Consider the following 57,480-nt stretch of genomic DNA (forward strand, 5'->3'; position numbering starts at 1 on the left):
GGTCAGCGCGACCGCCGCTTCGCCGCTCGCACCCGCCAGCGCCGCGGCAAAGGCGCGCGCCGCCCGGTCGCCGAGCGGGCCTAGCGGGGTGCCGTCCAGCGCCGCGGCGCTGTCCGCGACCGACCGGCGCAGACGCGCGCTCGCGCTTGCATCGGCGAAGCGCAGCCGGCCTTCGAAATTGGGCGTGACGCTGCCGACCGCGCCCTTGCCTTCGAGATGGACGCCGCTCGCTGCGAAGTCGCGCCCGGCCAGCTTGGCAACATCCGCTGCCAGCGTCAGCGCGGTGCGATCGGCCGTGCCGGTGAAGCGGCCCTTCACGCCGACCCGCTCGGCGGCGAGCGCGGGCATCGTCAGGCGCTGGACCAGTGCGTCGGCGGTGCCGTCCCATTGCTGCAGATTTTCGGCAAGCGAGACGTCCAGCGCGATCTGCGGCGCGGCGACCGCGACCGGCTGCGCGCCGCCGCAAGTCACGGCCGCGCCGCGCAACGGCCCCGTCAGCCGCGGGCGCACATCGCGCACCGCGAGTTTGCCGTAGAAAGTGATTCCCGTGCCGCGGCAATCGCCAGCGGCGATATGCGGGGCCACGAGCGCGAGGGTTCCCGCAAAATCGCGGCGCAAATTGCCGCCGCCGTTCAGCGCCGCGCCGACATTGCCCCACGGCGTTTCGATGCGCGCCCGCGCATCGCTTAGTCTGACCGCCATATCGGGCAAGGCGAACGGACTCTTGTCGGTCGGGTCACGAAATTTGTCGAGCGCGCCGAGCGACAATTGTCCATCGACGAAGCGGCCGTAGAGCCGCAGGCCGTCGGCGCGCACCGATGCGACGTAGGGACCGGACAAGCCGAGCCCGACCGACACCTCAAGCACCCGCGCGGTCAGGTCGGGATGCGCCGGATTACCGATAACGACGTTGCTGAGCCGCTGGGTCGACAGGCCGATGCGTTCGATCGCGTAGTGTGCCGGCACGCCCTTTTTCGCAAGCTGGTCCTGAATGAAACGGTCGGCGATCGGGGCGCGGACAACCCAAAGCCCGAGCGCCAGCGCACCGAGCGCGCCGCCGACGATCCACGGCGCCTTGCGCCGCCGCCGCACGCGGGCTGCCTCCGCCTCGCTCACCCGCGACCGAACCCGTCGGCCGCCTGTGACGTCACGCCGTCATCATAGGTCCGGCCAAAGCTCACTGCGCATACCATTGCTGTTCGATGCCCATCGGCAACGCAGGGCAAGACCATTCGATGCAGGAAAAAGCGCCGCGACATAGGCGCTTGTGTCTATGAGCGTTGAGTGGTGCCCACAAGGCGGTTATTGCCTTGACGATGGCCGACGCGCCCGCCCCCCTTCCCGATCATGCGGGCCACCGGTCGCGGCTTCGCGCGCGCCTGCTCGGCGGCGATGCCGACGGTATGGCCGATTACGAACTGGTCGAATATCTCCTCGCGCTTGCGATCCCGCGGCGCGATACCAAGCCGCTCGCCAAGACATTGCTGCGCGAATTCGGTTCGTTCCCACAGCTCGTCAGCGCCGATCCCGAATCGCTGCGCCGGGTCGACGGCATGGGCGACGGCGCGATCGCCGCGCTCAAGATCGTCCAGCAGGCCAGCCTCCGGATGCTGAAAGGGGAATTCCGCGAAAAGCCCCTATTGTCGAGTTGGGATGCGCTGCTCGACTGGCTGCGCGCCGACATGGGACCGATCGAGGTCGAGCGGGTGCGGGTGCTGTACCTCAACTCGCGCAACATGCTGATCCGCGACGAGGTCGCGAGCGAGGGGTCGATCGACCAATCGGCGATCTATGTGCGCGAAGTCGTGAAGCGCGCACTCGAACTCGGCGCCGCGGCGATCATCATCGTCCACAATCACCCCAGCGGAAACCCCGAACCGAGCCGCCAGGATATCGCGATAACGCGCGACCTCGCCGATGCCGCAGGGCGGCTGGGCATCGCGCTGCACGATCATATCATCATCGGCGGCAGCGGCCACCGCAGCCTCCGCGCGCTCGGGCTGCTCTGAATCAGGAGGCCCAAAAGGCCGGGCTTTACTTGCCCGGCCTCAGGCGACATCATCGCGTCATGCAGATTCGGCAGCGCCATCTTCGCTTCCGCCTTCACGCGGGTCAGCTTCTCGCGGGCTTCTAGCCCCGGGCTGTGGCGTGCCATGCCCCGGACCGGGGCTAGATTTCCGAACCATCCCGACAGGAGCGCGGCCGCGCCCTGCCCTTTCCATGCGGAAAGCAAAAAGAATGACAGTAGCCAAGACCACCTCGACCAAGGCAAGCAAACGCCCGCCCATTCACATGATCGACTCGGAGGCCGATGCGCTGACCGATCTCGCCCTCGGCATCGAAAAACGCATGCCGCAGGTCAGCGAACTGCTGATGCGCGAGATCGGCCGTGCGACCGTCCACAAGGAGCGCCACGTCCCGCGCGACGTCGTGACGATGAACAGCGAGGTCGATTTCGTCGACGAAGCGAGCGGCGCGGTGCGCAGCGTCCGGCTGGTCTATCCGTCGGATGCCGACATCGCGTCGGGGCGGATTTCGATCCTGACGCCCATTGGTGCCGGGTTGATAGGGATGCGCGCCGGCAGCGCGATCCTGTGGCCCGATCGCGACGGCCACGAACGGGCGTTGACGATCCGGGCAGTCATGCAGCCGCCGCGCGCGGCATGACGGTCATGGCAATGCAGCCGCCGGATCGCTCCGACGGCTGCATCGCCCCAAGCGGGGAGGACTGCGAAATCAGGCGCCGCGCGAAAGGAACGCGACCAGTTCTTCCTTGGTAACGCTGCCCGACTTGTCGGCGTCGGCCGTGCCATAAGCCTGATCGATCCAGCTCTTCACATCGGCCGATTCGGGATCGACGGCGGGATCCTGCGCGGTGCGCAGCTTCTTCATCCATGCGCCGAATTCAGCGGAGCTAAGGTCGCCCGACTTGTCGCCGTCATAGGTCGGAAATTCGGTTTCGACGATCTGGGCGATTTGCGCGGGGGTCGCGGCTGCGCTGCTCGACGGGGCGGGCGCGGTCTGCGCAGGCGCCTCGCTGGCCGGCGCCATCGTATCGGTGGCCGGCTCGGTGGGGGCCGGCGGAGCCGTCGTGTCGGTCGGTGCCGGCGCGCTATCGGGCATCGGCGCAGCCTCGGGCTGCTCGGTCGGCGGCGTGGTGCCCGGCGACGGCGGTGCTTCCTGGGCCAGCGCGGGGAAACTGATCGCGGCGGCGCCGATCAAAAGAACTTGCTTCAACATTATCTATCTCCTGTACCGGCGGCGGACCTGCATCTGTTTGCGATCCGCCGCCTTTTCTGAAGGGGCATGGGGGCAACCGTCCGCGTTCGCTGGAAGTTGCGGAGCGCGGGTGATTGGCGAAGCGGTCGACCCCTGCTAGGGGGCGCCCCATCGTGATTCCGTCGCGGTTTTGCGACAAGGCGCCGAACAGCGGCGCACAAAAGGAAGGTACATCAATGGTTCCGCGCTACGCCCGCCCGGACATGACCGCCATCTGGTCGCCCGAGAATCGCTTTCGCATCTGGTTCGAGATCGAGGCGCATGCGACCGAGGCGCTCGCGGAACTGGGCACGGTTCCCCAGTCCGCCGCGAAGGCGCTGTGGGACTGGTGGGCGACGAAACCCGTCATCGACGTCGACGCGATCGACGCCATCGAGGCGGTCACCAAGCATGACGTCATCGCCTTCCTGACCTGGGTCGCCGAAAATGTCGGCGAAGAAGCGCGCTTCATGCATCAGGGCATGACGTCGAGCGACGTGCTCGACACCTGCCTCGCGGTGCAACTCGCGCAGGCTGCCGACATCCTGCTCGCAGACCTCGACGCGCTGCTCGAGGCGATCAAACGCCGCGCATACGAACATAAGCTGACCCCGACGATCGGGCGCAGCCACGGCATCCATGCCGAGCCCGTCACCTTCGGACTCAAAATGGCCGAAGCCTATGCCGAGTTCGCCCGCTGCAAGGCGCGGCTGGTCGCAGCGCGCGCGGAAATTGCGACCTGCGCGATTTCGGGCGCGGTTGGCACCTTTGCCAATATCGACCCGCGCATCGAAGCGCATGTCGCGGCGAAGCTGGGCCTCGCGATCGAACCCGTGTCGACGCAGGTCATTCCGCGCGACCGCCATGCCATGTTCTTCGCAACGCTCGGCGTGATCGCCTCGTCGATCGAACGCCTGTCGGTCGAGGTCCGCCACCTTCAGCGCACCGAAGTGCTCGAAGCGGAGGAATATTTTTCGCCGGGGCAGAAGGGCTCGTCGGCCATGCCGCACAAGCGCAACCCGGTGCTCACCGAAAATCTGACCGGGCTTGCGCGCATGGTGCGCAGCGCCGCCATCCCTGCGATGGAGAATGTCGCGCTGTGGCACGAGCGCGATATCAGCCATTCGTCGGTCGAACGCTTCATCGGTCCCGACGCGACGATCACGCTCGACTTCGCGCTCGCGCGACTGACCGGCGTGGTCGACAAGCTGCTCGTTTACCCCGAGCGTATGCAGAAAAATCTCGATCGCATGGGCGGCCTCGTCCATTCGCAGCGCGTCCTGCTCGCGCTGACCCAGGCAGGGGCGAGCCGCGAGGACAGCTATGCGCTCGTCCAGCGCAATGCGATGAAGGTTTGGGAAAGCGACGGCGAGCTTTCGTTGCTCGAACTGCTGAAGGGCGATACCGACGTGACCGCGCGACTGTCGGCGGAGCAACTGACCGCGCTGTTCGACCTCGACTATCATATGAAGCATGTCGACACGATCTTTGCGCGGGTGTTCGGCGGCTGAACGCGCCGGGCCTCGCCCAGAGACTCGCATCGTGCGCCAAAGTCGCTTAGGGTTCGATGCAGAGGCCGGTAAAGGAGCGCAATAACGTGGGAATCGTGCGAACCGTCATCTGGGTGTTGCTGACCATCATTCTCGTCGTCTTTTCGATGGCCAACTGGAATCCGGTCACCGTGACCATATGGCCGGGACAGGTGCTCGACACCAAATTGCCGGTGCTGATCTTTGCCGCCTTTCTGATCGGCAGCCTGCCGCTGTGGATCGCGCTGCGTACCTCGCGCTGGTCACTGAAGCGCCGTATCGAAACGAGCGAACGGCAACTTGCCGACTTGCGCGCCATGGCCAACCGCCCCGCCGAGACGCCGCTCACGCCCGAACCGGCGCCGCAGTCGAAGCCCGTCAACGACATCCCACCCTCGCCGCTGGATCCGCAATGAGCTCGCCTGTCTATCTTGCCATCGACACCCCCCACCTCGATGCCGCGCTGACGCTGGCGCAGCGGGTGCGCCACCATGTCGGCGGGCTGAAGCTCGGCCTCGAATTCTTCTGCGCCAACGGTCATCACGGGGTGCACGAAATGGCGAAGCTCGGCCTGCCGATCTTCCTCGACCTCAAGCTGCACGACATCCCGAACACCGTTGCCAAGGCGATCCAGGCGCTGCGTCCGCTCGAACCCGCGATCCTGACCGTCCACGCCGCGGGCGGCCGCGCGATGATGGAAGAGGCCAAGGCAGTCGCGGGAAGCGCGACCAAGGTGGTCGGCGTTACCGTGCTCACCAGCCTCGACGCGCCCGATCTCGATGATATCGGCGTCGGCGGCACCCCGCACGACCAGGTCGTCCGCCTCGCCGCGCTGGCCCGCGAATCGGGTCTCGACGGCATCGTCTGCTCGGGCCAGGAAGTGAAGGCCGCGCGCAAGGCATGGCCCGGCGGCTTCTTCGTCGTACCGGGGGTGCGCCCTGCTGACGGCCGTGCCGGCGATCAGAAGCGTATCGTTACCCCGGCGCAGGCGATGGCTGACGGCGCCTCGATCCTCGTCGTCGGCCGACCGATCAGCCAGTCGCAGGACCCCGACCTCGCGGCGCGCGCGATCGAAGCGACGCTGTAAACACACTTTCATTCAACCATCGTAATTGCGAGGAGCCGAAGGCGACGAAGCAATCTCCAGCTATCGGGATTGTGTTACGCCGATGGCTGGAGATTGCTTCACTTCGCTCGCAATGACCTAAATGATCGAACCCTGATATATGCCCCCACTTGTCAAAATCTGCGGCCTCTCTACGCCCGAAACGGTTGACGCCGCTATCCGGCTCGGCGCGACGCACATCGGCCTCGTTCACTATGAACCGAGTCCGCGCCACGTCGATCTGAAGACCGCTGCCGCGCTTCGCCAGCGCGCCGGGGGGAAAGTGAAGGTTGCGCTCCTTCTCGTGAATGCCTCGCGACAGGTGACCGGCGAGGCGCTCAGCGCGGTGCGCCCCGACATCGTCCAGTTTCATGGCAATGAAACACCCCAATGGCTCGCCGCGGTCAAACGGCTCGTTCCCGCCGAAGTCTGGAAGGCGGTCGGCCTGAAGGATGCCGGAACGCTGGAACGCGTCCGGCAGTTTGAAGGTGCGGCCGACCGCATCTTGTTCGATGCGCCGGCAGCGGCGTTGCCCGGCGGCACCGGCGCCCGCTTCGACTGGTCGCTGCTCAAGGGCCATCGCCACTCGATCGATTGGGGCGTCGCAGGCGGACTGACCCCGGCCAATGTCGCACAGGCGATCGCCGAAACCGGCGCGCCGCTCGTCGATGTGTCGTCGGGGGTCGAAAGCGCACCGGGCGCCAAGGATATGGACAAGATCGCCGCTTTCCTTAAAGCGGTCGGCAGATGCTGACACCGCAGTTCCTCATGATGCGCATCGGAAAACGATGGCGCTGACCGCTTGAGACCCGATCTTCAAGTGCGCGCCCACCCGTAACCGATGGAAATGACCATGACCGAAGCACCGACCCTGCCCAACAGCCTCCGCACCCAGCCCGACGCGCGCGGCCATTTCGGCGCCTTCGGCGGCCGCTATGTCGCCGAAACGCTGATGCCGCTCATCCTCGACCTCGAACGCCATTATCGCGCTGCGCAGGCCGACCCTGCCTTCAAGGCCGAGTTCGACTATCTGCTCAAAAATTATGTCGGCCGCCCGAGCCCGCTGTGGTTTGCCGAGCGGCTGACGAACGATCTGGGTGGCGCGAAGATCTATTTGAAGCGCGAGGATCTGAACCACACCGGCGCGCACAAGATCAACAATTGCATCGGTCAGATCCTGCTCGCCAAGCAGATGGGCAAGACCAAGATCATCGCCGAAACCGGCGCCGGCCAGCACGGCGTCGCGACCGCGACCGTGGCAGCGCTCTTTGGCCTGCCCTGCACCATTTTCATGGGCGCGGTCGACGTCGCGCGGCAGCAGCCGAACGTCTTCCGCATGAAGCTGCTCGGCGCCGAAGTCGTCGCGGTCGAAAGCGGCGCGAAGACGCTGAAAGATGCGATGAACGAGGCGCTCCGCCACTGGGTCGCGAACGTCGAGGACACCTTCTACATCATCGGCACCGTCGCGGGGCCGCATCCCTATCCCGAACTGGTGCGTGATTTCCAGTCGGTGATCGGCGAGGAAGCGAAGGCGCAAATTCTCGAAGCCGAAGGGCGCCTGCCCGACATGCTGATCGCCCCCGTCGGCGGCGGGTCGAACGCCATCGGGCTGTTCCATCCCTTCCTCGATGACACAGACGTCGAGATCGTCGGCGTCGAAGCCGCGGGCGAAGGATTGGGCGGCAAGCACGCCGCCAGCCTCGCCGGCGGCAAACCCGGCATCCTCCACGGCAACAAGACCTATCTGCTGCAGGATGAGGACGGCCAGATCACCGAGGCGCACAGCATCTCGGCGGGGCTCGACTATCCGGGCATCGGCCCCGAGCATAGTTGGCTGCATGACATCGGCCGCGCGCGTTACGAACCGGTCACCGACGAAGAGGCGCTCGCAAGTTTCCAGAAACTGACCAAGCTCGAAGGCATCATCCCCGCGCTCGAAAGCGCGCACGCGATCGCCGCTGCCGAACGCATCGCGCCGACGCTGGGCAAGGACAAGATCATCATCGTCAATTGCTCGGGTCGCGGCGACAAGGACATCTTCACCGTGGCGGAAGCATTGGGGGTAAAGCTGTGACCCGCTTCGCCGCCGCCTTCGCCAAGCCGCGCCCTGCGCTCGTCGCCTTCATCACCGGCGGCGATGGCGACACCGCCGCGAACCTTGACGCGCTCGTCGCGGGGGGTGCCGATGTGATCGAACTGGGCATGCCCTTCACCGATCCGATGGCCGACGGCCCCGCGATCCAGGCCGCAAACCTGCGAAGCCTCGCCAAGGGGACGACCACCGCCGACCTGTTCGGTATCGCCGCCGCCTTCCGCCAGCGCCATCCCGACACGCCGCTCGTGCTGATGGGCTATGCCAATCCGATGACGATCCGTGGCGCCGACTGGTTCGCCGCAGAGTGCGCGAAAGCAGGGGTCGACGGCGTCATCTGCGTCGATATTCCCTCGGAGGAAGATCCCGAACTCGGCCCCGCGCTCCGCGCTGCCGGGGTCGACCTGATCCGCCTCGCAACGCCGACGACCGACGCGGCGCGCCTGCCAGACGTGCTGAACGGCGCGGGCGGCTTTCTCTATTATGTTTCGGTTGCCGGGATCACCGGGATGCAGCAGGCCGCTCAGGCGAGCATCGAGGATGCGGTTGCGCGCCTGAAAGCCGCGACCGACCTGCCGGTCGCGGTCGGATTCGGCGTTCGCACCCCCGCGCAGGCGGCCGACATCGCCAAGGTTGCCGACGGCGTCGTCGTCGGATCGGCCTTCATCGACATCATTGCCGAGCATGGCGACGCCGCGGCGGCGCATGTCGAGGCCTTCACCCGTTCGCTCGCCGATGCTATCCACAGCGCAAAGGAGATCGCCGCATGAGCTGGCTCGACCGCGTTCGCAACGCCCTGCCCTTCACCGCCAAGCGCGACACCGCCGACAACCTCTGGCACAAATGCCGCCAGTGTCAGCAGATGGTGTTCGTCAAGGAGTGGGAAGACAATCTGAACGTCTGCCCGCGCTGCGACCATCACGACCGCATCGGCGCCAAAGAGCGCTTCGCGCAGCTTTTCGACGGCGGCCTGCACGAGTTGATCGCCGCCCCCGCGGCACCCGAAGATCCGCTGAAGTTCCGCGACACCAAGAAATATGTCGACCGCATCAAGGCCGCACGCGCGCAGACCGGCGACCGCGACGCTTACCAGAACGCCTTCGGCCGCATTTCGGGCCAGGGCGCCGTGATCGGGGTGCAGGATTTCGCCTTCATGGGCGGATCGATGGGCGTCGCGGTCGGCGAAGCCTTCGTCGCCGGGGTCGAGGCCGCGATCAAGCGCGGCGTCCCCTACATCGCGATCACCGCCGCGGGCGGCGCGCGGATGCAGGAAGGCACGCTGTCGCTGATGCAGATGCCGCGCGCTACGGTTGCGCTCCAGCGGCTGCGCCGCGCGGGCCTGCCTTATGTGGTGCTGCTCACCGACCCGACGACGGGCGGCGTGACCGCGAGCTATGCGATGCTGGGCGATGTGCAGATCAGCGAGCCCAATGCGCTGATCGGCTTTGCGGGCCAGCGCGTGATCGAAAATACGATCCGCGAAAAGCTGCCCGAAGGATTCCAGCGCGCCGAATATCTGCTCGATCACGGGATGATCGACATGGTGGTGCATCGCAAGGAGCTGCCCGCGACGCTCGGCCGCCTGATCGGCTATCTCGCGCCCGAAAAGGCGGCTTGATCCCTCCTCCTGACGGACGGAGGGAGAATCCATGCCCGACCACGCGCACAGTTCCGATCCCGCCGTTCAGGCGCAGCTCGACCGCCTCGCGGCGCTGTCGCCGGGTCGCGACATATTGGGGCTGGAACGCATCGGCGAACTGTGCGCGCGCCTCGGCGATCCCCAAGACCGGCTGCCGCGGACCTTCCATGTCGCAGGGACCAACGGCAAGGGATCGACCTGCGCCTATCTGCGCGCAATACTGGAGGCGCAGGGGCGCAGGGTCCACGCTTATACCAGCCCGCACCTCGTCCGGTTTAACGAGCGCATCCGACTGGCGGGCACCCTGATCGATGATGCGGCGCTCGCGGCCTTGCTTGGCGAAGCCCTCGACGTCGCGGAAGGGCTGCACGCAAGCTTTTTCGAGGTGACGACTGCGGCGGCTTTCCTTGCCTTTTCGCGCATCCCCGCCGACGATTGCATCATCGAGGTCGGGCTGGGCGGACGACTCGATGCGACCAATATCATCCCGGCGCCGGCGGTGTGCGGCATCGCCTCGCTCGGCATCGACCATGAGGCCTTTCTGCTCGCGCCCGAAGACGGCACCCCGACGCGCCCTGCCGAACGGATCGCGTGGGAAAAGGCCGGCATAATCAAGCGCGGCGCCGCGCTGGCGACGCTCGCCTATCCGCCGCCGCTGGCGCGGGTAATCGCGGACCGGGCCGAGGCGGCGGGCGTGGTCCCGTTCGTCGAGGGCGAAACCTGGTCGGTCGAAGCCGTCGGCGACGCCTTTCGCTGGCGGTCGATGGACGGGGAACTCCCCGCCTTGCTGCGCCCGCGCATGGCGGGCGGGCATCAGATGCGCAACGCGGGCCTTGCGATTGCGATGCTCCATCTCGCGCCGGGACCGAAACCCGATGCGGGCGCGATCGAGCGCGGCATCGCCGCGGCTTACTGGCCGGCGCGGTTGCAACGACTGGAGAGCGGACCGCTCGCAAAGCTGCTCCCGCCCGCCACGACGGTGTGGCTCGACGGCGCCCACAATGCCGATGCAGGGCATCAACTCGCGCAGCATTTTGCGGGCGATGCGCGCCGCATCCATCTGGTCACCGGGATGCTCGCCAACAAGCATCCCTCGGCGTTGATCGATCCCCTCGCCGGCAAGCTCGCCTCGATCACCGTCGTGCCGGTGCCCGGGCACGAGCATCATGGCGCCTCAGCCTTCGGGCCGGAAGCGCTCGCGGCCGATACCGTCGAGGCTGCGCTGGCCGGATTGGCCGTAGACCCTGTGACCGAGATCGTCCTGATCGCCGGCTCGCTTTACCTTGCGGGCGAGGTGCTGCGCGCGAACGGCGAATTGCCCGATTAGGCCGACGCCTCGCGCGCATGCCGGGTACCCGCCGTGCCGACCGATTGGTCAACGAGCCCGCTGCGCATCATCAGCCAGAATAGGACAATACCCGGCAGGGCTGCGGCGACGGTGAACAGATAGAAGTTCACATTGCCCATATTGTCCATCATCGCGCCCGCCGTGGTGCCGGTCAGGAAACGACCGACAATGCTCGCTGCGGAGGAGATCAGCGCATAATGCGCCGCAGTGAAGCGCAAGTCGCAGAGTGCCGAGAAATAGGCGACGACAACGACGCCGCCGATGCCGCTCGCAATATTTTCGAACCCGATCGCGCCGGCGAGGCCCCAATTGCTGTGGCCCGCCGCCGCGAGCAGCGCGAAGCTGAAATTGCTCACCGCCATCAGGATCAGGCTGAGCAGTACCGACTTTTTCATGCCCATCCGCGCGTAGAGAATCCCGCCGATGAAAATGCCGATCAGATAGGCCCAGAAGCCGATACCGACGTCGTAGATCGCAATCTCGTCATTGCTGAAGCCAAGATCGTTGAGCAGCAGGCGCAGCGTCAGATTCGCGAGCGTATCGCCGATCTTGTGGAGCAGGATGAACAGCAGCACCAGCCAGGCGCCATGGCGACTGAAAAACTCGCGGAAGGGACCGATGATACCCGCGACAAGTCCTGGTTTGCCTTCGCGCGAGAGTGCCGCGCGGTGCCGCTCGGGCTCGCCGACCCAAAAGCCCGCAATGACCGCCGGCAATGCAAAAAGCGCACATGCCAGATAGGCCGCCTCCCATCCTTGCCGCGCGGCAAGATAGAGCGCGAGCGCACCGGCGCCCGCCGATCCGATCCGCCAGCCATATTGCGACATGCCCGATCCGACACCGAGTTGTTCGGGCTTCAATATCTCGATCCGGTAGGCGTCGATCACAATGTCGAACGTCGCGCCCGCTGCACCCACGAGAACCGCACCGACCGCCATTTCGAACAGCGCGGCGAATTCGCCTTCATGGCCAAGCCCGAACCGCTGCATGAGGTGCCCCACGGGGGACTGGCCGACCTGCTGCGGATCGACCAGCGCGAGATTGCCGACCGCCAGCATGACGAGCATGGCCGTCAGGATCAGCCAACTGATCCGTTGGCCGACCACCCCGGCCCCCGGAAGGCGGATCGTATCGACGATCCAGGCCCACAGCGGTTTGAAATTATAGACGAGAAAGGCGAGCGAAAAGGCGGTGATCGATGATTTTTCGAAACCGTCCTGCGACAGTCGCGTCGTCAAGGTGGCACCGATCATCGCATAGGGAAATCCCGACGAAATGCCGAGCAGCAGCGCCGCCAGCGGCGCGCGTTCCAGATAGGGCCGGATGCTGTCCCACCAGCTTTGCGGTGGCGGCGGCGCCATATCTGCCTGCATAGATCCTCCCTGTCGCGCTCGGCTGACCGGCGACGCATCGAACCGTTCGGCCTAAAGCAACAGGACCAAATTGGAAGCATCTATTTGGCGGGGCGCCCGATCCAGCGGACGGCGTGCACGCGCCCGCCGGCGCGGTCCTGCAACAGCACCGCCCAGCGGTCGGCGCCGCGCTGGCCCGCGATCGCTGCGGGTATTGCAGCCGCGCAGGCGCCGCTTGCGGGGCAAGGAACCGCCGCCTCGGCCAGCACCACATTGGTATAGCCCAGCGTCCGGTTGCCATTCTCGCCGCGGGCGACGTCGACCGAGGCGCGGTGCGCGATCGCCACGAAGCGCAATTCGGCACCCGCTGCGGACCGCGAAGCGACCACACGGCCGCCGTCGAGGCGAAGCGCCGCGTCGCTTGGCGCGGCGCCGAGCATCCGGCGCAGCGCCCGCTCGTCCGATCCGACGGCGGCCGCGCTCCCCTGCACGACGGTTTCGGGGGTATAAACGCCCGCCCCCGGCAGCCCGCGCCGCGCATAGCGGTCCTGAAGCGCATCGTTCGCGGCGCGCGCGAGCGTATCCTTCCATCCCAGCCGGTCCCAATAGGTAACGGGGCGGCTGACCGCGACCACGGAGCCTTCGGCATCCAGTCTTTCGAGCAACCGGTCGGCGGGCGGACAGGAGGAACAACCCTGGCTGGTGAACAACTCGACCAGCACGGGCGCCGCGGGCGGCGTCGAAGCCGCGATGGCGGCGGACGGTCGATCGGATGGCCCGAACAGGAGCGCGGCGGCCGCCCCCAAAGCCAAGCTGAACAGCGGAAGCAATATCTTCAACGGGATCCTCCTCGCGCATCGGCACTCAACCGCCGGTTCGGTGGAGGCAGCGGGCCGGTTACGCGGCCTCGGGACGCCAATAGGTTTGCATCCCGCTCACCTTGCGCGGCATCTTGTGCTTGCACACCATCGTCTCGACGGCGCGAACCGCGTGGAGAAGCGCCGCCGCCCCGTGCGGCTTGGTCAGGCAGGCGAGCGCGATGTCGCCCGCATCTTCGGGACATTGCCCCGTTACCAGCAGTACGGCAACGCCGCGGTCGCGCGCGAGCCGCGCAACCTCGCGTCCCGTCATGTGCCCCGCGAGCTTGAGGTCGAGGATCAGCGCATCGATCGTCTTGTCTGCCAGCATCGCGACAGCCGCTTCGCCCGAATCGACCGTCGCAACGACGTCATAGCCACCATGCTTCAGGGTCCGCTCATTGTCGAAAGCGACCAGCGGATCATCCTCGACGATCAGCAGCCGTTTGAAGCAGGACGGGCGGGACGCGAAGAGCATTTTACCTACCTTCCGTCCGCCGCATGACTCTGCGTGCGCGTCCTCGCAAGATTGCTTTTGCTTGCCATCGACGAAGCGACACTTTTCCGGCTATGAGCGTGGCCATATTACAACATCCCTTTTCCCGAATAACGATATGAAAGCCGCATCCGTTCCGATGACGACACGCCGCCCACCCCGTTCGCCGTCCCGCCCGCCCGCTTCCCCGCAGGGCGACGCTCCGCGTGGCCGCCGCAGCGCGCGCGCTGCACAACCGCCGCGTAAGGCTCCGCCGAAGGAAGAGGAGCGCGAGGACGGGCCGCAGCGCATCACCAAGCTCCTGGCGCGCGCTGGCGTCGGGTCACGGCGCGATGTCGAACGAATGATCGAGGAAGGCCGCATTGCACTGAACGGCGCGGTGATCGTGCAACCGGCGCCGCTGCTCTCATCGCTCGAGGGCTTGACCGTCGACGGCAATCCGGTCGCAAAGCCCGTATCGACGCGCCTCTATCGCTTCTACAAGCCGGTCGGCTGCCTGACCGCGGCGCGCGACCCCAAGGGACGCAAGACGATTTATGACGTGCTGCCCAAGGGGCTGCCGCGGCTGATGCCCGTCGGGCGGCTCGACTATAATACCGAGGGCTTGCTGTTGCTGACCAATGACGGCGAATTCAAGCGCCAGCTCGAACTGCCCGCCAGCGGGGTCGAGCGCACCTATCGCGCCCGCGCGTTTGGCGACATCAGCCAAGCGCAGCTCGAGGAACTGGTCGAGGGGGTCGAGATCGACGGGGTCCGCTATGGCAAGATCGACGCCAATCTCGAACGGCGGACGGGGCGCAACCAGTGGATCGAGCTGACGCTGACCGAGGGCAAGAATCGCGAGGTTCGCCGCGTGCTCGAACATCTGGGGCTGCAGGTGAGCCGCCTGATCCGGACGCGATATGGCGCTTTCGAGCTCGACGGCCTCGATGTCGGCGCGGTCGAGGTCGTACCACGCGATGCCTTGTTCCAGTTCCGGCGGCGGATGAGCTGATGCGCGTCATTTCCGGCAAATGGCGCGGTCGCAAGTTGATCGCGCCCAAGAATGATGCCACTCGCCCGACCGCCGACCGCACGCGCGAGACACTCTTCTCCATGCTTGCAAGCCGGCTCGGTAGTTTCGAGGGCTTGTATGTCGCCGACCTGTTCGCGGGGTCGGGCGCGCTGGGGATCGAGGCCTTGTCGCGCGGCGCCGTGCAGTGCCTGTTCGGTGAGCAGGATCGCGAGGCGATCGACGCCCTGCGCAAGAATCTGGCGGCGCTCGGTGCGGCCGGACGCGCCGAGGTGCGGGCCGGTTCGGTCCTCGCACTTGGGCCAGCGCCACGCAGTTTCGATCTGCTGCTGCTCGATGCGCCCTATGCAACCGGCGCGGGCAGTGTCGCACTCGACAAGCTGGCGCGGCTCGGCTGGGTCGATACCGATAGCTGGATCTCGATCGAAACAGGCGAGAAAGAAAGCGTCGACGTCGCGGGCTTCGCGATCGAAGCGGAGCGAAAGGTCGGAAAAGCTAAGCTGACGCTGCTCCGTGCCGACTAAAGATAGGGCTTCAGATTGAACTGCGCGTGACCGCGCTTCCCGTCGCGTTCATAATCGAACGCGACTTGATCCCCGGGCTTGCCGCCCAGCCGGCGCAACATCGCGTTCCATTCGACCCCCACAAGCGTATCGCCCGGTTGCAGCCCGGCGTCCTTGGCCGGGCTGCCGTTGCCAACATCCTCGATCACGATACGCGTACCTTTGCGGTCAAGCCACAGCCCCGACATCGGATAGCGCTCGGTTCCTGCAAAATCGAGTCCGTTGGGCGCCATCCATAGCTGTTTGCGCTTGGGATCCGTCGACAGGTGGAAATGGCGGATCATGTCCAACCCGACCAACCCCTCGACATTATCGAAATTGCCGTTCCGCGGGCCGGGCTCAGCAAGTGTGACCAGCGCGCGCGGAAAGGCGAATTTGTGAAGAAGGACCTTGTCCGCCCGGAACATACGGGTCCGCAGACTTCCTTTGCCGAAGCCGCTTGCACGCACGGGAACATAGGGTCGTTCGCTATCCCACCAACCGATGTCGCGCGCCGCCTTGCCATCGAGCAGGATGTTGCGGGGTGCGCCTGTGTCGATCAGGAAGCGCCCGGAAAAATCGCCGATCTGCACGGGCGTGGTCAAACCGTAGCTCGCCCGGCGGGGCATATAGCTTTCGGGTATCAGATACATGCCAGGCCGCTCGCTACGGCCATCGGGATAGATGCGCCACTGGTTCGCCACGAAATCAAGATCGCTGTCCATATCGGTAAACAGCGGCGCGCCGATCAATCCCCGGGTGCTCGAGTCGACGACTGACTTGGTGCCGTGAAATTCCATATAGGGGATGCGAAAGGTGCCGCCGATCACCACATCCTCGACGCGCAGGACCGACGTCCGCTCTACCCCGCCCAGGCCGCCGATAATGCTCGCGCCGCGTTCGCGCAGCTTGACGGAGTTCGCCCAGCTATCCGAAATCAGGCTTTCGGTGGTACCGGTGTCGAGAATGAACGGTTCGGGAGGCAAGCCTTCCACCGACACATCAAGCCAGACGCGATTGCCCTGCAGCCTGATCGGTGCGGCGAAGACCATTGGCGCCAAAGCGGCCGCGGAACCCGGCAGCATGAGGCTGGCGATGACCGGCCATGAGGCGATGAAAGAACGGCGTGCGATCAAGGACATGGGCAGATCTCGCGGTGGTGGGAGACTATCCGTTTGTTAGAGATTCAATGATGACGCCGCAATGACATTGCGCCTCACGCGTCACCGCGTTCAATTTTTGTCACCAAGGCCAGGCCGCAAAAGCTGACCAGTCCGGCGAGCGCCAGATAGAGGCCGACGACCTCGGTTCCGCGCCAGTCACCGAGCGCCTGCGCCGCGATCGGCGCGGCTGCGCCGCCTAATATGCCGCCGACATTGAAGGCGACCGACGCGCCGGTGTAGCGGACGCGCACGGGGAACAGGCCGGTCAGCCAGCTCCCGAGCGGGCCGTAGACGAGGCCCATGACGAACAGCGATGTGGCGAGACCTGCGAAGATCGTCAGCCAGCTCCCCGAGGCCAGCGCCGGACCGAACAGCAAGCCGACGAGCATCGTCGCGCCGCAGCCCCAGCGCAGCACGCGCTGCGCACTCGACGCATCGCTGGCATAGCCCGCAAAGATAATGCCGCCCGCCATGAACAATATCGCACCGAGCTGGATGAGCAGAAACTCCTCCTTCGGATAGCCGAGCGTGGTGGTGCCGTGCGCAAGGGCGAAGCTGGTCGCGAGATAGAAGATCGCGAAACAGGCGACGACCGCGAAGGTGCCGGCAAGCGTCGCGACGAAGTGGCCGCGCAGCAACTCGCCGATCGGCACGCCGACAGGCGCGTCGCGCTCCAACGCCTCCGAAAAGGCCGGCGTCTCACCGATCTTGAGCCGCACCCACAGGCCAAGGCCGACGAGCACGGCGGAAACAAGAAAGGGGATACGCCAGCCCCACGCCGCAAAATCGGCATCGCTCAGCCAAAGGCCGAGGAGCAGGAACAGTCCGTTGGCGGCGATGAACCCGACCGGCGCGCCAAGCTGCGGGAACATGCCGAAGCGCGACTGCCATCCCGGCGGCGCATTTTCGACCGCGAGCAGCGCCGCACCGCCCCATTCCCCGCCCAGCCCGAAGCCCTGCCCGAACCGCAAGATGCACAGCAGCAACGGTGCGACCCAGCCGACCATCGCATAGGTCGGCAGAAAGGCGATAAGCAGCGTCGAGGCCCCCATCAGCATCAGCGAGGCAACGAGCGTCGACTTCCGCCCGATCCGGTCGCCGAAATGGCCGAACACGACGGCGCCGACCGGCCGCGCGAAAAAAGCGAGCCCGAAGCTCATGAAGCTGAGCATCAGCTGCGCCGACGGCGATTCCGAAGGAAAGAAAAGCGGCCCGAAGACCAGCGCAGCCGCGGTGCCGTAGATATAAAAATCATAAAATTCGACTGCGGTGCCGACCAGACTTGCGGTCAAAATTCGGCGATGTCTGCGATATGGCTCCAGATTCACAGTCGCCCTCCCCCCCGGTCAAATCACCCCAGTTATCATCTGTTCCGGTGTGCGATTGCCGACGCGATGTCAAACCGGCGCGGGGCATCGGGGCCCGAGCGCACTGTCGCTACCGTGCAACGCCCCTTGCACTCATCCTCCGAATCGGTCACACCTTTACGTGAACGTAAAGGTAAAGACCGCGAGAGGATTCTTCCCCATGACCGACATACCGACCTTCGACACGATCAAGCTCGCGTGCAGCGACAATGTCGCGAAGATCACGCTCAACCGTCCCGAACGGCTCAATTCGATGCCGCCCGCGATGGCCGACGATATCCGCGCCGCGCTCGACTGGATGGGCGTCCTTGGCGCGCGTGCGCTGCTGATTACCGGTGAGGGTCGCGGTTTCTGTTCGGGCGCGGATCTGGCGGGCGATCGCAGCGCAACCGCTGTCGGCGGCGGCGCGAACAGTCGCAAGGCGCTGCGCAACCATTATAACCCGATGCTGCTCGCGCTCGCCAATCTCGACATTCCGGTCGTGACCGCGGTCAACGGCCCCGCCGCAGGGGTCGGATGCAGCTTTGCGCTGTCGGGCGATTTCGCGATTGCTGGCAAAAGCGCCTATTTCCTCCAGGCTTTCGTCAATATCGGCCTCGTCCCCGACGGGGGATCGTCGTGGCTGCTGCCACGGCTCGTCGGCCTGCCGCGCGCGACGCAGATGATGATGCTCGGCGAGAAAATCTCGGCCGAACAGGCCGCCGATTGGGGACTGATTTACAAGGCGGTCGAGGATGACGCGCTGATGGCTGAAGCCGAAGCGCTCGCAAAGCGGCTGGCCAGCGGACCGACGGTTGCGCTCGGCACGATGCGCAAGGTGCTGCGCGGCGGGTTGACGCAAAGCTATGCCGACACGCTCGACGCCGAGGCGATGGGCCAGTATCTGGCCGGCAACAGCGCCGATGCCGCCGAGGGCATCGCGGCCTTCCTTCAGAAGCGCAAGACCGAGTTCAAGGGCAAGTGAACTACTAGTGCTCCCCGGCGAAAGCCGGGGTCCTTTTGCGCGCCTTCTGACCCCGGCTTTCGCCGGGTATTACCCATGAACGCTGGGGCTTACTCCGCCGCTTCTTCGACCATAATCTTCTTGTAGATGCTCGTGCGCGGATAGGAGCAGAGACGCATCACCATCGGCTCGAAGAATTCCAGCGGCTCGCTTTCATAGTCGGGGTCGAACGCTGGCGCGTCATATTTTTCGCAGAATTCGGCGCACGCCGCGTAATAGGGATGGTCCTTGAACTGGTCGCGCATGTCGCGGTCGAGCCCGAGATAGTGGAAGAAATAATGGCCCTGGAAGATGCCGTGGTGCTGGACGATCCAAAGATTTTCTTCCGACAGGAAGGGCTTGAGGATCGCCGCCGCGACATCGGGATGGTTGAATGCGCCCAGCGTGTCGCCGATGTCGTGGAGCAGCGCCATCACCACATATTCCTCGTCGCGCCCATCGCGATGCGCGCGCGTCGCGGTCTGCAAGCAATGCTCGAGCCGATCAACGGGAAAGCCGCCATAATCGCCGCCAAGCAGTTTCAGATGATCGAGGATGCGCTTGCCGTTCTGCGGCGCGAATTCCTTCTGCTCGCGCGCGATGATATCCCAATCTTCCTGTGTGCCGTCGATCATCGAACGGAAGGACGCGTGATCGTGCGTCATGTCGGTCATGGCTGGCTCTCCCATATATCGGCGGCCAGTCTATGCGTTTCGTTGCGATATGCAACGCTGTTCAGCCGTCGCTATTCTACCGCGTAGGTCACGCCATATTTCAGCGCTTCGTCGAGCGTCAGGCAGCGGCGCGTCGATTTGTCCGGGCCGCTGCCCTTCACCGCCTTCTGCCGATACATGATGTCGGTCAGCAATTTGCGCGACACGCCCATCTTGATCAGGAAATCATTGTCCTCGCTCGCCAGCAGCGCGCTGTCCTGTTCGACGTCGCCGATCAGCTCGGTCGTCGCATCGGTGCCCATCGCCACGCTTTCGTCGATCAGCGAGCGGTCGCCGGTGCTGGTGAACATATGGACGATGAACTCGCCGCCCGGCTCGATCAGCCGCGGCGCGCCGCCCATGAAGACGAAATTGCAGGCGCTGAAACAGGCCCAGCCGCTCGGTATGCGCGTCGCAAGGCCGGGGTTCGACCGGATGATGCGCCCCGCGGCGTTGCCGGCGCGCGCATCGCCGCCGGGCGAACGCAGCCATATCTCGGATACGTCCGGATTGGCCTTCAGCGCGGCGCTCAGCCGGTCGGGCAGTCCCGAATCAACGCGGCCTTCGGCGAGCATCACCTTCATCGCGCCGCGCTTTTCGACCGTCAGCTTCATCGTCGGATTGGCCGACCAATTGGGGTTGAGCGGACAGGTCGGATTGATCGGGTCCATCTCGGTCGCCGCGGTCAGGCTGACGACCGCAAGCGCCGTGAGGGCGAGCTTCGGCAATTCAGGCCGCAAGAACATAGCGCGTATCACCCGGCCCCTTGCACATGCGTTTCGACACACGGGTTTCCGCGCCATCGACGATCACGAAGTCGTTGACGGTCATGCACTTCCTGCCGCCGTCCTCTGTGTTGATCGAAGCCACGGTCGACGACCCGCTGACATTGTCGCGCGTTTCGCTGGTCCAGTTCGACGTCGTGCCGACCGCTTCGCCGCGTGTCACCTCTTCGGTGGCCTTGGCGGCCTGCACCTGTTCGGCGGGGTCGAGGCGGCAAGCGATGGCGTCGGTCAGCGTTCCGCTGACCTCGGCGATCGGGACATAGGAATAGACGCCCGCCTTGCTGGCCGCGTCGCCCACCGCATCGCGGATCACACCGCCCAATATGCCGCGGCCGACGCTGCTGCCCTTCTTGCCCTTGGGACAACCGCCGTTGTCGCTTTCGCTCGACGTCGGGGCGGGGGTCGGCGTCGTGACCTTGCGCAGCAGCCCGCCGAACTGTGCCTGCGCGGGCGCCACCGCCAGCAGGGTGACGGCGGCCCAGGCGGGGACCAACATGATTCGCTTCATATGCGGCTCCAAAAAACCCGTGCCAAAACCTGTGATCGCGACCCCGCTTATCGCCGCGAAACTACGCCGCGCTGTGATTTCAATCAATGGGGCTGGCGCTGAGGCGATAATTGTCATGTCGGGAGGTTGAAATTATCGGCAAAGTGGATCAGACAGCGCGCCATGCTCTCGCAGAAGACCCGCTACACGATACGTGCCTTTCAGCATCTTGCCGATCATTGGGGCAAGGGTCAGGTCCAACTCGCGGACATTGCCGAGGCGCAGAATATCCCGCCCAAATTCCTGACCGTCATCCTGTCGGAAATGGCGCGCGAAGGGTTGCTCATCTCGCAGCGCGGACGCGATGGCGGCTATCAGCTTGCGCTGCCGCCGGTCGACATCAGCTATGGCGATCTTGTCCGGCTGACGCGCGGGTCGCTCGCGCTGGTCCCGTGTGCCAGCCGCAATGCCCACGAAACCTGCAAGAATTGCCTGCCCGAAGCCGAATGCCGGATGCGCACGCTGATGCTGAAGGTGCGCGACGATACCGCCGCGATCCTCGACCGGATCAGCCTGGCCGACCCGATCGGCTTCGAACCCTTGTTCGAAAAGGAAGAAATGGCGCTCTGACGCGCCACGCCAACCGGCACGGCAAAGAAAAAGGCCCGAACGCCGGTGCGTCGGACCTCTTGTTTTCGAGGAAATGGTGGAGCCTAGCGGGATCGAACCGCTGACCTCTACAATGCCATTGTAGCGCTCTCCCAGCTGAGCTAAGGCCCCGTGCCATTTCGTCTGGCCGCCCTGGGTGGTGCGACCGGGACGCCGCCTTTAGCAGCGCCTGCGTTCGATGCAAGGGGCCAAATGCATCTCCGCGATGCTTTTTTGGCCCCTCGCCGAAAAATCAGCTTTCGTCGTCTTCGTCGTCGCCGGTGGCGACGCCCAGATCGTCATCGCCGCCCAGATCGACATCGTTATCCGGCGAATCGCTGTCTTCATCGACATCGACGTCCAGATCCAGATCCTCGTCGATGGCCTCTTCCTTGACCTTGGTCGGCTTCTCGACTTCCTCGAAGGGCATCGGCTGCTTCGATTTCAGCACCGATTCCGGAATCCAGGAATAGCCGCAATTGATGCAGCTGACCGGATCATCCTTGGTCAAATCGTAGAATCGGGTGGCACATTTCGGGCAGCTACGCTTCGTGCCCCATTCAGCCTTTACCATATAAGCCTCGTAACCTTTTGGAAATCGGTTGATATTTCGGAAAAAGATGGGCGCCGGGCCGGCGATCCGTCAAATCGGCGTGCGCCTTGCCAGATTGTCGGGCCGCTGTCAAAAGCCGCACGCCATGACTGACCAGAATGCCCGCCCCCGCAGCTTCGCCGCGTCCGCTCCGCTTAAAGGTAGGATCGCGATTCCCGGCGACAAGAGCATTTCGCATCGCGCCCTGATGTTGTCGGCGCTCGCGGTCGGCACCAGCCACGTGAGCGGGCTGCTTGAGGGGCATGATGTCCTCGCCACCGCCGCGGCCATGCGCGCGATGGGCGCGAATATCGACCGCACCGGCGACGGCGAATGGGTCATTGAAGGCGTCGGTGTCGGTGGCCTGCTCCAGCCGCGCGAAGCGCTCGACATGGGCAACAGCGGCACCTCGACGCGCCTGCTGATGGGCCTTGTTTCCAGCCATCCGATCACGACCACTTTCGTCGGCGATGCCAGCCTGTCGGGACGCCCGATGGGGCGCGTCATCGATCCGTTGTCGCAGATGGGCGCTGACATCTCGGCCTCGCCGGGGGGCCGCCTTCCCTTGATGGTGCGCGGCCTCGCGCCCGCGGTGCCGATCGAATATCGGCTTCCGGTCGCCTCGGCGCAGGTCAAGTCGGCGATCCTGCTCGCCGGCCTCAATACGCCGGGAATCACCACCGTGATCGAACCCGTGCCGACGCGCGACCATAGCGAACGGATGCTCAAGGGCTTCGGCGCCACGCTGGACGTCGAAGTAGAATCCGACGGCACCCGCTGGATTTCGGTGATGGGCGAAGCCGAATTGCGGCCGCAAACGATCGTCGTTCCGGGCGACCCCTCGTCGGCCGCTTTCTTCATCGTTGCGGCGCTGCTCGTCCCCGGATCGGACGTCACTATTGCCAATGTCGGCCTCAACCCGACCCGCGCCGGCCTGGTCGAGGTATTGAAGGCGATGGGCGGGGATATCGAACTGCTCGATGCGCGCGAAGTCGGCGGCGAGCCCGTCGCCGACCTGCGCGTCCGCCACAGCCTGCTCCGCGGCATCGCGGTCGATCCGGCAGTCGCGCCGAGCATGATCGACGAATATCCGATTCTCTTCGTCGCCGCCGCGCTTGCCGAGGGGACGACCGTGACGACCGGCCTCGACGAGCTGCGCGTCAAGGAAAGCGACCGGCTGTCGGTCATGGCCGCGGGCCTCGCGGCGATCGGCGTGCGGGTCGAGGAGAGCGAGGACGGCCTCGTCATCCACGGCACCGGCGGCGACCCGCTGCCCGGCGGCGCGACCATCGCCGGCCACCTCGACCACCGCATCTGCATGAGCTTCGCCATCGCGGGCCTCGTCAGCAAGGCCCCCGTGACGATCGACGATATGGCACCGGTCGCAACGAGCTTTCCCAATTTCGAGGCGTTGCTGGAGGGCCTGCAGCGATGAACCGTCGTCCCATCCTGTCCATCGCGGCCCCGATCGCGCTCCTCGGCCTAAGTGCCGGCGCGGCCGGCGCGCAACAGGGCGCCACCCTTCCGACAACCGCCGACACGGCGGGCGCCTTTGCCGATACAGCGCGCGCGCCGGACCCGACGGCATCGGTCACCAGCGCGACGTGCGACGGCGACGTCGAATATTGTCCGAGCGGTGCGCAGCTTCGGGTCGACCGGAGCTTTTCCGATTATCCGATCGATAGCCGTGCGGCAGACGCCGGCAGCGGACTTCGGCCGATCGACGACGAGCCCTGCATCCCCGACGAGGGCTGCGAACGGCGCGACGCCGCCGGTGTGCGTCATTTTCTGTACGGAGACGGCGCCGACGACCTCCGTGTCATGATCAAGACGGTGGAGGCAAGCGAGTTCGAAGGGCGACCGATCGGCGCGCTCGATATCGGGGCGGCGCGCGACCAGTCCGAGGTGAGGGCCCGGGTTCGCCGCTTTCTGCCCGATGTGGCGTTCGACTGCGACCCGTCGCTCGTGTCGGGAAACGTCGGCCCCGTCGAATGCGGCGCGACGCTCAACCCCGGCTGGGTCGAAATCGGCTTCGACCACGATGGCCGGCTGCTCCGCGTGCGATTTGACGGCTATCAATTCGTATGAGCGCCTATATCTCCTCCTTTGCCGCGAACGCGATCGGCATCATCGGCAGCATCCTGTTCATCGCTGCGTTCGCCTATGCAAACATGGCCAAGACGCTGGATCAGTTGCTGTTCAATGCGGTGAACCTTGTCGGCGCGATTTTGCTGCTGATCTCGCTGTCGGTTCATTTCAACTTGGCGGCGTTTCTGCTCGAAGCGGCTTGGGCGCTGATCGCTTCCTGGGGCTTGCTGCGCGCCCTTCGCGCGCGCCGTACCCGCGGTGATTCGGCATGATTATCGCGGTCGACGGCCCTACTGCGTCGGGCAAGGGCACTATCGCCAAGGCGCTTGCCGAGCATTTCGGCCTCCCCGTGCTCGATACCGGGCTGCTCTATCGCGCTGTGGGCTATCAGACGCAGCTCAATCATGGCGATCCGGACAAGGCGGCCGACGCCCTCGTCGCCTGCGATTTTCCGGACGCCTTGCTCGACGATCCCGCGCTTCGCTACGAAAGCACGGGCAGCCTCGCCAGCCGCGCGTCGGTGCATCCTGCGGTGCGCAAGGCGCTGTTCCAGCGGCAGGTCGATTTCGCCAACCAGCCTGGCGGCGCCGTGCTCGACGGGCGCGATATCGGCACCGTGATCGCGCCGCACGCCGACGCCAAACTGTTCGTGACGGCAAGTGCCGAAGAACGCGCCCGCCGCCGCCATGCCGAGATGCTGGGGCGCGGGGTCGAAATCGGCTATGACGCCGTGCTCGCCGACATCCACGCCCGCGACGCCCGCGATATGGGCCGTGCCGACGCCCCCCTGCTCCGCGCCGACGATGCGATGCTGCTCGACACCTCGGCGATGGACCGCGATGCCGCGATCGCCGCCGCCATCGCCTTCGTCACCGAACGGACAAAGGCGCGCGGCTGACGGGAGTCCGCGGCCGACAGGGCTTTTCGCCTTGCCGAAAGCCGCGTTCGCGACTATACGCGCGCCGTCCGACGGGCCTTGTGGCCGGTCGAGGCACGGACGAACCGTCGCTCTCTATCGAGCGTCGGGCGTGATGGGCTATCCCCGTCGCGCCCTTTTTGCTTTGCCCGTGCTTCTGCCGCCAACCGGTCTTGAGGATGTTCTGCTTCGCATTCGGCGGGCAGGACGGATCGGCCACAAGACCAGCGGAACCAACCGCTTGGCCGGAACAAATGAAGTAAGGAAGAACCCATATGGCCTCTACGGCTTTTCCGTCGCGCGACGATTTCGCCGCGATGCTCGACGAATCGCTGGGTGGTGCTGATGGCGGCTTTGAAGGCCGCGTCGTCAAGGGCACCGTGACCGCGATCGAAAATGACCTGGCAGTGATCGACATCGGCCTGAAGAGCGAAGGCCGCGTGCCGCTTCGCGAATTCGCGATGCCCGGCCAGAAGGCCGACCTCAACGTCGGCGACGAAGTCGAAGTCTATGTCGACCGCGTCGAAAACGCCAATGGCGAAACCATGCTGTCGCGCGACCGCGCTCGCCGCGAAGCCGCCTGGGACCGCCTGGAAGAAGAATTCAACAAGGAAGCCCGCGTCGAAGGCGTTATCTTCGGCCGCGTCAAGGGCGGCTTCACCGTCGACCTTGGCGGCGCCGTGGCGTTCCTTCCCGGCAGCCAGGTCGACATCCGCCCCGTGCGCGACGTCGGCCCGCTCATGGATCTGCCGCAGCCGTTCCAGATCCTCAAGATGGATCGCCGCCGCGGCAATATCGTCGTGTCGCGCCGCGCCATCCTTGAAGAAACGCGCGCCGAACAGCGTTCGGGCCTGATCCAGAACCTGGAAGAAGGTCAGATCATCGAAGGCGCGGTCAAGAACATCACCGATTATGGTGCGTTCGTTGACCTCGGCGGCATCGACGGCCTGCTCCATGTCACCGACATGAGCTACAAGCGCGTCAACCACCCGAGCGAAGTCATCAACATCGGTGACACGGTTAAGGTGCAGATCATCCGCATCAATCGCGATACGCAGCGCATCAGCCTCGGCATGAAGCAGCTCGAAAGCGATCCGTGGGAAGGCGTCGCCGCCAAGTATCCGGTCGGTGCGAAGCTCACCGGCACGGTCACGAACATCACCGACTATGGTGCGTTCGTCGAACTCGAACCCGGCATCGAAGGCCTGGTCCACGTCAGCGAAATGTCGTGGGTCAAGAAGAACGTCCACCCCGGCAAGATCGTTTCGACGAGCCAGGAAGTCGACGTCATCGTCCTCGAAGTCGACAGCGACAAGCGCCGCATCTCGCTTGGCCTCAAGCAGGCCCAGTCGAACCCCTGGGGTGCCTTCGCAGAAGCGCATCCGGTTGGCTCGGTTGTCGAAGGCGAAGTCAAGAACGCGACCGAATTCGGTCTGTTCGTCGGCCTTCCGGGCGACGTCGACGGCATGGTTCACATGTCGGACATCGCGTGGGGCATCTCGGGCGAAGAAGCGCTGCACCTCCACCGCAAGGGCGAGAATGTGCAGGTCGTCGTTCTCGACGTCGACGTCGAGAAGGAACGCATCAGCCTCGGCATCAAGCAGCTTGAAAAGGGTGCTCCGGCCGTCGGCGGCGGTGTCGCCGCTTCGGGCTCGCTGAAGAAGAACGATGTCGTCACCGTCTCGGTCCTCGAAGTCCGCGACAACGGCCTCGAAGTCCAGGCCGGCGAAGATGGCGCCACCGGCTTCATCAAGCGCGCCGACCTCGGCCGCGACCGCGACGAACAGCGTCCCGAACGCTATCAGGTCGGTCAGAAGTTCGACGCGATGGTCACCGGCTTCGACCGTTCGAAGAAGCCCAGCTTCTCTGTCAAGGCGATGCAGATCGCCGAAGAAAAGGAAGCCGTCGCACAATATGGTTCGTCGGATTCGGGTGCGTCGCTCGGCGACATCCTCGGCGAAGCGCTGAAGGCCGGCAAGAAGGATTAATCCTTCCCCGCTTTTGCGGTGAAACAAAAGGCCCGCAGAGTGTCCCTCTGCGGGCCTTTTTCTTTCAGCGATATGTTTTGAAAGAACCCTGAATCATGATAGGTTCGATGCCGCGTTGGGAGGGGTCCTCACGCTGTGGAACCGGCAAAGACCGGATGGCCTGCGCCCGTGGGGCGCGCGTGATAACTAGGGGAAGCTGATGATCCGGTCGGAACTGGTTCAAATGATCGCGAGTGAAAACAGCGATTTGCGCCTCGAAGAGGTGGAACGCATCATCGATGAATTCTTCGACGCCATCGTCGAGCAGCTTGCGGCGGGGGGCCGCGTCGAGCTGCGCGGCTTCGGCGCCTTCTCAACCCGCGAACGCGAGTCGCGCACCGGGCGCAATCCGCGCACCGGCGCGCCGGTCGCGGTAAGCGCCAAGAGCGTGCCCTATTTCAAGCCGGGCAAGGAAATGCGCGAGCGGCTGAACGGCTGAACGGCCAAGCCAAAGCCAGCCGCAGAAAAGACCGGTTTCGCGGGATTTTTCTGCGGCCTTCCTGTCAATCAACGGAGCGCGGGGGCTCAATGCTTGCGCCGCGCTTCCTGCTTGCCGACATCCCGACAATGCGCACTCCCATATGCTTCCTGATATGGTTGCCCAATGCAGGCGATCAATCCATCGACCACATCGAGATTCTGCGGCCAAGACGGCGGGACACTGACCTGCGATCGATCAAGTGTATCGAAACCCGGCGGCATGGGCGAGTTGGCAAGACGGTCCCGCGCCTCCTTCAGCGCATCCATGTCTCCCTCCAGAAAGGCGATCGTTGCCAAGACATATTGGTTCCAAGGCAGCGCGTAGTCGGTCCAGCCTTCAAAGCCCTCGGGGCCCTTCTCCGGCTTGATCGACTGGCGCATCAGGCGAGTGGCCTGCGAAACCTGTCCCGCCATAGCGCGGAGCTGCGCCTCGTGCCATTTGAAGGAAGGCAGCTGCCACTGTCGCACCAATGTTTCTCGGTGACTTTCGATATATAATGCGATCGCATCAGCGGCGGCAGCTTGGCATCCGTCTCGATTGGCGAGCTCTCGCCAACCGGCCTTGTCATCCTGATCGAACATATTCGGATCAAGTTGCAGTATGGCGTTTCGGTCATAGGCACACGCCGCGCGTTCTTCGGCCTCTACGTCGGCTGTTGTAGGAACGAGGAAGAACGCCAAACCTGCCAACAGAATCTTTGGAGTTTTCATCTCCGCTTACTCCTTAGCGATCTTGACGCTCGCCATGCACGCCCTCAGTTCTTGAGCCGGTAGCCCGTGCGGAACATCCAGAAGATCAGGCCGAGGCACAGCGCCAGAAAGAGCGCCACCGCGCCCATGCTGACCTCGATCGCCACGTCGCCCTGTCCGAAAAAGGTCCAGCGAAAGCCGCTGATCAGATAGACGACGGGATTGAACAGCGTCACCGCGCGCCACGCGGCGGGCAGCATGTCGAGCGAATAGAAGGCGCCGCCCAGGAAGGTCAGCGGATAGACGACGAGCAACGGGATCACCTGCAGCTGTTCAAAGCTCTGCGCCCAGATGCCAATGATGAAGCCGAAGAGGCAGAAGGTCACCGCCATCAGCACCATGAAGCCGACCATCAGCAACGGATGCGCGACCTGAATGTCGACGAACAGATGCGCGGTCGCGAAAATGATCGCGCCGATGATTACCGATTTGGTTGCCGCCGCGCCGACATAGGCGATCAGCAATTCGAGCGGCGACATCGGCGAGGACAGCATCTCGTAGATCGTCCCTGTCCATTTGGGCATGTAGATGCCGAAGCTCGCGTTGCTGATGCTTTCGGTGAACATTGTCAGCATCATCAGCCCCGGCACGATGAACGCGCCATAGGGCACCGAGCTGACGTCGCTCATCCGGCTACCGATCGCCGATCCGAAGACGACGAAATAGAGCGTCGTGGTGATGACGGGCAACATCAGGCTGGTCCACACCGTGCGCCCGAAGCGCGCCATCTCGAACATGTAGATCGCGCGGATACCGCGGACGTTGCCGATCATGTCGCCGCTCCTTCGCCATCCCTGGGTTCGTGTACCAGCCCGACGAAAATATCCTCGAGCGAGCTTTGCCGTGTGTGCAGATCCTTGAAGGCGATGCCGATATCGGTCATCCGACGTAGCAGTGACGGCACGCCGGTCGCCTCGGCCTGGCTGTCGAATTCATAGACAAGCTCATGCCCCTCCTCCGCCAGTTCGAGCGTCCAGTCGCCGAGTTCGGCCGGAATGGCATCGAGCGGTTCGGCAAGATTGAGCGTCAGCGTCTTGCGCCCCAGCTTCTTGATCAGCGCGTTCTTCTCTTCGACGAGGATCAGCTTGCCGCGCGTGATGACGCCAACGCGGTCGGCCATTTCTTCGGCCTCTTCGATATAATGGGTGGTCAGAATGATCGTCACCCCGCGCTCGCGCAGGCCCCGCACCATATTCCACATGTCGCGGCGCAGTTCGACGTCGACCCCCGCGGTCGGTTCGTCTAGGAAGAGGATTTCGGGTTCGTGGCTCAGCGCCTTGGCGATCATCACGCGGCGTTTCATTCCACCCGACAATTCCATGATCTTGCTGCCGCGCTTGTCCCACAGCGACAGATCCTTCAGCAATTGCTCGATGAACGCCGGATCGCGCGGTTTGCCGAACAGACCGCGCGAAAAAGTCACGGTGGCCATCACCGTTTCGAACGAATCCGTATGCAGTTCCTGCGGCACCAGCCCGATCATCGATCGCGCCGCGCGATAGTCGCGGGCATGATCGTGACCACCGACCGTCACCCTGCCCTCGCTCGGCGTCACGATACCGCAGACGATGCTGATAAGCGTCGTCTTGCCTGCCCCATTGGGGCCGAGCAACGCAAATATCTCGCCCTTCTCGATGCTGAGGTCGACACCCGCCAAAGCGCGATGCCCGCTCTTGTAAGTCTTTCCCAGACCGGAAATTTCCAGAACCGCTGTCATGCGCGTCGGTCTAGCCGAGGAGCGCGCCGGGACAAAGCGGCAAAGATGACTTGACCTCCCCTCACCCATCGGCATGACAGGCCGCGGTGCGCGGACGTGGCGGAATCGGTAGACGCAGCAGACTTAAAATCTGCTATCCGAACGGGTGTGCGGGTTCGAGTCCCGCCGTCCGCACCAACCGCTGGCACAGGGGAGGCACAGGGATATGACGCGCCGCAGCCTCCGTTCGCGCCGCGGCGCGCGGTTCGCGGGCACCGCGCTGCTGGTCGCCGCGCTCGCCGGATGCGGCCTTTTCGGCGGTGGCGGGGGTCCGGTGCGGATCGCCGCGATGGGGCCGCTCAACGCCGCGGCGAGCCCGCTCAACGGCGAACTGTCCTCGCCCAATGCAGCGCTGCTCGAAATGACGGCGCAGGGGCTTGTCGGCTATGACGCCGACGGCCAGATCGACACCGGTCTTGCCGAACGCTGGACGGTGACCGGCGACGGGCGCAGCTATATTTTCCGGCTGCGCGAGGCAAAATGGTCGAACGGTCGCGAAGTCACGGCCGACGACGTGGTTTCGGTGCTGCGCGGCTATCTTGGCACGAACAGCCGCAACCTGCTGAAGGACGATTTCCCGGAGATCGAGACGATCCGTGCGATGACCGATCAGGTCATCGAAATCCGGCTCGCAGTGCCGCAGCCCAATATGCTCGAACTGCTCGCGCAGCCTTCGTTGACGATCGTCTACAAGGGCATGGGCTGGGGGCCGATGCGATCGCGCAAGGCCGGACGCGCGCTGCTGCTGACGCCCGCGCCCGACCCGCTCGCCGACGATCCCGAGGCCGCCGAAGCCGCCGCAAACGATCCCGCCGCGTCGGTCGAACTCGTCGGCACGACGCCCGCCGGGGCGCTGGCCCGCTACAATAATGGCTATGCCGACGGGGTGATCGGCGGCCGCTTTTCGACCCTCCCCTATTTCCTCGTGTCCAGCATCGGCCGCTCGCGCCTCATCGTCGATCCGGTGCCGGGGCTTTTCGGCCTTTCTTTCACCAGCGCCGAAGGGTTCCTCGCCTCCGACATCAACCGCGATGCCCTGTCGCGCGTCGTGCGGCGGCAGCGCCTGATCGACGCCTTCGGCCTTGCCGAATGGCAGCCGCAGCGCGCGCTTCGGCCGGCAGTCTACCGCCGCGACGGCGGCCCTGAACCCTTGCAACCCGCCTGGGCCGACTTCGACAATGATTCGCGCTTCGCCCAGTCGAAGCGCGTGGTCGACAGTTGGCGCGCCGCCGGGCGAGAGATTGCGCCGCTCCGCATCGCGGTCCCCCAGACGCCGGGCGGCCGCATCCTCTTTGCCTATGTCGCCGCCGACTTTGCCCGCATCGGTATCGAAAGCCGCCGCGTCGCTATGGATGCGGCATCGGACCTGCGCCTGATCGACGAGGTGGCGCCGAATGACGACGCCCTCTGGGCGCTCCGCCGGCTGTCGTGCCAGCGCGACACGCTGTGCAACCGCGAGGCACAGGCGAAGATCGATCAGGCCGTGCTCAATATCGACAGTGGCCAGCGCGCGCGCCAGATCGGCGAGATCGAAACGATGCTGGGGCGCTACACCCCGTTCATTCCGATCGCCACGCCGCTGCGCTGGTCGGTCGCGTCGCAGCGGCTTACAGGGTTCAAGCCGAATGCGCGGGCGGCCCACCCATTGAATCGCTTGCTCGCCAAACCCAACTAATAATAAGCGCACATCGTCGTGCGCGGTTGGAAAGGACGCCGATGCCCCCCTCGACGCCCAATACGGACGCGATTTTCGAAGCCTTGGTTGCCGATCGCAACAATCCTGCGGCGCTGCGCAAGCGCATCGAAACGCTGGAGCTTCTCCTCGAACGCAGCTTCACCATTCCCGGCATCAACCGGCCGGTCGGGCTCGACGCGATCGTCGGGCTGGTGCCCGTCGTCGGCGATGTCGTGACCGCCGTCATGGGGGCCTATATCATCTGGGAAGCGCGCAATCTGGGCATGCCCAAATGGAAGCTGTGGCGGATGATGGGCAATCTCGGCGTCGACACTGCGCTTGGGGCCATCCCGCTCGTCGGCGATGCCTTCGACTTTCTGTTCCGGTCGAACACGCGCAATCTGCGCATCATCCGGAAACATCTCGACAAGCATCACCCCGGAACGATCGTCATCGACCAGTAGGCGGTTCCCATCGGGTGTCTGATAGTGCTAGCACAGCAGCTTCAGACCCTGCTCATGGAGACCGAGATGATCCGCGCCCGCCTTGCCGCGCTCGCCCTTGCCTGTTCGCTGTCCGCGGCGGCCTTCGCCGCGACCGAGACCGACCCTTGGTTGTGGCTGGAGGATATCGACGGGGCAAAGGCGCTGGCGTGGGTGAAGGCGGAAAATGCCGCGGCCGACAAGCTGATCCTAAATCGCCCCGGTTTCGAACAGGATCGGGCGCGCGCGAAAGCGATCCTCGACGACGACCGCCAGATTGCCGACCCCGGTCAGGTGATGGGCGATACCATCACCAACTTCTGGCGCGATGCGGACCATCCGCGCGGCATCTGGCGGCAAAGTCCGCTGAGTGCCTATCTCGCCGGAACGCCCGAATGGACAACGCTGATCGACGTCGACGCGCTCGGCAAGGCGGAGGGGCAAAGCTGGGTCTGGCACGGCGCCGACTGTCTTGCCCCCACCTACACGCGCTGCCTCGTCTCGCTCAGTCCCGGCGGCACCGATTCGGACATCGTGCGCGAATGGGACCGCACCACCGGCCGCTTCGTGACCGACGGCTTTGCGCTGCCGCAGGCGAAGAGCGCGGTCGTTTGGGAGGACGCAAACACGCTGCTCGTGGCCACCGACTATGGCGAAGGCAGCATGACCGCGTCGGGCTATCCGCGCATCGTCAAACGCTGGAGGCGTGGCACGCTGCTTGCCAGCGCAGCGGTCGTCGCCGAAGGCGAAGCGAGCGATGTCGGGATCAACCCGATCGCGATCGACGACGGCAAGACGCGCTGGATCCTCATCGCCCGCAACAAGAGCTTCTATACCAGCGACTACAGCATCCGAGCCGCCCACGGCGCGGACTTCGTCCCGGCGCCGATTCCCGACACCGCCGACCTACGCGATGTCATCGGCGGTCAGGCAATCATCTTCCTCAACAAGCCCGCCGACGGCTTCGGCGAAGGCTCGCTCGTCGCGCTGTCGCTCGCCGACGCGGCGGCCGGACGCCCCGCGAAAATGGCGGCGGTGATGGCGCCGACCAAGGCGCAGGCGATTGAGGAGGTCAGCGCGACCGACAATATTCTCTGGGTCAAGGCGCTCGACGATGTCGAAGGCAAGCTGTTCGCGCTGCGCCGCGATCCCGCGAGCGGCACCTGGACCCAGCGCGAGGTGCCGCTGGCGGCCAACGCTATGGTGCATCTGGCCGGCGCGATCGCCAAGCGCGACACGATCTTCGCGACTGCCGAAACGATGCTCGACCCGCCGACGCTTTATGCCGTCACCGACAACGCCGCGCCGCGTGTCGTGCAAAGCCTGCCCGCAGCCTTCGACGCCAAGGGCATGACGGTGGAAAAGCGCTTCGCGACGTCGAAGGACGGCACCAAGATCCCCTATTTCCTCGTCCGCAAAGCCGGCGCTAAAGGCCCCGTGCCCGCGCTGATCCACGCCTATGGCGGCTTCCGCGCCGCGCAGACGCCGGGCTATCTGACCGGTCAGCCCTATCGCGCCGGTCCGCTCGGCCTGTTCTGGGTCGAGGACGGCAACGCTTATGTCCTCGCCAATATTCGCGGCGGCGGCGAATATGGCCCCGCCTGGCACCAGGCGGCGCTGCGCGAAAAACGCCAGAACAGTTTCGACGACCTCCACGCCGTCGCGGAGGATCTGGTCAAGACCGGCATCAGCAGCAAGGGCAGGATTGCCATTTCGGGTCGCTCGAATGGCGGCGTGCTGGTCGGCGCCGCGATGACGCAGCGCCCGGATCTCTATGGCGCGGTCATTGCGGGCTCGCCGCTCGAGGATATGAAGCGCTATAACAAGCTGCTCGCGGGCGCCTCGTGGGTCGCTGAATATGGCAATCCCGACGATCCCGCCGACTGGGCCTTCCTGTCGAAATATTCGCCCTATCAGAATGTCCGCAAGGGCGTGAAATATCCGCCGATCTTCCTGTACCTTTCGACGAAGGATGACCGCGTCCATCCCGGCCACGCCCGCAAATTGGCCGCAAAGCTGCAGGATTATGGCAACCGCGTCTATTATCACGAATATCTGGAAGGCGGCCACTCGGTCGGCGCCGACCATGCCGAGGACGCCGTGCGCGCGGCCATGCTCCACGCCTTCTTGCTGCGCGAACTGGTCGAGCGGAAATAGCCGGTCGCTCAGCCGCCGCGATCGTCATGCGCCGCGGCGGCGCGCTGCGGCAGCGCGAGGATCAGCGTGACGATCGCGATGGCAAGCACCGCCGATGCACCGGCGCGGCTCAGCGCCAGCCCGCCATGATCGACCGGCTTGTCCAGAAAATCGCCGACCACGGCGCCGAGCGGACGGGTCAGGATGAAGGCCGCCCAGAACAGTGCGACATGGCTGATCGCGGTGCGATAATAAGCGATGGCGAGCAGCGCGAGCAGCGCACCGAAGATGATCGCCGACCCGAGGTAGCCGAGCGGGCCGTCGGCAATCCAGTCGCCGAGCGCGGTGCCCAGCGTCTGCGAAAAGGTGATCGTCAGCCAGTAATAGAGCTCGGCCCGCGGTTCGTGCACCGACTGGATCGAGATGCTGCCCAGCGCGCGGTGCCAGACCGCGAGCGAGGCCAGTACCGCACCGAGCAACAGCAGCGAACCGCCGGGGTAACCGATGCCGAGCGAGCGCGTCGCAAAGTCGGCCATCGTCGTTCCCGCCGTCGTCGAGGCGATGATCGTCGCCCAATAGAGGAAGGGATGAAAGGCGCGGGCGCGAATCTGCCAGACGATCAGGATCGCCAGCACCGCCGCAAAAATCGCGGTGCCGACCAGATAGCCCAGATTCATCGACATGCTCACCGTGTCGCCCGCGGTCTCGCCAAAGGTGGTCGCCAATATCTTGATGATCCAGAAACCCAGCGTCACCGCCGGCACCTTGGTCAGCACCTGCTTTTCCCTATCGGTCATTTGCATCTCCTTGTGTGGCGCACGATTAGCGCGGCGGAGCGTTTCGCCCTATAAGCAGGCGCTTATTCCCGTCCCGATAAGCGGAAGTGCCATGCCATCTATCCAGTCTGCGCCCGGTAAAAGCCGCTTTTCGTCCCGTCTGATCGGCCCGATCGCCGTGGTGGCGCTTCAAGCCGTCGCCGCGAGCTATTTCGTCGTCGACGGGATCGACGATCTGATCGAACAGGCCGGACGCGGCTTCAGCGTCGAGGTGATGATGGAATGCCTCGTCGCCCTCGCACTGCTCGCCGGCGTCGTACTCGGCGCGCGCCACCTGCGCCGGATCGCAGCCGATCTCGCACGCGCCGACGATGCGCTCGCCCGCGCTCGCGGCGCACTCGCCGACCATATTGCCCATCGCTTCGATGCCTGGTCACTGACGCGCGGAGAGAGCGACGTCGCGCTGTTCGCGCTCAAGGGCTGCGACGTCGCCGAAATCGCTCGACTCCGCGGCGCTGCGTCAGGCACCGTGCGCGCGCAGCTCAGCCAAGTCTATGCCAAGGCAGGCGTCGGCAGCCAGGCCATGCTGATGTCGCTGTTTCTGGAAGACTTGCTCGACACTGATCCCGCCGCGGGGCCGCGACGCGGCAAGTGAGGATCGTCGTCAAAAGCGGTGGTGGCAGGGCTTGTATCGAACCGCACGCTTAGCCATTGATATTTAATTCTTTATTCTTCGATGTCCGCGTCCTACCCCCACATATTTCCCCACATGCTTGGGGCCATAACTGTAGTTCGACTAACAAAATGGTCCAATTTGATATCGATGGAGAGGGCATTTTGACCGCGTTTCGATCGCACAGTTTGGGCCAGGTCATCAAGAGCTACACCCCGTTTCTGGACCACCCTGCTGGCGGCTTTCCAGCGTGCGGGCATCAGGGCGGGCCATGTGCCGCTGACGCCAACATAAGCGATATCGGTGGTTTGTTGCCGATCGCGCTGTGCGGTCGTATCTCGTTGTAGTCTCTACGCCAAGCCTCGCATTTTTGGACCGCATTATCCAGGCTCATGAACCAGTGGGCGTTCAGGCATTCCGCCCGGAACTTCCTGTTGAACGCGTTGTCGGTGGGCTTGCCAAGCCGCAAGAAGCCGAGCGTCACGCCTTTCATGTAGGCCCACAGATCGAGCTCGCAGGAGATAAATTCGATGCCACTGTCAGCCCATATCGAGGCGGGATAACCCACCTGCCCGCAGACCCGTTCCAGCATTTCGACCACGTCCGGTGCCCGGAACCGGAACCGCGGAACCACTGCCGGCGAGAACCGGCGGAAGGTGTCGACCACTGTGAGGATCCGCAGCTTCGGTCCTGTCGCCAACTGGTCCTGGACGAAGCCCTTGGCCCATACATCATTAACGCGGGAGGCCGCACAGCGGCCTTCCCTCAGCTTCGCCTTCACCCGCCGTTTGGACGGCTTATTGCGCAGCCCAAGGCCCATCTCCTTGTAAAGCCGATAAACCTGCTTGCCGTTGATCGCCCAGCCTTCGCGTTGAAGCAGCATATGAATACGGCGATAGCCGTACCGAACCCGCGTCTCCGCGAGCTCCTTGATCCGCTGCTTGAGGTCGGCCTGATCGGCACCCTTGCCACGATAGTGGTAGCTGGATCGTTCTGACCGGAGCACGCTGCAGGCCCGCCGGATGCTGACCTGCCAAGTGCTGCGAATATCATCGACGAGTTGGCGCCGCGCCCGGCGCGCTTGTGCCCATTTCTCCCAAATGCTACAAGGTTCGAGCATCACGCGGGGGCGGGGGGCGGTATCATGGCACGATCTGCGACGCGGGAAGATTCCATACCGAAACCGATCGTCGGATCGGCAGCGCCATGGTTCAAGACGCATGTACTGGACGTAAACCCGCAATATACGTTCCATACGGTTGCCGGACGTGCAGTCTTGCTGTTTTTCATGGGCTCAGCGACCGTCGATCGGGTCCGCGCCGCCCATGCCAGGCTGATGGCCGATCCCGATCGTTTCGACGACAGTCGCTGTTCGTTTTTCGGAGTCATTCTGGATGTCGCGGACCATGCGGCCGGGCGGATCACTACGCGGATTCCCGGGATCCGCTACATCCTCGACAGTGATCGTGCGGTCAGCAACGCATATGGCGCCTCTTCGGCAGACAGCAACCATTACGAACCCTATATCATCGTGCTGGATCGCCAGTTACGCGTTGCCGGTCGCTATCATCTGGCCGACGCCGACAAGGCGCTGGCGCTGACCGATCGCCTGACCCAAGAGGGCAAGCCCGAAGACTGGGCGCCGGTACTGTCCGTGCCGCGTGTCTTCGACCGCGCGACCTGTCGGCGGCTGATTGAGCTTTATGACGCCGAAGGCGGGCAGGATTCCGGCTTCATGCGAGAGGTTGACGGCAAGACGATATCGGTCATCGATCATGGCCACAAACGCCGGTCGGACGTCACAATCAAGGATCCGGCCTTTTGCCGCGCGCTCAGTGCCCGGGTGAACCATTGCCTTCGTCCGGTGATCCAGCGCGCCTTCAACTTCGACGCGACCCGCATGGAGCGGTACATTGTCGCGTGCTACGACGCATCGGTCGCCGGTCACTTTCGGGCCCATCGCGACAATACGACAATGGGCACCGCGCACCGCCGCTTTGCGGTGACGATCAACCTCAATGATGATTTCGAGGGCGGCGAACTGCGTTTTCCCGAGTTCGGTGCGCGCACATACCGCCCCGCCCCCGGCGGCGCGATCGTGTTTGGCTGCGGCCTGCTGCACGAGGCCACGCCGGTCACGCAAGGGCGGCGCTACGCGTTTCTACCCTTTCTATACGATGACGAGGCGGCCGCGCAGCGTGAGGCGAACAATCAGTACCTCGGCGAAGGGGTAGGCTCTTACCGGCAATAGCCGTGGCGGCGCATTTCAGAGCTCGATCGAAATTTTCACATTCTGCGCCTTGATCCCGGCAAGCGCCGCAATGCTGAGCTTGGCGGCATAGATCATGATGCTGAGCCGCTGCGGATTGGCGATCCCTGCGGGCATGTCGCCATGTTCCCACCCCGTCGCCAACATCGCCTCGACTTCGTTGTCAGGAACCGCTGCCTCGAGCCCGCCGACAAGCTCGAGCTGCGAGATACCGAGGACGTTCGCCAAAACGCGCAGGTTTCTAAGCCGCGGCCGGGTCTTGCCCGATTCCCACGCCCATATCGTCGGCCGGCTGAGACCCGTCCGCAGCGCGAGCTCCGAGCGGCTGATGCCGCACAGTTCGCGAAAACGACGAAGCCGCGTCGGAAGAGGTTCGGTCGTGCCATAATAGACGGGGCCGGCCGAGGCACTCATGAACGGCGCAGCTTCCAACCGGTGCGGCCGAGAACGCGGAGCCGCGCGCATCGGCCAAGAGCCGGTTCGATGCGGATCGACAGACGGTCGTTCGTGCCGGTGACGTTGCAATTCATTATCGCCCCCAAAGTCCGCCATCATAATCGACCTCACTTGCCAGAAGCGCCGGTTTTCCATCATTCCCAGATGGGGACATCCGAAAATCCGCCGGTCCCGCGATTGTACAGATATGGAGGCTGCGCGCCTTGCGCTCGACCGCTAGAAGGCCGTTCCCAAGGAGATGGAGAATTTCCTTGAACGATCGCCTTCCTGGCGCACGACAGGCTGGGCGAGACTGAACCGCAATTGCCCTGGCCCAGCGTTGAATGCCAGCCCCAAGCCGACCGCCACGCGTGGCTTCGCTGAGTTTCCGATCAGTCGCTCGCCGGTAATCAGCTCGTTCTTCGACGCGCCGAACACGGACCCGGCATCAACGAAAACGCTGGGGATGACACCGAATTTTTGCATCGCGCCTTCCACCCGAAATGCCACTTCCAACCGCCCGGCATAATAGGCACGGCCGCCGATCGCCGTCGGCGGGGCAACGGGCGCCTTCAGCGGAACGACCTTGGGTCCGATCCCGCGCAGGTCGAAACCGCGCATGCTGTTGCCGCCAATATAGAAACGGTCGAACAGCGGGATTGTCCGCCCCCCGATCGGTTCCATTATCCCCCCCTCCAGTCCCAAGGACACATCAAGCATGTCGCCGATACGGCGGTGGAAGTTACCGGCTGCGCGAAACCGGAAAAAGCGCGACGTGCCCCCCGGTCCGGCAATTTCCGGCGTAAGCCGAAGCTGAAATCCGCGCGTCGGACCGACCGCGCGGTCGCGCCGGTCGAGCGTGAGTCCAACGCTCAATACCGAACTGGTCGACCGGCCCAGCGCATTGCAGAACGGGCTGCCATGCAGGCCGACGTCACATCGCGCATTCTGCTGGCGAATCAGGAAATCCTCGTCCGAATAGCGGTAATTTGCGGCGACCCGCAGGCCCCGGCCGAAGGATTTCGCGGCATAGAAATTAACGCCGCGTGCGGTCTGCCGAAACACAGACGATTTGCTTTGAGCGTCGAAGCCTACCGCGGTGGATCGGGAATAGAAAAATGTCGGCGCCAGCAACAATTTTCTGCCCATGAAATTAGCATCAGCGAGACCAAATTCGAACAGGCGCTGAATTTTCGAGTAGCGCACCGATGCGTTGATGTCGCGGCCCGGCGCGCCGATGTTGGTGCGCGCGATCTTGACGGTACCGATCGGCCCTTCGAGCGACGAATAGCCACCCGAAAAAGCGATCCCTCCCCGCGGCAGCGTCTTGATCGCCAAAAGATCGGTCTCGCTGGCTTGGCCGTCAGCGCCATCAATGCCGGTGACGGCCTCGGACGGCAGGACAGCGCCATCGTCCTCGACGTTGCCGGTCGGCTGCGACGCCATACCCAGCTTCGAAGCTTCGGGCCGCGCGAGGAGCGCGGCCCGGCGCCGCCCCCCGTCGCCGAGCCAGGGGGCGGCAGAGACATCGGCCTCGAAGGCGGGGAATCGGCCCATGCTTGCCGTCGCATCACGGCCAACGCGATTGGCGCTGCCGACGGAAAAGCACGGCGGCCCGGCCCGGTTCTGGGCAGCCACCACGCACGCCAGATTTATCATGTCTGAAGGCAGCGCTGGCGGATCGAAAGTGGTGACGGGAGCGGACGGACCGAAGCGAATAGCAATGCCCGGCCTCAAGCTGTTCGGAATTGCGTTCACCGCGCCGCGTGGAGCCCGGCCGCGCTCCGCCCCCGTCGGGCCGCGCGCGATAGCGGCCGTCTGCCGCACCGCGCGCCCCCGCATATCCGCGAACTTGCCGTCCCGATGATCGAGGCAGTCGCCACAAATGGCCCCATCCGTGACAGACGTCTCTGCGCGCGCGATCACCGCCCGTCGGCGAAGCCCGGCATTACCCAGCCAATCCGCGCCGCCGACGTCAACATCGACATCGACATTGAGATTGGCCGATGTTTCGCCGATCGCCGTCTTCGAGGCGGTGTCGAAGCCGACATCGTCAGCCTTTCGCGCGCTGGCCAACGACGAAGGCGAGGCAGCGGCAGTCCTTGGTGAGATCGGCGCGTCCCAGTCGATAGCCAAGGGCGTGGCCTGTGCATTTTTCCGATGCGCATCCGGCGCTTCGGTCGGCGGTCCGGCTGCGGCCAAACCTGGCGCAATCGGCGCCGACAAGAAAAGGGTGCCCGAAGCGTCCGCCCGCGCCACGTTGGAAGAATCGGCATCCGCGGGCTCGGGCGGCCAACCTTCCTGGACCGCCAGAACACGCGCCATCGCCGTCGAGTGGCGAAAGGGGGCATAAGGTGGCGCCTGAACGATCGCGCGCTCACGCGCATAGAGCGGCGCGGATTCGCCGACGCAGAATATCGCCGCGACGCCCAGCGCGGCGCCTTGCACCGTCTGACGAAGGCTGCGGAACGATATTCCAGATTCCACCAAGCTCTTCCCCCCATTATGCTGGCCGACCCCGGCGTTCGCAGTGGACCAAGCCGCGTCGGGGTCATCCCTCGCGGAAGGACCGATTGAAACTGTCGATCATCGGCTGGAACAGATATTGCATCAGCGAACTGGACCCGAGGTCGATATAGACCTCGGCGGGCATTCCCGACATCAACTGGACATCGGGGTATTTCCTGAGCTGCGCTGCCGATACCTCGACAATCACCTTGTAGTAGATTTGCTGCGCGTCCTTGTCGTAGATCGCATCGGGACTTACTTCCTTGACAGTCCCGAGGAGGTTGGGGATCACCCGTGCCTTGTACGGCGTCAGCTTGATCTCTGCCTTCAACCCCTTGTGTACCACGTCGATGTCGATCGGACGTAACCGTGCCGACACTACGATCTTTTCAGACGTGGGCACAATGTCGAGGATCGGCTGGCCGGCTCCGATCACGCCCCCGGGCGTAATCAGCCGCAGATTGGCCACGCGCCCGGCGATCGGCGCGACCACCTGCTGACGCGCGCGAATATCGCTGCTGACCGTCAGCTTCTCGCGTACCTCGGCTATCTGCAATTGCACCTGGCGCTGCTGTCCGGCTGCTTCGAGCACGGCCTGCCCGCGCAGCGACACCATCTGGGCACGCGTCTCGCCAATTGTGTCGCGTAGCCGATCGAGGTTGTTAGCGAGCTTGCCCCGCTCACCGTCAACCAATGCCCTCTGGCGTTGCAGCGCGAGCAGCCGCGATTTTCGCTCCAACCCCTCATCGACAAGCATGTCGACGCTGATCTGTTCATCGTCGAGCAGTTTTGCCTGATCGGTCAGCGCCGCGATTTGCGCTTCTGAGCTGCGGATATCGGCATTCGACTGACCAACCCGCTGTGAGAGGATCTGCGTCTGTTCGGCAAGACCACGCCGCCGCGAGGCAAATTCCGCATTGGAGGCGGCAATGATCTCCCTCACCTGGGGATCGTCCGCCGCCTCCAGCAATTCGGCCGGGTAGCGGACCACCGACAGGCCCAACCGCTCGGCGGTGAGCCGCGCGTCTTGTGCGAGCAGGCCGTACAAGCTGGTCCGCATGGCCACGTCCGATGCCTCGCTCTGCGTCGCGTCGAACAGCACGAGCGGTTGGCCGGCGCGCACCTCCTGCCCTTCCTTCACCAGGAATTTGCGCACGATGCCGCCTTCCAGATGCTGGACCGTCCGGCGCCCTCCGCCTTCGGCCTCCAGAAATCCACTGGCGATCGCCGCGCTGTTCAGTGGCGCAGCCCAGCTCCAAGCCGTGAAAACGACCACGAACAGACCGATCGACACCAGCGCGAGACGCATCGATCCTCTCACCCGCGGACCAGCGACATCATGAGCGGGGGGCGGCAGCGCCAGGCGCACCCGATCTCCGTCCTCGCGGAAGCGAAAAGGGATGTTCATGCCTCCATTCCCCCGTGTTTGAACATCGCTGGCTTGGCGTTGCTGGGATCGGCTGGAGGCGCGGCCTCGCCGGGCGCGATGGACCGCCGCTTACCGGCCATCTCTTCGACCACGGTCCGGGCATCGCCGAATTTCGCAACCTGACCGTCCATCATCAGTAATATCTTGTCCGCCAGTTCGAGCAGATTGGCGCGATGCGAGACGATGATCGTCGTCATGTTGAGCGCCTTCAGCTTCTTGATCGTTGCCAGCAGCGCCGCGTCGCCGCGCGCATCAAGGCTGGCGTTTGGTTCGTCGAGCACGACTAGCGGCGGCAGCCCGAACAGCGCACGTGCCAGCCCGATGCGCTGACGCTGACCACCTGACAGCTGATGCCCGCCATCGGTGAGGACGCAGTCATAGCCGCCATCGAGGTGCAAGATCATATCGTGGCAATCTGCCAGCTTTGCCGCCGCGATCACGTCAGCATCACGTGCATCGGGACGAAAGCGCCCGATATTCTCGCGGATCGATCCGGGCAGCAGTTCGACGTCCTGCGGCAGATAGCCGATGTTCGGGCCAAAATCGCTGCGCATCCAGTCGAAGGTATCGGCGCCGTCGAGCCGCACATGCCCTGACAAAGGCTTGAGTACTCCGACGAGCAACCGCGACAAGGTAGTCTTGCCCGACGCTGACGGACCAACGATCGCCAGCGACGTTCCTGGCGCGATCGCAAAGCTGACGTTTTTCAGGATCGCACCCTTCATGCCGGGCGCCGAGTAGGTCAGCTTTTCAACGGCCATCGCGCCCGACGGCTTGGGCAACGCCATCTGCGACGGGCGCGGCGTGGGCAGGTCACAAAAACGTGACAGGCGTTTTAGACTTTCACGCGCCAGCACGAACTGTTTCCAATAGCTCATCGCCGCCTCGATTGGTGCGAGCAGACGCGCAATCAGGATCGATCCGGCAATCATCGCGCCCCCGGTGAGCTGCTGGTCGAGCACGAGCAACGCGCCGATGCCGAGGACGGCGATCTGAACGAGGTTGCGGACAAACTTCATCCACGCCAGGATCTTGCTAGACTGAAACTGGGTGCGGTCGACCGCGTCGGTTTCGGCGATGTAGCGCTCGCGCCAATGTGCGATGGTATCCGGGCCCATCCCCATGGCGTCAATGACTTCGCTGTTGCGGACCAGCGATTCGGCATATTGCATGTTGCTGCTGGCGAGTGACTGGGCCCTACTGATCGCCGCGCGCGTGATCCTTTCATTGTACCAGGTGAGGCCGAACAACGTTGCTGCGCCGACCGCGGACAGCAGGCCGAAGACCGGGTGCAGCAAAAAGACGACCAGCAGGTAAAGCGGCACCCACAACATGTCGACGACGCTGAATACCGTCGGGGTCGAGATGAAATTCTTGACCTGCATCATTTCGCGGAGCGCTTCGAGCCGGACGTTCGGCGCGACCAGCCTTTGTTCAAGCGAGCGCAGCAGCAGCGTCGGGCCCAATTGCTGCGCCATCCAGGTGCCAACCCGGTTCGCAACCTGTTGCCGAATGCCGTCGAGCGTCGAACCCAACGCAACGACGAGAGTGATTGCCAGTGCGAGGAAGAACAGCGTGTCTTTGCTCTGGCTGGTCAGGACGCGGTCAAAGACCTGCATCATGAATAGTGACATGGCCAGCGCCGCCATGTTGGCGATCGCAGAGAACAGGATGAGCCGAACCGCAATCGGCTTTTGCGGGATCAAAAGCTTTTTGAGCAGATTGTCCGGATTGGCAGACGCCCGCCCAGCGGCGAGAGGGTTCCAAGACATGTCTATTGTCCCAGTCGCGCAGAGCCATCCGCAGCGTTCAGCGGCAGCACCAGACCCGAGATCAATCCGGCCAACTCCATCTGGCGATGAACACCCAACTTTGCGCGCACGCGCTTCAGATACGTCCGCGCCGTCTCCTCCGACAGCCCGCACCCTTCCGCCGCAGTGCACAGGCTGCTCGATTTCAGGAAGTGTCCCAAGAACCGCTGTTCGGACGGCAGCAAGCCGAGCGCTTCGAGCAGCGATGTCGGTGCATCGACCTTGCCCGGACCCATTATGATCACCATGGCACAGCGCGTCATGTTCTCTCCGTTACGCGATTTGGCCGAGATGACGTAGGCGAGTCGCCATTCACCATCGCGGCAATCGAGCCGGAAGACATCTTCGACCGGCGCATCGGGCGATGCGGTGGCGGCGCGGCGTATGCTTTCGCGCAATTGCTTGGCTTGCCTCGGATCTGCGGCGAAAATCGCGCCGTCGGCGGCGCGGATCAGCCATTTTCGCTGTTCGACCAAACTGGTGGCCGCACTGTTTAAAAACAGGGGCTGTGCGTCGGCCGACAACAGCGCCATCGCCATCGAAACCCGGTCAAACATACCCTCCAGCATGGCAGAGCGTTGCGACTGCTGTGCCAGCTGCGCCACCCCGGTGGCCGACTCTGCAAGCAGCGGCGTGATCAGCTGCAGTGATGCCGCATCACGATCGCTGAAATGCGCCTCGCCATCCTGGCGAAAAAACAGCGCGCGAATGTCCTTGCCATCACGCTTCATCTGGATCGCAATGCCGTTGTGGAGCGGACTGTCGACGTGAGCGTCAATCGGTCCAGCTGCCGCGCGGAACAGGGCGCCGGAAAACTGGAAATGATGCACCGGCTGCGCGCCGATCCGCCCCCAGATATCCTGCATCATTACCAGCAGATGCCGAGTAGCGGTGGGGTCGCCGCGCATCTGGTCGAAGCCGATCAAAAAGGAGTGACGTTGACGCCTCGTTCCCGGCAGTGTGACGGTCAAAATCGCCGACCTCACATCAAATTGCAGCAAGTAATCGTGCCAGAGCCGCCGAGTGTTGGCGGCGGCATCGTCCGACAGGCAATTGTCCGCCATGACGTCATGATCTTCGCCCCCTGCCAACGCCTCAAACAGGTGGACATCGCCGCGGATCGCTTTGTCGCGCGTCGCCTCGTGATATTGGGTTGGAAATTCCATGGTCGCAGACATTAGGGCCCCCAAAAAACATCGTCCCCGAAGCGAGGCCGAGGCTCGCAACAGGCGTTTCACGCGCGACCATGATGTCTGGCGCAATGCTCTGGTTACGGGCCAGAACCTATGCGCCCACCGGGATTGCCCGAAGCAATTGTCACCCGGCGTTGGCTTTCGATTGACGCGAATCTCTCGATAGCGTCGCCGGCCGTGACGGATGCTGGCGACGCACTTTGTCTATTTCGATTCGGCCGATCGAGTCTATTATCCCCTCGGACATATCCGTTAGAGTAGTTTCCCGTTCCGCCGCCGCACATTACTCTTTGATAGCTACGAAAAGAGGGGGTCGGCACTCGAATCTGGAATGATTCAGGAGGGGTGACGTGCGGAAATCAAGGACGTTTTGGGCGAGCACGCTCGGCGCACCCGCTGCCGCCGCGGCGTTCGCCATAGCTCCGACTCCACTGCTCGCGCAGTCGGCGTCGTCCGCGGTCGCGCCATCGAGCACGATGGCCGCGCTCGCGCGTCAAGTCGTCATCTCCAACCCCGAAATCGCGGCACAGCGCCATCAGGTTCGCGTCGCGGCCGCACGGCTACAAGCGGCCGAGGCAAGCTATTTGCCAACGATCGAAGCGAACGGCGTGGTGCAGCGGCGTGAGATCGACATCAAAAACGGTAGCAGTACGAACGACGCGCGCTACACCGCCGGACAGGCCGGGATCGAGGCGCGGTTGCGCTTCTATGACGGCGACCGCACTTACAATGGAGTCAAAATCGCCAAGGCCGAACTGGAAGCGACCAGCGCGGGGCTGGACGCTGTCATTTCGGACGTACTGCTCGAACTGCTGACCAGCGCCGCGGACGTCCAGCTCAACCGCAAGATCCTGCGATTCACCGAGGCACAGACTGAGGCAATCGGAGAGCAGCTACGCGCGACGTCGCGTCGGCTCGAATTTGGTGAGGCCACCCGTACCGATGAAGAACTGGCGCGCGCGCGGTTCGCGACCTCGCAAGCCGGGGTCCTTTCCGCGACCGAAGAACTGGGCGTCAACGGACATCGGTTTCGCAATATCAGCGGGCAGTCTGGAACGATGGTGCCGCCTCTGCCGCCGCTCGCGGAGGTTCCCTTATCGCTTGCCGCGGCTCAAAGAATTGCCCAGGATGCGGCGCCGCGGCTCCGAGCAGCGCGGCTCAACGCCCAGGCGGGCAAGTCGGGGGTGCAATTTGCCACTGGCGCATTGCTCCCGCAACTCGATGCGGTTACCGGCTATGATTATCTGACCGGCGGCGCGACCAATACATTTACGGGCAAATATCCTGACGATCGCTCGTCGCTCTATTACGGGCTTGAACTGCGCGTGCCAATTTTCCTGCCGCGCGATCATGCCGAGGTTCGCCGCGCTCGCGCGGTCCGCGATCAACGCCTTTCGCAAGTTGATATGGCGGTACGAACGGTAGCGGAGGAGGTCGCGAACGCTTGGGCGCGCTGGCAGTCGGCAAAGAGCACGATCGTCGCAGCTGAGGCGGCGGTCGCGGCCACGCAAGAAGCGGCAGAGGGCATCAAGAAGGAAGCGGTCGGTGGCAACCGGACCCTCACCGACGTTCTGAATGCGCAGAATGAATTGCTGAACGCGCGCGTCACCCTGGAGCGCGCCCATCGCAACGAATTTGTCGCGCGCGCGAGCTTGCTGGCAGCGACAGGGCAGCTCGACACCGAGGCCATTCTCGACGGCCGCTGCTGCAGTTCCGACACGAGCGAGCGCCCGACGATGTCGGCGCTCGGCCGACCTCGCGTGGCCGACGTTAACAAGGCCGTTGCCGGTCCCGCAACAGCGCCTCGCCCGCAGACGTCAACGCTGGGTCAGACGCCCGATCGCGACCCCTCCGACACTGCTGCGCCTGCGGGAAGCTCGGGACGCCCGGCAAGCTCGACGCTCGGTCAAAAACTTAACTAGCAAGCACGTTTTCTTTTCGGATTGTGCTGTTTCGGCAAGTGCAGAAAGTGGTGAAAGCCGCGCAGCTCGGGAAAAATCGCGGCATGCGTGCGGCACCGATCTGCCCCAAAATGAACCACCTCATAAATATATCCCCCATGTCCCCAAGCAGGAATGTCCGGTCCCCCTGCCCCGCCATATCCCATTGTCATGGCCTCGAGTTTTCGGGGTCATTTGGGGGGATGGCAAAGCCGAGTCGGCGAAACCGCATCCCTGCGACCCACCAATGAAGAGGATAGCGAAATGCCTACAGTTGGATCATCTAACGCACCGACCAATCCCAAAAATCCCACGGCTCGTGGCCAGGTATTGGGAACCAATGCGGTCGACTTCATCGATCTGAACACTCTCGTCCACACCGCGAACCTGCCTTATAACGCGCGCGGCAACGGCGGGGCGGACACCGTTTTCGGCAATAATTTCGACAACGATCTTTACGGCGATGCGGGTGACGACAATGTCATCGGCCGCAGCGGCAATGATCGCATCGACGGCGGAAACGGCAACGACACGCTGATCGGCGACCAGGCGAGCGTCTCGGTCCCCGCGCCGGGCCAAGTCCTTTACACCGGCGACGACAACGGTGTTGCGGATGGCAACGACACGCTGCTCGGCGGCGCTGGTGCCGACACCGCGTGGGGCGGCGGCGGGAACGACTTCCTCCGCGGCGATGCCGGAGACGACGTGCTTTATGGCCAATCGGGCGATGACCGCGCCGACGGCGGCGCTGGCAACGATATCGTCGATGGCGGCACCGGCAACGACAATCTCTACGGCGGGACCGAAACCGACGTGGTGACCGGCGGCGACGGCGACGACTATATCGATGGCGGCACAAACACCAATGGCGTCGACCTGCTTTCGGGCGGCGACGGCAACGATGTGATCTTCGGTGACAAGGGCGTCAATCGCAAAGCCGACGAAGATTATGCCTATAATCAGAGCAACTATAACCGTGGCATCGGCCAAGCCGACGAAATTTCCGGCGGCGCGGGCGACGACCAGGTCTTCGGCCAAGGCGGCAACGATCTGATCGACGGCGATGCCGGCGATGACCTGTTGTGGGGCGATGATGGCGACGACACCATCTTCGGCGGCAACGGTTATGACCAGCTCGACGGCGGCGAAGGCGACGACTCGCTTTCCGGCGAAAATGGCGATGACGAACTTAACGGCGATGCGGGCAACGATGTCATCCGCGGCGGCGCGGGGCTCGACTTCGTCCAGGGCGGTGCCGACGATGACGACATCGGCGGCGGCGACGACGACGATACGCTGAACGGCAACGACGGCAACGACCTTGTCCACGGCGACGACGGCAACGACGTGATCGCTGGCCAGGGCGGTAACGACACCCTCTATGGCGATGACGGCGACGACGTGATCCGCGGCAACGGGGATCCCTTCTTCGACCCGCTTGATCCGGAGAATACCGATGCCGATTTCATCTCGGGCGGCAACGGCAACGACATCGTCAACGGTGACGAAGGCGATGACGTTATCGAAGGGAATGACGGCGACGACCTGCTCGCGGGTGATGACGGCAACGACAGCATCGCCGGCGGCGATGGCAACGACAACATCACCGGCAACGACGGCAACGACGTTGTTTCAGGCGGCGACGGCGACGACGTCATTCAGGGCAACAACGGCAACGACAACCTCGCCGGCAACGAGGGTGACGACCTGATCTATGGCGGAGCCGGCAACGACCTGGTCGATGGCGGAGACGGCAATGACCAACTCGCCGGCGACATGGGCGCCGATACCATGTTCGGTGGCGACGGCGATGACGTCATGTATGGTGACACGCTGTACGAAAACCTGGGCAACACCCCGGGCGGCAACGACACCATGTCGGGCGGTGACGGCAACGACTATATGTCGGGCGGCATGGGCAACGACAAGATGAACGGCGATGACGGTGACGACACCATTCGGGGCGACACCGGCAACGACACCATCGACGGTGGTCTTGGCGATGACAATCTGGAAGGCGAAAGCGGCAACGACAAGATCACTGGCGGCGAAGGCGATGATCATATGTCGGGTGGCGCGGGCAAGGATCTGTTCCTGTTCGACGCGACCGATTCATCGCCCGGCTTTGGCGACGACGTCATCGGCGCACCGTTCAGCCTCGGATCGGGCCGCGACTTCAACCTCGCGAACCGTGACACGCTGGTATTCGATGTCGATGCCGGCTTCGATCCCGCTGCCGACATGTTCGTCATCACCGGCGACTGGGACGGCCAGGGTGACGCGCTCGACGTGTACATCTTTACCGCGGTCGGCTCGGTGCTGATCGAGGACTTCTGGGAAGGCGCCTCGGCCCCGATCGCGGCGATCGCTGCGCTCGGTGGTTATGACACGGTTGATGCGCTCAACGCGTACAGCCAGGGCAATGCGTCCTACGACATGATCACGTTCGTCTGAGGACAAGGCTTCGTACGGGGAGCCACTCCTCGACGGACCTCTGCAAACTGGAGGGCAGGCCGCGGCCTGCCCTCCTTTTTATGTTCTTAAAAATCCGCATATCGCCAATGCCACAATGAATTCGGATCGTCACCGAGCGGCAATTTTTTGCAATGTCCCCATCAGGGAATGGCAAGAAACCGCGCCTTCCGCCAATTTTGACGCAAGGATGACAAGCAAGAATCATCCGGACGACGCCTGCTTCGATCGAGCAGGTCTGCAGAGATTGGGTATAAGAAGAATAGGTTTCTGTCGATATTCGGGCGGCAGTTTCGTCCCTCGGCATTCGGCGGAATTTAGTTCGGTCAGCTCCCGCTGGCTAGCCGTGTCCGCCGCCATGCCCCCTGGCGGCGGCCGGCATCGATTTTCCACCCATTGTCACGTTTGCGCCGCGAACGGCCTGCCCGAAACCTGAGCCCAACCATGATGCACATGTTCATCCTGCCTTTGTCGATGGCGTTCGCGGCATTGCAGCCGCTGCCGCCTGACGGCGCCCCTGCACTCAACCTTCCCGTTGACTGCATTGTCGGCCGTTCCTGCCTTATCCAGAAACTGTTTGATCACGACCCGGGGCCGGGCCGCCGCGACTATCGTTGCGGCCAGTTGACGACGAACGGGCATGACGGAATCGACATTCGCCTGCGCACCATGGCCGACATGCGGGCTGGATTTGCAGTCCTGGCCGCGGCACCCGGCACGGTGCTCCGCACGCGCAACGGCGAACCGGACGTCAGCGTCAACAACCGAGGGGCACTCGATGGCAGGGACGCCGGAAATGCGGTCGTGATCGACCATGGCGGCGGCTGGCAGACCCAATATAGCCATCTTCGCCAAGCCAGCATCGCTGTGCGCCCGGGCCAGCGCGTCAGCGGCGGGGAGCGGATCGGGATGATCGGTTTGTCGGGAAATAGCGAGTTTCCGCATCTGCATTTCACCGTCCGGCATCTCGGTAGGGCCGTCGATCCGTTTGTCGGCACCGCCCCCCTTCCGCCCTGCAATTCCGAAGTCCGCACGACGGGGCTGTGGACAGCGGTGACGGCGCATTTGCTGGGGTACGAGCCCAGCGCAGTGATCACGGGCGGCCTCGCCTCGGCAGTACCGCCCAAGGCAGTCACCGATCGCGACCCGCCCCCTATGCCGAACGGACGACACGCGCCGCTGATCCTGTGGGTCGATGCGATCGGCGCGCGCGCCGGTGACTATCAGGCATTTTCGATCGCCGGGCCCGACGGACAGATCGTGCATGAACAGCAATCGGTTGTCGAAGGCGGCGGGCTCAGCTGGTTCGCCTATAGCGGCAAACGCGCACCGGCGGCGGGCTGGCCCGCGGGCCGGTACACCGGCCGATATGTGCTAAAGCGCGAAAATGCAATTGTTGCCAGGATCGAAACGACCGCCATGATAAAATGAGATTTTCCATTGAGAAAAAGTATCCAATTCTAGAACTAAACAATATAATCATATTTGCAATTACATATTCAATCATCAAATATTGTTACTAGAAGAGATTGAATTAAAACATCTTTCCAGATAATATTCAACACGAGACAACTCATAGGGACATATTTGATATTTTTAGTAATATAAATGGAAAATTAATCCATAAGATATTGTTTTAATACAAAAGTATATGTGCCCATACCGGAAATTGCCATTGCAGAATCGCCCCCCGGGGTTTGTATTTCCCGGTGAGTGACAAGACGTGGGCACAGGTCGCCAAAGAGAACCCAGCACGATCACAAGAGCTTGCATTGTGGCTCCGCCCTATATCCGGCGCGGAAATGCGGTGCAGTTCGCCGGTGTGCGCAGCGGCCCCGTACTGGCTGCTGACCCGTGACCGGCGAACAAAGGTGCAGGGGGCTTTAGGCGATGGGGTTGAAGCGGAACGAACAGGCCGGCGAAATCGCCACCCCCGCGCGCGCCACCCCGCCCGGCGCGGCCTCGATCCTGCCTGTCGATGGCGTGATCCAGCTTCCACCCGGAACACGCCTCGATGCAATCAAGCTTTCGGGAAACGACCTCGTCGTCACGCTGCCCGACGGGCAAGTCCTGGTCATCGTCGACGGCGCGCTGCGTATCCCGCACATCAAGGTCGGCCCCATCAACATCCCGGCGCCCACCGTTGCCGCCCTGATCGCAAATCAGGAGCCTGAACCCGCCGCCGGGCGGCCGCAAAGCTCGGGCGGCAATTTCGCTCAAACCCCAGGCGACATCGGCGATCCGTTCGCGCTCGGCAACCTGCTGCCGCCGACCGAGTTCGGCTTTCCGAAAATTCCTGCTCTCGAAGTCATTCCCGACGCGCTCGACGACAAACCCCGGGTTGTTATCACGACCCCGGACCAGACGGTCGGGGTCACCGCCGCGACCGCCGTGGTTTCTGAAGCGGCGCTGCCCGCGCGCGACGCCGAACCGGCCGGCAGCAATCCAGACTCGCCGGGCGAAACGACCAGCGGGACGATCCAGATAGCCGCACTTGACCAGCCGGTCGTCGTCACGGTCAATGGCACGGCCGTCACCGCGGTCGGCCAGCTTATCCCGACCCCGCTGGGTCAGTTGACCATCACCAGCATCGCCCCGGGGCTGATCGGGTACACCTACACGTTGACCGACAACAGCACCGACCCCGCCGCGACCGATACGGTAACGATCACCGTTACTGACAACGACGGCGACGTCGGGAGCGCGACGCTGACCCTGACGCTCGAGGACGATGCTCCCATCGCTCGCGCTGACATCGACGATACCGAAGCCGGAAGCCGCCTGCCCGAGTCGGGCAATGTCATCACCGGCGCGGGAACCGCAAGCGGTGCGGACGGCGCCGATACGCCCGGCGCCGACGGGGCAATCGTCACGGGTGTCCGGGGAGGATCGGCGACCGAGTTCGGCCCGACAGGAACGCCGGTGCAGGGCCAATATGGCCGTCTGGCAATCGCGCCCGACGGCACCTACGCCTATGTCCGGTCCGCCGGTACGCCCGGCGGAGTCAGTGATGTCTTTACCTACCAGCTCACCGACGGCGACGGCGATGTATCGACGGCGACACTGACGATCCGCATCGGCGACAGCGCGCCCGCGCTGATCCTGCCCGCAGCGGGCGACGACGGCACCCTCGTCGACGAAGCCGGCCTGCCTGAACGCGATGGCGAAAGCCCCGGTTCGCGTTCGGGCGACGATTCCAACTTCACGTCCGGAACGATCCAATTTTCTGCCGGCGACGGTCCCGCCGCGCTGACGATCAACGGGGTCGCGATCACCGAAGAGGGCCAGGAAATCGCGCTCACCACCGGGACTTTCTATATCGTCTCGATCAACCCCGATTCGATCGAATATTTATTTGCGCTTACCGACAACACGCTCGGCGCCGCGACGTCGCAGCCGATCACCGTCGGCATCACCGACCTGGACGGCGACACCATCTCCGCCAGCTTCGACATCGATATCCACGACGACGCGCCCGAAGCGGTCGCCGATTACGACAGCGTCGCTGCGGGCAGTTTTGCCCCGGCCACCGGCAACGTAATCACCGATGCCGAGAATGACGGCGGGCGGGACATCCCCGGGGCCGATGGCACCAGCGTCTCGTCGGTGTCGGGCGGCGGCGGCGCCGTGGCGGCGGGTGACCCGGTTGCCGGCCTGTATGGCGTGCTGACGCTGAACAGCAATGGCAGCTACAGCTATGTCCGAAATCCCGACACGCCGGGCGGCGTGTCCGAAACCTTCACCTATACGCTGACCGACAGCGACGGCTCCGTCGCCACTGCCACCCTCAACATCGCGATCGCCGACGACAGGCCAGACGCCGTGGCCGACGAAGGAGAGGTCGGCGAAGGCCAGACGCTCGAGGTCGATGCCGCGGGCGGGTTGCTCGCCAACGATGACCTGGGCGCGGACGGCACCAAAATCCTGGGCGTGCGCGCCGCTGGCGCAGACCCGTCGGCGGCGGCAACAGGCGGCGTCGGCGCGGTCATCATCGGCCTGTACGGTGAGCTGACAGTCGCCGCCGACGGGAGCTATATCTATGTCGCCAATCCGAATATTGTCCCACCCGGCACCGCCGAAGATGTTTTCGTCTATACGCTTGTCGATGGAGACGGCGATCAGTCGACAACCACCCTGACGATCCGTCTGAGCGACTCGGGATTGTATGCGGACGTCGTTCAGTTGCAGGTCGACGAGGCAGCGCTCGCCGCCGGCAGCGATCCCGAGAGTGACGCGGAAACAGCGTCGGGCGACCTCAATGACAATGTCGTCGGCGGCACGGGGCCATTCGAATTTGGCTTGGTCGGCAACGGCGTAGGCACCCATGGTGTATTCACGCTCAATTCCGATGGAAGCTATTCCTACACGCTGACCGGCGCGATCGACGGGCCGACGGATGACGATGGCACCAACCTTGTGCCCACGGTCGAAAGCTTCACCTACACTATCACCGACGCGTTCGGGAATGTGACGCAGAGCGAAATCGTCATCGACGTGCTGGACGATGTGCCGGTCGCACGGCCGGCACCGTCGATCACCGTCGCTGAAGACGCCGCTGCAATTTCGGGCGATTTGCTGGCGAACGATACGCTGGGCACGGACGGGGCCATGGTCACTTCGGTCACGATCGGCAGCGCGATCGTAGCGGTCGCCGCCACCGGCATCACCAGTTACAACACCGCCAACGGCACTTACACATTTCAGGCAAACGGCGCTTGGAGCTTTGATCCGGCGCCGCAGGTCAGCGTGTTTCCGATCCACGCCGACTTCACTTACACGATCACCGACGGTGACGGCGACCAGTCTTCGGCAGTACAGCAAATCCGTCTCGCCGACGGAAGCCTGCCGACCGCAAGCGGTCCGATCCAGCTGACCATCGATGACCAGCATCTCGAAACCGGATCGAGGCCGTCGCCAGCGCAACCCGTCTCGGCCAGCGGCAACATCCTTTTTACACCCGGTTCCGATGCGATCGCGTCGATCGGCTTTGGCGACATTTCGGCGCTGGACGGCGGGCTCAGCTGGACTCTGGGATCGGATAACCAGATCATCGGCTGGGACGCCGACGAAAACCCCGTCGTCGTGATCGACCTCAGCGTTTCGGGCAACGTGGCGACGGTGACCGCCACCCTGCAATATAACTACGCGCTGCACCCCGATACGACGATCGACGATCTGGTCGATCTGGGGTCGATCGAGGTTGTCGCGATCGACGCCGATGGCGATATAGTCGCAGGAACGGTCAGTATCTCAGTTTCCGACGACGTTCCGTCGATCACTGCCCTCTCGCCCACGACGGGTTTGCTCACGGTTGACGAAACCGACCTTGGCTTCGATGCAACCGCCGATTTCACCAAGCTTTTCAAAATCGTGATGGGCGCGGACGAAGGCACTGTCGGCTACAGTTTCGAAGTGACCACCGCGAGCGGGCTGGTCGATGTCGCGACGGGGTCGAAGATCATTCTGCAGGCGTTCGGCAATGTCGTCGAGGGACGATTGCAGGATTCGCCAACGACCGTCGCGTTCCGCTTGACCGTAGCCTCCGATGGGCAGGCGACGCTCAACCAGATCCGCGCCGTCCGGCATCCCGATGATATGAATCCGGACGATGCGATCACGCTGTCGCCGACGATCATCCGGCTGACCGCGACGGTCACCGACGCCGACGGCGACCATGCATCGGCGCTGGTCGCGATCGGCAACGCGCTGGTGTTCAAGGACGATGGGCCGTCGATCGACGCCACCAACGTCGACACGAATGCGATCACGCTCACCACGCAGGACGCCAACACACGCGGCGACGCGTTCGACGTGGCGACCGCCAATTTTTCGGCGGCCTTTTCGACGTCTCTGGTTAATTTTGGCGCCGATGGCTCCGCAGATGCGGGCACGGTGACCTGGACCTATTCCCTCGCGCTGGGCTCGGCGGCCGCGACCTCCGCCCTGACCAGCCACGGCGTGCCGGTCACGCTGGCCATTATCTCCGGCGAGATCGTCGGCAGCGCGGCCGGTACGCCCATTTTTTCCATCGCCGTGAACGCAGCGACCGGCGTCGTCACGCTGGCCCAATTTGCCGAGATCGACCATCCGCTACCGGGTTCTCCCGGCGATTATGCCGCGCAGCTCGTCGAACTGGCGGCCAATCTGGTCGAACTGCGCGGCACCGCGACGATCGTCGATCGAGACGGCGACAGCATTTCGGATACGGTGGCGGTGGATCTGGGCGGCAATATCCGCTTTGTCGACGATGGCCCGTCGATCACCGCCGGCGGGACCGCGTCGCCCTTGACGGTCGATGAAAGCAATTTTGCCGCCGATGCGACCGTCGATCTGTCGGGCCTTTTTGCCGGAACGACCGACGCCGGCGCCGATGGCCCGGGCGCCGTGACCTATGAGCTTGGCGTTGCCGCCGGGGCCAGCGGCCTCATCGATTCGCTGACGGGCGAAGCGGTGATCCTGTCGATCGAGGGCGGCGTCGTTTTCGGGCGCACCTCGACGCACGAAGTCTTCCGCATTTCGGTGGTGCCCGGCGGCCTCGTCACTTTCGACCAGTCGCGCGCGATCCTGCACACGCCCGACAGCGGCCCCGACCAGGCGCTTTTCCTGGCGGGTAGCAATCTGATCACGCTGACCGCGATCGCAACGGACGGCGATGGCGACACCGCGCGAACGACGACCGACATCACCGGGCAATTTGCGATCCGCGACGATGCTCCGAATGCGGTGGATGACCAGGACAATGTATCGCGCGACGGAGAGGTTTTTGCCGACGGCAATGTGCTGACCGGACTTGGCGGGACCGACGCCAATGGCATGGACGGATCGTCCGACAATGCAGGCGCCGATGGCGGGCTGATGGTTGTCGGCGTGGCATTCGGAGCATCCACGGGAACGCCGGGGGCCGTCCTTTCGGGCAACTATGGCTCGATCGTCATCGCCGCGGACGGCAGCTACCGCTACGACCTCGATCCCAGCGATCCAGCGGTTGTCGCGCTCAATCCCGACACGACGCTGACCGAAAGCTTTGAATATACGGTGCGCGACGCCGACGGCGACACGTCGGTCGCGACGCTCACCATCTCTATCACCGGGATCAATGATTTCCCTGTTGCGCGCGCCGACACCAACTGGGTGCTTGACGACGTCAGCGGTTCGGACCCAATCGCTGCCGGTAATGTGTTGCAGGACATCGCGCATTCCGGTGCGCCCTTTGGCAGCTTTGCCGACGTCGCGGATAATGATCCCGACCTGGAGGTGATCACCGTCACGTCGGCAGGAACATATGTGGGCCTCTACGGCACGCTCGTGATCGATGCTGGCGGCAGCTACACATACACGCTCGACGAGGACAAGCCCGTCGTCAACGCGCTCGACAGCGGACAGACACTGACCGAAAGCTTCGCCTATACGATCAGCGACGGATCGCTGTCGGTCGGCTCCACCCTGACCATCACGGTGTTCGGAAACAACGATGTACCAACGATCGGCACCGCGATCGCGCGGGTGTCGGAAGAAGGCCTGCCGAGCGGGCTGCCAGACACGGCACCGAATGCGACGCTCGACACCACCAACAGCGCCGTAATCAGCGGTACGCTCGCCATAGCCGACGCCGACGCCGGTGAAACACTGACCGCAACCCTCGGCGATCCCGGTGCGGTGCTGACTGCGGGTGGCAGCGCGGTCGCCTGGACCGGCGT

Annotated in this window: 48 protein-coding genes, 2 tRNA genes and 2 pseudogenes (1 of these 52 only partly in view); 30 read left to right on the top strand and 22 right to left on the bottom strand. The window is 64.1% G+C overall.

What is annotated here, in order from left to right:
- Positions 1-1,092: pseudogene (locus tag P1IM2_RS06845) on the bottom strand (hypothetical protein); the annotation flags it as partial.
- A gap of 224 nt (positions 1,093-1,316) precedes the next feature.
- On the opposite strand from P1IM2_RS06845, the gene radC reads away from it, so the two are divergent.
- Complete coding sequence (gene radC / locus P1IM2_RS06850) at positions 1,317-2,009, top strand: RadC family protein (RefSeq protein ID WP_186401911.1); 693 nt, start codon at positions 1,317-1,319, stop codon at positions 2,007-2,009.
- Between the two features lie 229 nt (positions 2,010-2,238).
- On the top strand, positions 2,239-2,667 hold the full coding sequence (gene rnk, locus P1IM2_RS06855; protein ID WP_082657299.1) for a nucleoside diphosphate kinase regulator: 429 nt from the start codon (positions 2,239-2,241) through the stop codon (positions 2,665-2,667).
- A 69-nt stretch (positions 2,668-2,736) separates the two neighbouring features.
- On the opposite strand, the gene P1IM2_RS06860 is transcribed toward rnk, so the two are convergent.
- Positions 2,737-3,240 carry a calcium-binding protein gene (locus P1IM2_RS06860; protein ID WP_186401912.1) on the bottom strand — a complete coding sequence of 168 codons (504 nt, stop codon included), beginning with the start codon at positions 3,238-3,240 and terminating at the stop codon, positions 2,737-2,739.
- Positions 3,241-3,455: 215 nt separating this feature from the next.
- Here P1IM2_RS06860 and purB point away from each other — a divergent pair, with 215 nt between their 5' ends.
- The 8 genes from purB to P1IM2_RS06900 all read left to right on the top strand — a co-directional run bounded on the left by purB (position 3,456) and on the right by P1IM2_RS06900 (position 10,950).
- Positions 3,456-4,769, top strand: a complete 1,314-nt coding sequence (gene purB / locus P1IM2_RS06865) for an adenylosuccinate lyase (RefSeq protein ID WP_186401913.1) — start codon at positions 3,456-3,458, stop codon at positions 4,767-4,769.
- An 86-nt stretch (positions 4,770-4,855) separates the two neighbouring features.
- Positions 4,856-5,203 carry a lipopolysaccharide assembly protein LapA domain-containing protein gene (locus P1IM2_RS06870; protein WP_058811860.1) on the top strand — a complete coding sequence of 116 codons (348 nt, stop codon included), beginning with the start codon at positions 4,856-4,858 and terminating at the stop codon, positions 5,201-5,203.
- A complete protein-coding gene (pyrF, locus tag P1IM2_RS06875) occupies positions 5,200-5,874 on the top strand; it encodes an orotidine-5'-phosphate decarboxylase (RefSeq protein ID WP_003044140.1) in 675 nt (224 codons plus the stop codon). The genes P1IM2_RS06870 and pyrF overlap by 4 nt, the downstream gene beginning before the upstream one ends.
- Before the next feature lie 139 nt (positions 5,875-6,013).
- On the top strand, positions 6,014-6,646 hold the full coding sequence (locus P1IM2_RS06880; protein WP_186401914.1) for a phosphoribosylanthranilate isomerase: 633 nt from the start codon (positions 6,014-6,016) through the stop codon (positions 6,644-6,646).
- A gap of 99 nt (positions 6,647-6,745) precedes the next feature.
- Positions 6,746-7,966 (top strand): tryptophan synthase subunit beta, encoded by a 1,221-nt coding sequence (gene trpB, locus P1IM2_RS06885; RefSeq protein WP_062903211.1) that lies wholly within the window; start codon positions 6,746-6,748, stop codon positions 7,964-7,966.
- Positions 7,963-8,754: a tryptophan synthase subunit alpha gene (gene trpA / locus P1IM2_RS06890; protein ID WP_186401915.1), complete on the top strand. Its 792-nt coding sequence runs from the start codon at positions 7,963-7,965 to the stop codon at positions 8,752-8,754. Before trpB ends, trpA begins: the two co-directional genes overlap by 4 nt.
- Complete coding sequence (gene accD / locus P1IM2_RS06895) at positions 8,751-9,602, top strand: acetyl-CoA carboxylase, carboxyltransferase subunit beta (RefSeq protein ID WP_003044151.1); 852 nt, start codon at positions 8,751-8,753, stop codon at positions 9,600-9,602. The genes trpA and accD overlap by 4 nt, the downstream gene beginning before the upstream one ends.
- Positions 9,603-9,633: 31 nt before the next feature.
- Positions 9,634-10,950 (top strand): folylpolyglutamate synthase/dihydrofolate synthase family protein, encoded by a 1,317-nt coding sequence (locus tag P1IM2_RS06900; protein WP_186401916.1) that lies wholly within the window; start codon positions 9,634-9,636, stop codon positions 10,948-10,950.
- Here the strand turns inward: P1IM2_RS06900 and P1IM2_RS06905 are convergent.
- The 3 genes from P1IM2_RS06905 to P1IM2_RS06915 form a co-directional block, all read right to left on the bottom strand.
- The gene (locus P1IM2_RS06905; protein ID WP_003044156.1) at positions 10,947-12,344 is read right to left on the bottom strand and encodes an MFS transporter; all 1,398 of its coding nucleotides are present in this window, start codon (positions 12,342-12,344) and stop codon (positions 10,947-10,949) included. The genes P1IM2_RS06900 and P1IM2_RS06905 overlap by 4 nt on opposite strands.
- Positions 12,345-12,424: 80 nt before the next feature.
- Positions 12,425-13,162 carry a DUF1223 domain-containing protein gene (locus tag P1IM2_RS06910; protein ID WP_186401917.1) on the bottom strand — a complete coding sequence of 246 codons (738 nt, stop codon included), beginning with the start codon at positions 13,160-13,162 and terminating at the stop codon, positions 12,425-12,427.
- Between the two features lie 58 nt (positions 13,163-13,220).
- Positions 13,221-13,658: a response regulator gene (locus P1IM2_RS06915; RefSeq protein ID WP_003044165.1), complete on the bottom strand. Its 438-nt coding sequence runs from the start codon at positions 13,656-13,658 to the stop codon at positions 13,221-13,223.
- Between the two features lie 157 nt (positions 13,659-13,815).
- Here P1IM2_RS06915 and P1IM2_RS06920 point away from each other — a divergent pair, with 157 nt between their 5' ends.
- Together P1IM2_RS06920 and rsmD are read left to right on the top strand one after the other, a co-directional pair.
- Positions 13,816-14,670 carry a pseudouridine synthase gene (locus P1IM2_RS06920; protein WP_040590028.1) on the top strand — a complete coding sequence of 285 codons (855 nt, stop codon included), beginning with the start codon at positions 13,816-13,818 and terminating at the stop codon, positions 14,668-14,670.
- Positions 14,670-15,212, top strand: a complete 543-nt coding sequence (gene rsmD / locus P1IM2_RS06925) for a 16S rRNA (guanine(966)-N(2))-methyltransferase RsmD (protein WP_186401918.1) — start codon at positions 14,670-14,672, stop codon at positions 15,210-15,212. The genes P1IM2_RS06920 and rsmD overlap by 1 nt, the downstream gene beginning before the upstream one ends.
- Here the strand turns inward: rsmD and P1IM2_RS06930 are convergent.
- Together P1IM2_RS06930 and P1IM2_RS06935 are read right to left on the bottom strand one after the other, a co-directional pair.
- Positions 15,209-16,315, bottom strand: a complete 1,107-nt coding sequence (locus P1IM2_RS06930) for an aspartyl protease family protein (RefSeq protein ID WP_186401919.1) — start codon at positions 16,313-16,315, stop codon at positions 15,209-15,211. The genes rsmD and P1IM2_RS06930 overlap by 4 nt on opposite strands.
- A 131-nt stretch (positions 16,316-16,446) precedes the next feature.
- Positions 16,447-17,715 (bottom strand): MFS transporter, encoded by a 1,269-nt coding sequence (locus P1IM2_RS06935; protein ID WP_062903212.1) that lies wholly within the window; start codon positions 17,713-17,715, stop codon positions 16,447-16,449.
- 205 nt (positions 17,716-17,920) lie between these two features.
- On the opposite strand from P1IM2_RS06935, the gene P1IM2_RS06940 reads away from it, so the two are divergent.
- The gene (locus tag P1IM2_RS06940) at positions 17,921-18,724 is read left to right on the top strand and encodes an enoyl-CoA hydratase-related protein (RefSeq protein WP_003044180.1); all 804 of its coding nucleotides are present in this window, start codon (positions 17,921-17,923) and stop codon (positions 18,722-18,724) included.
- Between the two features lie 89 nt (positions 18,725-18,813).
- On the opposite strand, the gene P1IM2_RS06945 is transcribed toward P1IM2_RS06940, so the two are convergent.
- The 3 genes from P1IM2_RS06945 to P1IM2_RS06955 form a co-directional block, all read right to left on the bottom strand.
- Positions 18,814-19,416, bottom strand: coding sequence for an HD domain-containing protein (locus tag P1IM2_RS06945; RefSeq protein ID WP_186401920.1), 603 nt, complete (start codon positions 19,414-19,416; stop codon positions 18,814-18,816).
- A 71-nt stretch (positions 19,417-19,487) separates the two neighbouring features.
- The gene (locus P1IM2_RS06950) at positions 19,488-20,183 is read right to left on the bottom strand and encodes a hypothetical protein (RefSeq protein ID WP_254535908.1); all 696 of its coding nucleotides are present in this window, start codon (positions 20,181-20,183) and stop codon (positions 19,488-19,490) included.
- A gap of 1 nt (position 20,184) precedes the next feature.
- Positions 20,185-20,748, bottom strand: coding sequence for a hypothetical protein (locus tag P1IM2_RS06955; RefSeq protein ID WP_260833940.1), 564 nt, complete (start codon positions 20,746-20,748; stop codon positions 20,185-20,187).
- 162 nt (positions 20,749-20,910) lie between these two features.
- Here P1IM2_RS06955 and P1IM2_RS06960 point away from each other — a divergent pair, with 162 nt between their 5' ends.
- Positions 20,911-21,357: an RrF2 family transcriptional regulator gene (locus P1IM2_RS06960; RefSeq protein ID WP_058811379.1), complete on the top strand. Its 447-nt coding sequence runs from the start codon at positions 20,911-20,913 to the stop codon at positions 21,355-21,357.
- A gap of 74 nt (positions 21,358-21,431) precedes the next feature.
- On the opposite strand, the gene P1IM2_RS06965 is transcribed toward P1IM2_RS06960, so the two are convergent.
- Positions 21,432-21,507 (bottom strand) — tRNA-Ala (locus P1IM2_RS06965).
- A 121-nt stretch (positions 21,508-21,628) separates the two neighbouring features.
- Entirely contained in the window at positions 21,629-21,949 is a 321-nt protein-coding gene (locus tag P1IM2_RS06970) for a TIGR02300 family protein (RefSeq protein ID WP_003044196.1), read from the bottom strand.
- Between the two features lie 124 nt (positions 21,950-22,073).
- Between P1IM2_RS06970 and aroA the strand changes: the two genes are divergently transcribed.
- From aroA to P1IM2_RS07000, 6 genes are all read left to right on the top strand, one after another.
- Entirely contained in the window at positions 22,074-23,402 is a 1,329-nt protein-coding gene (gene aroA, locus P1IM2_RS06975; protein WP_186401922.1) for a 3-phosphoshikimate 1-carboxyvinyltransferase, read from the top strand.
- The gene (locus P1IM2_RS06980; protein WP_062902490.1) at positions 23,399-24,055 is read left to right on the top strand and encodes a hypothetical protein; all 657 of its coding nucleotides are present in this window, start codon (positions 23,399-23,401) and stop codon (positions 24,053-24,055) included. Before aroA ends, P1IM2_RS06980 begins: the two co-directional genes overlap by 4 nt.
- Positions 24,052-24,327 (top strand): CBU_0592 family membrane protein, encoded by a 276-nt coding sequence (locus P1IM2_RS06985; protein ID WP_231737183.1) that lies wholly within the window; start codon positions 24,052-24,054, stop codon positions 24,325-24,327. Before P1IM2_RS06980 ends, P1IM2_RS06985 begins: the two co-directional genes overlap by 4 nt.
- Positions 24,324-24,953: a (d)CMP kinase gene (locus P1IM2_RS06990; RefSeq protein ID WP_186401923.1), complete on the top strand. Its 630-nt coding sequence runs from the start codon at positions 24,324-24,326 to the stop codon at positions 24,951-24,953. Before P1IM2_RS06985 ends, P1IM2_RS06990 begins: the two co-directional genes overlap by 4 nt.
- 293 nt (positions 24,954-25,246) lie before the next feature.
- Positions 25,247-26,959 carry a 30S ribosomal protein S1 gene (gene rpsA / locus P1IM2_RS06995; protein ID WP_003044206.1) on the top strand — a complete coding sequence of 571 codons (1,713 nt, stop codon included), beginning with the start codon at positions 25,247-25,249 and terminating at the stop codon, positions 26,957-26,959.
- Between the two features lie 199 nt (positions 26,960-27,158).
- Entirely contained in the window at positions 27,159-27,437 is a 279-nt protein-coding gene (locus P1IM2_RS07000) for an integration host factor subunit beta (protein WP_003044209.1), read from the top strand.
- 86 nt (positions 27,438-27,523) lie between these two features.
- On the opposite strand, the gene P1IM2_RS07005 is transcribed toward P1IM2_RS07000, so the two are convergent.
- Genes P1IM2_RS07005 through P1IM2_RS07015 form a run of 3 tightly spaced genes read right to left on the bottom strand, consistent with a single transcriptional unit; the run spans position 27,524 to position 29,945 of the window.
- Positions 27,524-28,189, bottom strand: a complete 666-nt coding sequence (locus P1IM2_RS07005; protein WP_186401924.1) for a hypothetical protein — start codon at positions 28,187-28,189, stop codon at positions 27,524-27,526.
- Between the two features lie 44 nt (positions 28,190-28,233).
- Positions 28,234-29,001, bottom strand: coding sequence for an ABC transporter permease (locus P1IM2_RS07010; RefSeq protein ID WP_003044212.1), 768 nt, complete (start codon positions 28,999-29,001; stop codon positions 28,234-28,236).
- A complete protein-coding gene (locus P1IM2_RS07015) occupies positions 28,998-29,945 on the bottom strand; it encodes an ABC transporter ATP-binding protein (protein WP_062902493.1) in 948 nt (315 codons plus the stop codon). Before P1IM2_RS07015 ends, P1IM2_RS07010 begins: the two co-directional genes overlap by 4 nt.
- Before the next feature lie 90 nt (positions 29,946-30,035).
- Between P1IM2_RS07015 and P1IM2_RS07020 the strand changes: the two genes are divergently transcribed.
- From P1IM2_RS07020 to P1IM2_RS07035, 4 genes are all read left to right on the top strand, one after another.
- Positions 30,036-30,122 (top strand) — tRNA-Leu (locus P1IM2_RS07020).
- Positions 30,123-30,150: 28 nt separating this feature from the next.
- A complete protein-coding gene (locus P1IM2_RS07025; protein ID WP_062902494.1) occupies positions 30,151-31,659 on the top strand; it encodes an ABC transporter substrate-binding protein in 1,509 nt (502 codons plus the stop codon).
- Between the two features lie 41 nt (positions 31,660-31,700).
- A complete protein-coding gene (locus tag P1IM2_RS07030) occupies positions 31,701-32,123 on the top strand; it encodes a DUF4112 domain-containing protein (RefSeq protein ID WP_003044221.1) in 423 nt (140 codons plus the stop codon).
- A gap of 66 nt (positions 32,124-32,189) precedes the next feature.
- Complete coding sequence (locus P1IM2_RS07035) at positions 32,190-34,298, top strand: prolyl oligopeptidase family serine peptidase (RefSeq protein ID WP_186401925.1); 2,109 nt, start codon at positions 32,190-32,192, stop codon at positions 34,296-34,298.
- Positions 34,299-34,306: 8 nt separating this feature from the next.
- Here the strand turns inward: P1IM2_RS07035 and P1IM2_RS07040 are convergent, their stop codons facing one another.
- Positions 34,307-35,074, bottom strand: coding sequence for a hypothetical protein (locus tag P1IM2_RS07040; protein WP_062903216.1), 768 nt, complete (start codon positions 35,072-35,074; stop codon positions 34,307-34,309).
- Positions 35,075-35,165: 91 nt separating this feature from the next.
- Between P1IM2_RS07040 and P1IM2_RS07045 the strand changes: the two genes are divergently transcribed.
- Positions 35,166-35,708, top strand: a complete 543-nt coding sequence (locus P1IM2_RS07045) for a hypothetical protein (RefSeq protein ID WP_186401926.1) — start codon at positions 35,166-35,168, stop codon at positions 35,706-35,708.
- A gap of 277 nt (positions 35,709-35,985) precedes the next feature.
- Here P1IM2_RS07045 and P1IM2_RS07050 read toward each other — a convergent pair.
- A pseudogene (locus P1IM2_RS07050) lies at positions 35,986-36,795 on the bottom strand (IS3 family transposase); the annotation flags it as partial.
- A 75-nt stretch (positions 36,796-36,870) separates the two neighbouring features.
- On the opposite strand from P1IM2_RS07050, the gene P1IM2_RS07055 reads away from it, so the two are divergent.
- The gene (locus tag P1IM2_RS07055) at positions 36,871-37,977 is read left to right on the top strand and encodes a 2OG-Fe(II) oxygenase (protein WP_186401928.1); all 1,107 of its coding nucleotides are present in this window, start codon (positions 36,871-36,873) and stop codon (positions 37,975-37,977) included.
- Positions 37,978-37,992: 15 nt separating this feature from the next.
- Here the strand turns inward: P1IM2_RS07055 and P1IM2_RS07060 are convergent, their stop codons facing one another.
- The 5 genes from P1IM2_RS07060 to P1IM2_RS07080 all read right to left on the bottom strand — a co-directional run bounded on the left by P1IM2_RS07060 (position 37,993) and on the right by P1IM2_RS07080 (position 45,344).
- On the bottom strand, positions 37,993-38,409 hold the full coding sequence (locus P1IM2_RS07060; protein ID WP_186401929.1) for a helix-turn-helix domain-containing protein: 417 nt from the start codon (positions 38,407-38,409) through the stop codon (positions 37,993-37,995).
- Between the two features lie 258 nt (positions 38,410-38,667).
- On the bottom strand, positions 38,668-40,878 hold the full coding sequence (locus P1IM2_RS07065) for an outer membrane protein assembly factor (RefSeq protein WP_186401930.1): 2,211 nt from the start codon (positions 40,876-40,878) through the stop codon (positions 38,668-38,670).
- Positions 40,879-40,981: 103 nt separating this feature from the next.
- Positions 40,982-42,346, bottom strand: a complete 1,365-nt coding sequence (locus P1IM2_RS07070) for an HlyD family type I secretion periplasmic adaptor subunit (RefSeq protein WP_186401931.1) — start codon at positions 42,344-42,346, stop codon at positions 40,982-40,984.
- Entirely contained in the window at positions 42,343-44,139 is a 1,797-nt protein-coding gene (locus P1IM2_RS07075; RefSeq protein ID WP_186401932.1) for a type I secretion system permease/ATPase, read from the bottom strand. The genes P1IM2_RS07070 and P1IM2_RS07075 overlap by 4 nt, the downstream gene beginning before the upstream one ends.
- Positions 44,140-44,141: 2 nt before the next feature.
- Positions 44,142-45,344: a hypothetical protein gene (locus P1IM2_RS07080; protein ID WP_186401933.1), complete on the bottom strand. Its 1,203-nt coding sequence runs from the start codon at positions 45,342-45,344 to the stop codon at positions 44,142-44,144.
- 377 nt (positions 45,345-45,721) lie between these two features.
- On the opposite strand from P1IM2_RS07080, the gene P1IM2_RS07085 reads away from it, so the two are divergent.
- The 4 genes from P1IM2_RS07085 to P1IM2_RS07100 all read left to right on the top strand — a co-directional run.
- The gene (locus P1IM2_RS07085; protein ID WP_186401934.1) at positions 45,722-47,293 is read left to right on the top strand and encodes a TolC family protein; all 1,572 of its coding nucleotides are present in this window, start codon (positions 45,722-45,724) and stop codon (positions 47,291-47,293) included.
- A 282-nt stretch (positions 47,294-47,575) separates the two neighbouring features.
- Positions 47,576-49,765, top strand: coding sequence for a calcium-binding protein (locus P1IM2_RS07090; RefSeq protein ID WP_186401935.1), 2,190 nt, complete (start codon positions 47,576-47,578; stop codon positions 49,763-49,765).
- A gap of 471 nt (positions 49,766-50,236) precedes the next feature.
- Positions 50,237-51,214, top strand: coding sequence for a M23 family metallopeptidase (locus P1IM2_RS07095; RefSeq protein ID WP_186401936.1), 978 nt, complete (start codon positions 50,237-50,239; stop codon positions 51,212-51,214).
- A gap of 459 nt (positions 51,215-51,673) precedes the next feature.
- Positions 51,674-57,480: the 5' portion of a DUF5801 repeats-in-toxin domain-containing protein gene (locus P1IM2_RS07100; protein ID WP_186401937.1), read on the top strand. 2,407 nt of this gene lie beyond the right edge of the window; 5,807 of the gene's 8,214 nt are visible here — the first part of the coding sequence; its start codon is at positions 51,674-51,676; its stop codon lies beyond the right edge, outside the window.

The sequence above is a fragment of the Sphingopyxis sp. P1IMeth2 genome, from assembly GCF_900185685.1.
GTDB classification, from domain to species: domain Bacteria; phylum Pseudomonadota; class Alphaproteobacteria; order Sphingomonadales; family Sphingomonadaceae; genus Sphingopyxis; species Sphingopyxis terrae_A.

Excerpts from the sequence above, each read along its gene's own strand:
- P1IM2_RS06900 (WP_186401916.1), top strand. The coding sequence starts at position 9,634 with ATGCCCGACCACGCGCACAGTTCCGATCCCGCCGTTCAGGCGCAGCTC.
- P1IM2_RS07035 (WP_186401925.1), top strand. The coding sequence starts at position 32,190 with ATGATCCGCGCCCGCCTTGCCGCGCTCGCCCTTGCCTGTTCGCTGTCC.
- P1IM2_RS07030 (WP_003044221.1), top strand. The coding sequence starts at position 31,701 with ATGCCCCCCTCGACGCCCAATACGGACGCGATTTTCGAAGCCTTGGTT.
- P1IM2_RS06860 (WP_186401912.1), bottom strand. The coding sequence starts at position 3,240 with ATGTTGAAGCAAGTTCTTTTGATCGGCGCCGCCGCGATCAGTTTCCCC.
- P1IM2_RS07090 (WP_186401935.1), top strand. The coding sequence starts at position 47,576 with ATGCCTACAGTTGGATCATCTAACGCACCGACCAATCCCAAAAATCCC.
- accD (WP_003044151.1), top strand. The coding sequence starts at position 8,751 with ATGAGCTGGCTCGACCGCGTTCGCAACGCCCTGCCCTTCACCGCCAAG.
- P1IM2_RS07040 (WP_062903216.1), bottom strand. The coding sequence starts at position 35,074 with ATGACCGATAGGGAAAAGCAGGTGCTGACCAAGGTGCCGGCGGTGACG.
- P1IM2_RS07075 (WP_186401932.1), bottom strand. The coding sequence starts at position 44,139 with ATGTCTTGGAACCCTCTCGCCGCTGGGCGGGCGTCTGCCAATCCGGAC.
- pyrF (WP_003044140.1), top strand. The coding sequence starts at position 5,200 with ATGAGCTCGCCTGTCTATCTTGCCATCGACACCCCCCACCTCGATGCC.
- P1IM2_RS07005 (WP_186401924.1), bottom strand. The coding sequence starts at position 28,189 with ATGAAAACTCCAAAGATTCTGTTGGCAGGTTTGGCGTTCTTCCTCGTT.
- P1IM2_RS06985 (WP_231737183.1), top strand. The coding sequence starts at position 24,052 with ATGAGCGCCTATATCTCCTCCTTTGCCGCGAACGCGATCGGCATCATC.
- P1IM2_RS06920 (WP_040590028.1), top strand. The coding sequence starts at position 13,816 with ATGACGACACGCCGCCCACCCCGTTCGCCGTCCCGCCCGCCCGCTTCC.
- P1IM2_RS06945 (WP_186401920.1), bottom strand. The coding sequence starts at position 19,416 with ATGACCGACATGACGCACGATCACGCGTCCTTCCGTTCGATGATCGAC.
- P1IM2_RS07055 (WP_186401928.1), top strand. The coding sequence starts at position 36,871 with ATGGCACGATCTGCGACGCGGGAAGATTCCATACCGAAACCGATCGTC.
- trpB (WP_062903211.1), top strand. The coding sequence starts at position 6,746 with ATGACCGAAGCACCGACCCTGCCCAACAGCCTCCGCACCCAGCCCGAC.
- P1IM2_RS07095 (WP_186401936.1), top strand. The coding sequence starts at position 50,237 with ATGTTCATCCTGCCTTTGTCGATGGCGTTCGCGGCATTGCAGCCGCTG.
- P1IM2_RS06880 (WP_186401914.1), top strand. The coding sequence starts at position 6,014 with ATGCCCCCACTTGTCAAAATCTGCGGCCTCTCTACGCCCGAAACGGTT.
- P1IM2_RS06955 (WP_260833940.1), bottom strand. The coding sequence starts at position 20,748 with ATGAAGCGAATCATGTTGGTCCCCGCCTGGGCCGCCGTCACCCTGCTG.
- P1IM2_RS07080 (WP_186401933.1), bottom strand. The coding sequence starts at position 45,344 with ATGGAATTTCCAACCCAATATCACGAGGCGACGCGCGACAAAGCGATC.
- P1IM2_RS07000 (WP_003044209.1), top strand. The coding sequence starts at position 27,159 with ATGATCCGGTCGGAACTGGTTCAAATGATCGCGAGTGAAAACAGCGAT.
- rpsA (WP_003044206.1), top strand. The coding sequence starts at position 25,247 with ATGGCCTCTACGGCTTTTCCGTCGCGCGACGATTTCGCCGCGATGCTC.
- P1IM2_RS06960 (WP_058811379.1), top strand. The coding sequence starts at position 20,911 with ATGCTCTCGCAGAAGACCCGCTACACGATACGTGCCTTTCAGCATCTT.
- purB (WP_186401913.1), top strand. The coding sequence starts at position 3,456 with ATGGTTCCGCGCTACGCCCGCCCGGACATGACCGCCATCTGGTCGCCC.
- radC (WP_186401911.1), top strand. The coding sequence starts at position 1,317 with ATGGCCGACGCGCCCGCCCCCCTTCCCGATCATGCGGGCCACCGGTCG.
- P1IM2_RS06970 (WP_003044196.1), bottom strand. The coding sequence starts at position 21,949 with ATGGTAAAGGCTGAATGGGGCACGAAGCGTAGCTGCCCGAAATGTGCC.
- rnk (WP_082657299.1), top strand. The coding sequence starts at position 2,239 with ATGACAGTAGCCAAGACCACCTCGACCAAGGCAAGCAAACGCCCGCCC.
- P1IM2_RS07070 (WP_186401931.1), bottom strand. The coding sequence starts at position 42,346 with ATGAACATCCCTTTTCGCTTCCGCGAGGACGGAGATCGGGTGCGCCTG.
- rsmD (WP_186401918.1), top strand. The coding sequence starts at position 14,670 with ATGCGCGTCATTTCCGGCAAATGGCGCGGTCGCAAGTTGATCGCGCCC.
- P1IM2_RS06980 (WP_062902490.1), top strand. The coding sequence starts at position 23,399 with ATGAACCGTCGTCCCATCCTGTCCATCGCGGCCCCGATCGCGCTCCTC.
- P1IM2_RS07010 (WP_003044212.1), bottom strand. The coding sequence starts at position 29,001 with ATGATCGGCAACGTCCGCGGTATCCGCGCGATCTACATGTTCGAGATG.
- P1IM2_RS06930 (WP_186401919.1), bottom strand. The coding sequence starts at position 16,315 with ATGCTGCCGGGTTCCGCGGCCGCTTTGGCGCCAATGGTCTTCGCCGCA.
- aroA (WP_186401922.1), top strand. The coding sequence starts at position 22,074 with ATGACTGACCAGAATGCCCGCCCCCGCAGCTTCGCCGCGTCCGCTCCG.
- P1IM2_RS06990 (WP_186401923.1), top strand. The coding sequence starts at position 24,324 with ATGATTATCGCGGTCGACGGCCCTACTGCGTCGGGCAAGGGCACTATC.
- P1IM2_RS07045 (WP_186401926.1), top strand. The coding sequence starts at position 35,166 with ATGCCATCTATCCAGTCTGCGCCCGGTAAAAGCCGCTTTTCGTCCCGT.
- P1IM2_RS07025 (WP_062902494.1), top strand. The coding sequence starts at position 30,151 with ATGACGCGCCGCAGCCTCCGTTCGCGCCGCGGCGCGCGGTTCGCGGGC.
- P1IM2_RS06905 (WP_003044156.1), bottom strand. The coding sequence starts at position 12,344 with ATGCAGGCAGATATGGCGCCGCCGCCACCGCAAAGCTGGTGGGACAGC.
- P1IM2_RS07060 (WP_186401929.1), bottom strand. The coding sequence starts at position 38,409 with ATGAGTGCCTCGGCCGGCCCCGTCTATTATGGCACGACCGAACCTCTT.
- P1IM2_RS06940 (WP_003044180.1), top strand. The coding sequence starts at position 17,921 with ATGACCGACATACCGACCTTCGACACGATCAAGCTCGCGTGCAGCGAC.
- P1IM2_RS07015 (WP_062902493.1), bottom strand. The coding sequence starts at position 29,945 with ATGACAGCGGTTCTGGAAATTTCCGGTCTGGGAAAGACTTACAAGAGC.
- P1IM2_RS06915 (WP_003044165.1), bottom strand. The coding sequence starts at position 13,658 with ATGCTCTTCGCGTCCCGCCCGTCCTGCTTCAAACGGCTGCTGATCGTC.